Origin of the sequence: Tepidimonas charontis (assembly GCF_007556685.1) — a bacterium.
Classification (GTDB): Bacteria; Pseudomonadota; Gammaproteobacteria; order Burkholderiales; family Burkholderiaceae_C; genus Tepidimonas; species Tepidimonas charontis.
Map to the genome: position 1 here is coordinate 1 of NZ_VJON01000021.1, position 46,210 is coordinate 46,210.

Annotated in this window: 45 protein-coding genes; 27 read left to right on the forward strand and 18 right to left on the reverse strand. The window is 67.0% G+C overall.

All coding sequences use genetic code 11. The features are described 5' to 3' along the window. Positions 1-137 (forward strand): phosphoglycerate kinase (gene pgk, locus Tchar_RS07410; protein WP_144328421.1); only part of this gene is annotated, 137 nt, incomplete at its 5' end. Positions 138-165: 28 nt separating this feature from the next. Here pgk and Tchar_RS07415 read toward each other — a convergent pair. Next, the gene (locus Tchar_RS07415) at positions 166-1,050 is read right to left on the reverse strand and encodes a CoA transferase (RefSeq protein WP_144328423.1); all 885 of its coding nucleotides are present in this window, start codon (positions 1,048-1,050) and stop codon (positions 166-168) included. Positions 1,051-1,152: 102 nt separating this feature from the next. On the opposite strand from Tchar_RS07415, the gene pyk reads away from it, so the two are divergent. Further along, positions 1,153-2,586, forward strand: coding sequence for a pyruvate kinase (gene pyk, locus Tchar_RS07420; RefSeq protein ID WP_144328425.1), 1,434 nt, complete (start codon positions 1,153-1,155; stop codon positions 2,584-2,586). 26 nt (positions 2,587-2,612) lie between these two features. Here the strand turns inward: pyk and Tchar_RS07425 are convergent, their stop codons facing one another. After that, positions 2,613-4,028 (reverse strand): DUF294 nucleotidyltransferase-like domain-containing protein, encoded by a 1,416-nt coding sequence (locus Tchar_RS07425; protein WP_161595478.1) that lies wholly within the window; start codon positions 4,026-4,028, stop codon positions 2,613-2,615. 175 nt (positions 4,029-4,203) lie between these two features. Between Tchar_RS07425 and Tchar_RS07430 the strand changes: the two genes are divergently transcribed. From Tchar_RS07430 to fba, 5 genes are all read left to right on the forward strand, one after another. Then, positions 4,204-4,500, forward strand: coding sequence for a hypothetical protein (locus Tchar_RS07430; RefSeq protein WP_144328429.1), 297 nt, complete (start codon positions 4,204-4,206; stop codon positions 4,498-4,500). Continuing rightward, positions 4,497-5,075 (forward strand): tetratricopeptide repeat protein, encoded by a 579-nt coding sequence (locus Tchar_RS07435; protein ID WP_144328431.1) that lies wholly within the window; start codon positions 4,497-4,499, stop codon positions 5,073-5,075. Before Tchar_RS07430 ends, Tchar_RS07435 begins: the two co-directional genes overlap by 4 nt. Before the next feature lie 96 nt (positions 5,076-5,171). Next, positions 5,172-5,432 (forward strand): DUF4212 domain-containing protein, encoded by a 261-nt coding sequence (locus Tchar_RS07440; RefSeq protein ID WP_144328432.1) that lies wholly within the window; start codon positions 5,172-5,174, stop codon positions 5,430-5,432. 2 nt (positions 5,433-5,434) lie between these two features. Continuing rightward, on the forward strand, positions 5,435-7,555 hold the full coding sequence (locus Tchar_RS07445; RefSeq protein WP_144328433.1) for a sodium:solute symporter family protein: 2,121 nt from the start codon (positions 5,435-5,437) through the stop codon (positions 7,553-7,555). A gap of 189 nt (positions 7,556-7,744) precedes the next feature. Next, positions 7,745-8,809 (forward strand): class II fructose-bisphosphate aldolase, encoded by a 1,065-nt coding sequence (gene fba / locus Tchar_RS07450; protein WP_144328434.1) that lies wholly within the window; start codon positions 7,745-7,747, stop codon positions 8,807-8,809. A gap of 129 nt (positions 8,810-8,938) precedes the next feature. On the opposite strand, the gene Tchar_RS07455 is transcribed toward fba, so the two are convergent. Beyond that, the gene (locus Tchar_RS07455; protein ID WP_144328435.1) at positions 8,939-9,979 is read right to left on the reverse strand and encodes an asparaginase; all 1,041 of its coding nucleotides are present in this window, start codon (positions 9,977-9,979) and stop codon (positions 8,939-8,941) included. A 144-nt stretch (positions 9,980-10,123) separates the two neighbouring features. Between Tchar_RS07455 and Tchar_RS07460 the strand changes: the two genes are divergently transcribed. Then, on the forward strand, positions 10,124-11,032 hold the full coding sequence (locus tag Tchar_RS07460) for a phosphoribosylaminoimidazolesuccinocarboxamide synthase (RefSeq protein ID WP_144328436.1): 909 nt from the start codon (positions 10,124-10,126) through the stop codon (positions 11,030-11,032). On the opposite strand, the gene Tchar_RS07465 is transcribed toward Tchar_RS07460, so the two are convergent. The 5 genes from Tchar_RS07465 to trxA all read right to left on the reverse strand — a co-directional run bounded on the left by Tchar_RS07465 (position 11,033) and on the right by trxA (position 14,786). After that, positions 11,033-12,091: a sensor histidine kinase gene (locus tag Tchar_RS07465; protein WP_144328437.1), complete on the reverse strand. Its 1,059-nt coding sequence runs from the start codon at positions 12,089-12,091 to the stop codon at positions 11,033-11,035. A gap of 9 nt (positions 12,092-12,100) precedes the next feature. Next, positions 12,101-12,823: a response regulator transcription factor gene (locus tag Tchar_RS07470; protein ID WP_144328438.1), complete on the reverse strand. Its 723-nt coding sequence runs from the start codon at positions 12,821-12,823 to the stop codon at positions 12,101-12,103. Continuing rightward, positions 12,792-13,340: a Spy/CpxP family protein refolding chaperone gene (locus Tchar_RS07475; RefSeq protein WP_144328439.1), complete on the reverse strand. Its 549-nt coding sequence runs from the start codon at positions 13,338-13,340 to the stop codon at positions 12,792-12,794. The genes Tchar_RS07470 and Tchar_RS07475 overlap by 32 nt, the downstream gene beginning before the upstream one ends. Positions 13,341-13,478: 138 nt before the next feature. Then, on the reverse strand, positions 13,479-13,817 hold the full coding sequence (locus Tchar_RS07480) for a 2Fe-2S iron-sulfur cluster-binding protein (RefSeq protein ID WP_144328467.1): 339 nt from the start codon (positions 13,815-13,817) through the stop codon (positions 13,479-13,481). A gap of 18 nt (positions 13,818-13,835) precedes the next feature. After that, positions 13,836-14,786, reverse strand: a complete 951-nt coding sequence (gene trxA, locus Tchar_RS07485; protein WP_144328440.1) for a thioredoxin — start codon at positions 14,784-14,786, stop codon at positions 13,836-13,838. 53 nt (positions 14,787-14,839) lie between these two features. On the opposite strand from trxA, the gene purE reads away from it, so the two are divergent. Genes purE through Tchar_RS07500 form a run of 3 tightly spaced genes read left to right on the forward strand, consistent with a single transcriptional unit; the run spans position 14,840 to position 17,579 of the window. Next, positions 14,840-15,346 carry a 5-(carboxyamino)imidazole ribonucleotide mutase gene (purE, locus tag Tchar_RS07490; RefSeq protein WP_144328441.1) on the forward strand — a complete coding sequence of 169 codons (507 nt, stop codon included), beginning with the start codon at positions 14,840-14,842 and terminating at the stop codon, positions 15,344-15,346. Next, positions 15,343-16,569 (forward strand): 5-(carboxyamino)imidazole ribonucleotide synthase, encoded by a 1,227-nt coding sequence (locus Tchar_RS07495; RefSeq protein WP_144328442.1) that lies wholly within the window; start codon positions 15,343-15,345, stop codon positions 16,567-16,569. Before purE ends, Tchar_RS07495 begins: the two co-directional genes overlap by 4 nt. Further along, complete coding sequence (locus Tchar_RS07500; protein ID WP_144328443.1) at positions 16,554-17,579, forward strand: L-threonylcarbamoyladenylate synthase; 1,026 nt, start codon at positions 16,554-16,556, stop codon at positions 17,577-17,579. Before Tchar_RS07495 ends, Tchar_RS07500 begins: the two co-directional genes overlap by 16 nt. Here Tchar_RS07500 and Tchar_RS07505 read toward each other — a convergent pair. The 5 genes from Tchar_RS07505 to Tchar_RS07525 form a co-directional block, all read right to left on the reverse strand. Then, the gene (locus Tchar_RS07505; RefSeq protein WP_144328444.1) at positions 17,559-17,828 is read right to left on the reverse strand and encodes a SemiSWEET transporter; all 270 of its coding nucleotides are present in this window, start codon (positions 17,826-17,828) and stop codon (positions 17,559-17,561) included. The genes Tchar_RS07500 and Tchar_RS07505 overlap by 21 nt on opposite strands. A gap of 36 nt (positions 17,829-17,864) precedes the next feature. Then, a complete protein-coding gene (minE, locus tag Tchar_RS07510; protein ID WP_144328445.1) occupies positions 17,865-18,125 on the reverse strand; it encodes a cell division topological specificity factor MinE in 261 nt (86 codons plus the stop codon). A gap of 5 nt (positions 18,126-18,130) precedes the next feature. Then, complete coding sequence (gene minD / locus Tchar_RS07515) at positions 18,131-18,943, reverse strand: septum site-determining protein MinD (RefSeq protein WP_144328446.1); 813 nt, start codon at positions 18,941-18,943, stop codon at positions 18,131-18,133. A 45-nt stretch (positions 18,944-18,988) separates the two neighbouring features. Further along, entirely contained in the window at positions 18,989-19,735 is a 747-nt protein-coding gene (gene minC / locus Tchar_RS07520) for a septum site-determining protein MinC (protein ID WP_144328447.1), read from the reverse strand. 418 nt (positions 19,736-20,153) lie between these two features. Further along, complete coding sequence (locus Tchar_RS07525) at positions 20,154-20,363, reverse strand: heavy-metal-associated domain-containing protein (RefSeq protein WP_144328448.1); 210 nt, start codon at positions 20,361-20,363, stop codon at positions 20,154-20,156. A 78-nt stretch (positions 20,364-20,441) separates the two neighbouring features. Between Tchar_RS07525 and Tchar_RS07530 the strand changes: the two genes are divergently transcribed. Beyond that, the gene (locus tag Tchar_RS07530) at positions 20,442-22,754 is read left to right on the forward strand and encodes a heavy metal translocating P-type ATPase (protein WP_144328449.1); all 2,313 of its coding nucleotides are present in this window, start codon (positions 20,442-20,444) and stop codon (positions 22,752-22,754) included. Positions 22,755-22,875: 121 nt separating this feature from the next. Then, positions 22,876-23,460: a hemerythrin domain-containing protein gene (locus Tchar_RS07535; RefSeq protein WP_144328450.1), complete on the forward strand. Its 585-nt coding sequence runs from the start codon at positions 22,876-22,878 to the stop codon at positions 23,458-23,460. 46 nt (positions 23,461-23,506) lie between these two features. On the opposite strand, the gene Tchar_RS07540 is transcribed toward Tchar_RS07535, so the two are convergent. Further along, positions 23,507-24,895, reverse strand: a complete 1,389-nt coding sequence (locus tag Tchar_RS07540) for a transaminase (protein ID WP_144328451.1) — start codon at positions 24,893-24,895, stop codon at positions 23,507-23,509. 41 nt (positions 24,896-24,936) lie between these two features. On the opposite strand from Tchar_RS07540, the gene Tchar_RS07545 reads away from it, so the two are divergent. Further along, a complete protein-coding gene (locus Tchar_RS07545; protein ID WP_144328452.1) occupies positions 24,937-26,223 on the forward strand; it encodes a YbfB/YjiJ family MFS transporter in 1,287 nt (428 codons plus the stop codon). Positions 26,224-26,318: 95 nt separating this feature from the next. Here Tchar_RS07545 and Tchar_RS07550 read toward each other — a convergent pair whose 3' ends face one another. The 3 genes from Tchar_RS07550 to Tchar_RS07560 all read right to left on the reverse strand — a co-directional run bounded on the left by Tchar_RS07550 (position 26,319) and on the right by Tchar_RS07560 (position 28,986). Next, a complete protein-coding gene (locus Tchar_RS07550; protein WP_144328453.1) occupies positions 26,319-27,344 on the reverse strand; it encodes a porin in 1,026 nt (341 codons plus the stop codon). A 172-nt stretch (positions 27,345-27,516) separates the two neighbouring features. Then, positions 27,517-28,482, reverse strand: coding sequence for a hypothetical protein (locus tag Tchar_RS07555; RefSeq protein WP_144328454.1), 966 nt, complete (start codon positions 28,480-28,482; stop codon positions 27,517-27,519). A gap of 204 nt (positions 28,483-28,686) precedes the next feature. Further along, positions 28,687-28,986: a hypothetical protein gene (locus tag Tchar_RS07560; RefSeq protein ID WP_144328455.1), complete on the reverse strand. Its 300-nt coding sequence runs from the start codon at positions 28,984-28,986 to the stop codon at positions 28,687-28,689. Positions 28,987-29,140: 154 nt separating this feature from the next. On the opposite strand from Tchar_RS07560, the gene Tchar_RS07565 reads away from it, so the two are divergent. Together Tchar_RS07565 and Tchar_RS07570 are read left to right on the forward strand one after the other, a co-directional pair. Further along, the gene (locus Tchar_RS07565) at positions 29,141-30,049 is read left to right on the forward strand and encodes a LysR family transcriptional regulator (protein WP_144328456.1); all 909 of its coding nucleotides are present in this window, start codon (positions 29,141-29,143) and stop codon (positions 30,047-30,049) included. Positions 30,050-30,170: 121 nt separating this feature from the next. Then, the gene (locus tag Tchar_RS07570) at positions 30,171-31,490 is read left to right on the forward strand and encodes an NAD(P)/FAD-dependent oxidoreductase (RefSeq protein WP_144328457.1); all 1,320 of its coding nucleotides are present in this window, start codon (positions 30,171-30,173) and stop codon (positions 31,488-31,490) included. Positions 31,491-31,536: 46 nt separating this feature from the next. On the opposite strand, the gene pdxR is transcribed toward Tchar_RS07570, so the two are convergent. Next, positions 31,537-33,024, reverse strand: coding sequence for a MocR-like pyridoxine biosynthesis transcription factor PdxR (gene pdxR, locus Tchar_RS07575; RefSeq protein WP_144328468.1), 1,488 nt, complete (start codon positions 33,022-33,024; stop codon positions 31,537-31,539). A gap of 124 nt (positions 33,025-33,148) precedes the next feature. On the opposite strand from pdxR, the gene Tchar_RS07580 reads away from it, so the two are divergent. The 11 genes from Tchar_RS07580 (at position 33,149) to Tchar_RS07630 (ending at position 46,148) form a co-directional block, all read left to right on the forward strand. Next, positions 33,149-33,970: a gamma-glutamyl-gamma-aminobutyrate hydrolase family protein gene (locus Tchar_RS07580; RefSeq protein WP_144328458.1), complete on the forward strand. Its 822-nt coding sequence runs from the start codon at positions 33,149-33,151 to the stop codon at positions 33,968-33,970. A 71-nt stretch (positions 33,971-34,041) separates the two neighbouring features. Continuing rightward, a complete protein-coding gene (locus Tchar_RS07585; protein WP_144328459.1) occupies positions 34,042-35,412 on the forward strand; it encodes a glutamine synthetase family protein in 1,371 nt (456 codons plus the stop codon). A gap of 66 nt (positions 35,413-35,478) precedes the next feature. Further along, positions 35,479-36,900, forward strand: a complete 1,422-nt coding sequence (locus Tchar_RS07590) for an aspartate aminotransferase family protein (protein WP_144328460.1) — start codon at positions 35,479-35,481, stop codon at positions 36,898-36,900. Between the two features lie 149 nt (positions 36,901-37,049). After that, complete coding sequence (locus tag Tchar_RS07595) at positions 37,050-38,225, forward strand: extracellular solute-binding protein (protein ID WP_236640380.1); 1,176 nt, start codon at positions 37,050-37,052, stop codon at positions 38,223-38,225. A gap of 123 nt (positions 38,226-38,348) precedes the next feature. Next, the gene (locus tag Tchar_RS07600) at positions 38,349-39,464 is read left to right on the forward strand and encodes an ABC transporter ATP-binding protein (protein ID WP_144328461.1); all 1,116 of its coding nucleotides are present in this window, start codon (positions 38,349-38,351) and stop codon (positions 39,462-39,464) included. A 45-nt stretch (positions 39,465-39,509) separates the two neighbouring features. Further along, on the forward strand, positions 39,510-40,430 hold the full coding sequence (locus Tchar_RS07605) for an ABC transporter permease (protein ID WP_144328462.1): 921 nt from the start codon (positions 39,510-39,512) through the stop codon (positions 40,428-40,430). A 21-nt stretch (positions 40,431-40,451) separates the two neighbouring features. Continuing rightward, entirely contained in the window at positions 40,452-41,309 is an 858-nt protein-coding gene (locus tag Tchar_RS07610) for an ABC transporter permease (RefSeq protein WP_144328463.1), read from the forward strand. A gap of 269 nt (positions 41,310-41,578) precedes the next feature. Beyond that, positions 41,579-43,060, forward strand: a complete 1,482-nt coding sequence (locus Tchar_RS07615) for an aldehyde dehydrogenase (RefSeq protein WP_144328464.1) — start codon at positions 41,579-41,581, stop codon at positions 43,058-43,060. 81 nt (positions 43,061-43,141) lie between these two features. Then, positions 43,142-44,032 (forward strand): LpxL/LpxP family acyltransferase, encoded by an 891-nt coding sequence (locus Tchar_RS07620; RefSeq protein ID WP_236640381.1) that lies wholly within the window; start codon positions 43,142-43,144, stop codon positions 44,030-44,032. Positions 44,033-44,133: 101 nt separating this feature from the next. Next, a complete protein-coding gene (locus tag Tchar_RS07625) occupies positions 44,134-45,381 on the forward strand; it encodes an RNA-guided endonuclease InsQ/TnpB family protein (protein WP_144328465.1) in 1,248 nt (415 codons plus the stop codon). A 113-nt stretch (positions 45,382-45,494) separates the two neighbouring features. Next, complete coding sequence (locus Tchar_RS07630; protein WP_161595479.1) at positions 45,495-46,148, forward strand: cyclic nucleotide-binding domain-containing protein; 654 nt, start codon at positions 45,495-45,497, stop codon at positions 46,146-46,148. The last annotated feature ends 62 nt before the right edge of the window (positions 46,149-46,210 follow it).

The following is a 46,210-nucleotide window of genomic DNA, read 5'->3' on the forward strand; positions in this document are numbered from 1 at the left end:
CGCTGGCGGCGATTGCCAAGTTTGGCATCGCCGAGCAGGTCGGCTACATCTCCACCGGCGGCGGCGCCTTCCTGGAGGTGCTGGAGGGCAAGACCCTGCCCGCCTTCGAGGTGCTGGCGCGGCGCGCTCAGGGCTGAGCCACGATTTGTGCGGGCACGGACGCGCTCAGGGCAACGTCACCCAGGGCAAGTCGTGGCTGCGCGCCAGCGCGTCCAGCTCGGCGCGCGTGCGGTGGGCAAACCACGTCGCCAGAGCCGCGGCGGCGGCGGGCTGCAGGCAGTCGGCCGGCGCCAGCGGCCCCAGGCCCGCGACTTCGCCGAGCCGACGCGCGAAGTGCGGCTCCAGCGCCGCCACGGCCACCCGGCCGTCGGCGCAGCGGTAGACACGGTAGCCGACGTGCGCGCCGCCCAGCAGGCCGCCGGGGGCCGTCAGGCCCCACGCGCGCGGCTGCGCCAGCCACGCGGCAGCGTCGGCCAGCGCCACGTCGCGCACCGCGCCGCGGCCGGTGGCGGCGCGCTGCATCAGTGCGGCCAGCACCGCCTCGCTGGCCAGCAGGGCGCCGGCCATGTCGGCCAGCAGGCTGGGAGGCAGGTTCAGGCCATCCACCAGCCCGGCCTCGGCCTGGTAGGTGAGGTCGTGGCCGGCTTCCTCGGCGCGCGCGCCGGCCGCGCCGACGATGCGCACGACGCACAGGCGCTGGTGGCGCGCCTGCAAGGCCGCGGCGTCCAGCCCCAGCTTGGCCAGCGCCGAGAGGCGAAACGAGGTCAGCAGCACGTCCGCCCCCGCCAGCAGCCGCTGCAGTCGGCGCTGGCCCGCGGGCGCCTTCAGGTCCAGCGCGACGGTGCGCACGCCGCGGTGCATCTGGGTGTAGGCAGCCGCACAGTAGTCACGCATCGGGTCGCCCGCCGGCGGCTCCACCTTGGTGCAGCGCGCGCCCAGGGCACGCAGGCGCATCAGGGCCGCCGGCCCCGGCAGGTTCAGCGCCAGGCTGACGATGTGAATGCCACGCAACGTTTGTGGGGCTCGATCGTTTCGTTTGCATTTCGTCATCGCTGTCGGCGCTGCGCGTCATGTGTGCGTCATCGCACGGGCGCTGCGCCTCGCGTACGATAGCGCAAGCGGCGATCGAGCGCCGCTTGCGCAGGAGACACCATGGTATTGCGTGCCACCAAAATCGTCGCCACTCTGGGGCCGGCCTCGGACGCGCCGAACGTCATCGAAGCCATGCTCGCCGCCGGCGTAGACGTGGTGCGACTCAATTTTTCGCACGGCAGCGCCGATGACCATCGCCAGCGCGCCGAGCGCGTGCGCGCGGCCGCCCAACGGCAGGGGCGGGAAGTGGCCATCATGGCCGATCTGCAAGGGCCGAAAATTCGTGTCGGCCGCTTCGCGCACGGCAAAGTGACGCTGCAAGAGGGGGCGGCCTTCGTGCTGGATGCGGCACGCATCGAACCCGGCGACGAGCAGGCTGTCGGCCTGGACTACAAAGAGCTGCCGCGCGACGTGGTACCGGGCGATGTGCTGCTGCTCAACGACGGCTTGATCGAGTTAGAGGTGGTGCGGGTAGAAGGCGCGGCCGTGCACACGCGCGTGGTGGTGGGCGGCGAGTTGTCCAACCACAAAGGCATCAACAAGCGCGGCGGTGGTCTGACGGCACCGGCCCTTACCCCTAAGGACATGGCCGACATCGGCACCGCGATGGCGTTGCGTGCCGACTACGTGGCGGTGAGTTTTCCGAAAAACGCCGACGACATGCGGCTGGCGCGCCGCTTGTGCGAAGAGGCCGCGCCGCCGGACCATCGTCCGGGTTTGATCGCCAAAATCGAGCGCGCCGAAGCGATCCCTGAGCTGGAGGCGATTTTGCTGGCCAGCGACGGCATCATGGTGGCGCGGGGTGACTTGGCGGTGGAAGTCGGCAACGCGGCGGTGCCGGCGCTGCAAAAACGCATGATCGCGCTGGCGCGTGCGCACGACCGCTTGGTCATCACCGCCACCCAGATGATGGAGAGCATGATCCATGCCCCCGTGCCCACGCGCGCCGAAGTCAGCGACGTGGCCAATGCGGTGCTGGATGGCACCGATGCGGTGATGCTCAGCGCCGAGACCGCCGCCGGCAAATATCCGCTGCAGACGGTGCGCGAGATGGCGCGCATTTGCCTGGCGGCCGAGCAGGCCTACCACGATGCACTGGACCGCGATTTCATCGGCAAGACGTTCGAGCGCATCGACCAGTCGATCGCACTGGGGGCGCTGTTCATCGCCTCGCACCTGCAAGCGCGCGCCATCATCGCGCTGACGGAGTCCGGCTCGACCCCGCTGTGGATGAGCCGGCACACGGTGGACATCCCGATTTATGCGATCACCCCCCGCATCAGTACGGCGCGCCGGCTGGCGCTGTACCGCAACGTGCATGCGCTGCGCATCAGTGGCGGCAGTGCCGACCGCGATACCGCGCTCCTGCAGGCCGAGCAACAACTCAAGGCGCGTGGCCGGCTGCAGCCGGGCGACCGCTACGTGATCACCGCCGGTGAACCCATGGGCACGCCCGGCGGCACCAATATGCTCAAGGTCGGGCAGGTACGCTGAAGCGCCGCAGCAGGCGGCGGCTGCCGTCAGCGCAGATAATCCAATTGCAGTCGCTGTTGCAGGGTGCGAATGGCCGCCAGCGCCGCCTTCAGCGTCTGCATCGCCACCGCATCCAGTGCCGCGACGTCGATGCGGTTCGGTGCCGCGTCGGCGGGATCGGCGCTTTGCTGCGCCAGCCGCAACGCCTGCAGATGATCGAACGCCGCCACCCAGGCCTGCACTTCGCCCTCGGGTACCCCGGCGGCACGGCCGGCCTGCTGTAGCCGCAGCCGGGTGTCGGTGGCGGCCACCCCGTGTGCCAGCGCCAAGACGCGGGCGGCCTCCACGATCAGCGCCGTGCCTTGTAGCTTCAGGTCCAGCCAGCGGTGCGCGCCCTCGCGACGGGTACGGATACCGCCATGCCACAGCAGTGGCACCGGGTGCTCCAAATGCGCTTGCGCCATCAAGCGCACAAAGCGCGGCGTGCGCTGTACACGTTGCAACACCTCGTCGCTCAGCGTCTGCACCCAGTCGGTGCGGCCCGCGATGGCGCGCAGATCGAAAAAGACCGCCGCCTGCAACAACTGGCGCGCCGTGCCGCCATCGATCCAGGCCGCAAAGCGGGCCTGCCACTCGGGCAGCGTCAGACAACACGCCGGGTTGCCCGCCATGATGCCCCCGTGGCACAGGGGGTAGCCGCAGGCGTTCAGCGCTTCGTTGACCGCGCGGCCAAACGCCAGCCAGCGCGCCCGTGCCACCTCCAACCCCTGGCCCGCCTCCACCTGGAAAATGAGCGCGTTGTCCTGGTCGGTGGCCAGGGTCTGCTCGCCGCGCCCCTCCGAACCCAAAGCCATCCAGCACATCGCGTCCGCGGGCAATCCGTGCGCCTGCAACTGCCACGTCACCAGGCGCTGGGTCAGACGGTCATTCAGTGATGCGATCAACCCAGTGAGCGCGCGCGCCTGCACGCCTTGGCGCTGCAGATGGCGGGTGTAATCGCGCACCGCAGCAGCCGCTCGCTGAAAGTCTGCCAAAGTGGTCGCGCGTTCGATTACGTGTCCCACGTGCTGCAGTGATTGGCGCTGCAGCGCAAACAGGTCACGCTCGGAGACGATGTTGACCGGCTGGCCTGTGGCATCGAGCACCGGTACATGGCGAATGCCGGCACGCGCCATCATTAGGACCGCATCGTACAGCGTATCGTCGGTGCCCAGCGTCTGTACCGGTTGGCTCATCACGCGTGCCGCCGGCTCCTCCAGCCCCACCCCGGCCAGCACGATACGCTCCAACACATCGCCGCGCGTCAAAATCCCCGCCAGCGCTCCTCGGGCATCGAGCAGCAGCACCGAGCCAATGCGGCGCGCGCTCATCGTCTGCAACACCGTGCGCAGTGGTGCCGTCGCGGGCAATGCCACCGGCACGCGGGCGGGCAAATCCCCGAGGCGCCAATCGAGGTTCGTCATGGCCGCCGCAGCGGTGGGAGTCCAGGTTGAGCCGCCATCCGTCGTGGCGGCGGTCGGAGACGACGCAGACGTGGCCATGGCTTAGGACTTTCCCTAGGTTCAGCCGGTTTGTAAGGGTCTGGTAAGCATGGCTGCGCGACCATCACGCATCCGGCGCACTTTTCGCTCGACCGCTATGCTGTTTTGGCTCAACGCAGCGCAACTGGTGTTGTACATCGGTCTGTTGGCCTTGCTGGGTCAGGGCGTGCTGTACATCATCGCTGGCCAACGGCGTGCTGACAACCTGTTTTATCAATTATTTCAGGTGCTGAACCGGCCGTGGGTAGCGTTGGCGCGCTGGATCACACCGCGGCAGTTGGCACCGCAGCACCTGCCGGTGGTGGCATTTTGCGCCATGGCCGCGCTCTATCTGGCGGTCACACTGGCCAAGATCGAGCACTGCATCGCCGTTGGCATGGAGGGCTGCCGATGAATGCAACACGATCGGTTGCTTGGGCCTTGTGGCGCGCGCGCTGGTTCATCTGGTGGCGACGTGAAGCCCGCGCACTGGCGGTGGTGGAAGGCGCTTTGGCCCGACACCCGGACGAACCGCAGTTGCTGGCCTTTCGGGCTCACTTGTTGGCCGAGCTACAGCGCCCTCGCGAAGCGCTGGGGGTGCTGGACCGCCTGGTGCACGTGGCGCCCCACCAGGCCGCGCATTGGTTCAACCGTGGCTATCTGCAGGAGCAGCTCGGCTGCCTGGACGCCGCCGAAGCCAGCTTTCGCCAGGCGTTGGCGCACGACGAAAAACTCGATCGCGCTTGGTACGGCCTGGGCTTGGTGCTGATCCGTCTCGGCCGCCTGGATGAGGCCCTGCAGGCGCTGCGCCGCAATACCGAATTGCAACCCATGAGTCCGTATGCCTGGTACCAAATGGCGCGGATTCATGCCGACCGAGCCGAGTCCGACGAGGCGGCGCGCATCATCGCCCACCTCAAAGGCTTCGAGCCCCGCATCGCGGCCCAACTGGAACGCGAGACGGGACTGCGCACGGCACGGACGGCTTAGACGCCGCCGGTTGCAGGAGCGGCGGCCCACCCCGGGGTCGCCGGTACGGGTGGGGTCGGGTGAGTCCGCCCCGATATGGCAATGAGGAGACACACGATGCAACTGTCCGAAGCGCACCAGCGCTACTGGCAGAAGAACCTGCGCATCACCGGCATCCTGCTGGCGATCTGGTTCTTCGTCACCTTCGTCATCGGGTATTTCGCCCGCGATCTCAACTTCAATTTTTTCGGCTGGCCGTTTAGCTTCTGGGTCGGCGCGCAAGGGGCCTTGGTGGTCTATGTGATCATCATCGGCTATTACGCGCGCTACATGAATCGGCTGGATCAGGAATTCGGCGTCGCCGAAGAGGAGGAATGATCATGGCTGGACTGAGCTCGGAAGCCAGCGGCGGCGTGTTCTCCGCGGGCAGCAACGCCGCCTTCAAAAAGCAACTCAACAAGGTGTATGGCTGGTACACCGGTGGCTTTTTACTCTTCGTCGTGATCCTGGCCATCTTGGAGCAGTTCGGGCTGCCCAAACAGTGGGTGGGCTACATCTTTCTGTTGGCCACCGTGATGTTGTATGCCGGCATCGGCATCATGAGCCGCACCAACGACGCCGCCGAATACTATGTGGCGGGCAGGCGCGTGCCGGCCATCTACAACGGCATGGCCACCGGGGCCGACTGGATGTCGGCGGCGTCCTTCATCGGTATGGCGGGTACCTTGTACCTGACCGGCTACGGCGGCCTGGCCTTCATCATGGGGTGGACCGGTGGCTACTGCCTGGTGGCGCTGTTTTTGGCACCATACCTACGCAAATTCGGCCAATTCACGATTCCCGACTTTCTGGGCGCGCGCTATGACGGCAACCTGCCACGACTGATCGGTATTTTGGCCGCGATCCTGTGCTCGTTCACCTACGTGGTGGCGCAGATCTATGGCGTCGGCCTGATCACCACCCGCCTGACCGGCGTGGCATTCGAAATCGGGATCTTCCTCGGTCTGGGCGGCATTTTGGTGTGCTCGTTCCTGGGTGGCATGCGTGCGGTGACGTGGACGCAGGTGGCACAGTACATCATCCTTATCATCGCCTACATGATTCCGGTGGTGTGGCTGTCGGTGAAGCAAACCAGCTTCCCGATTCCGCAGCTGGTCTATGGCCAACAACTGCAAAAGGTCACGCAAGCCGAGCAACGGCTGATCGACGACCCGAAGGAGAAGGAAGTCATCGCCATCTACAAGCAGCGCGCCGAGGCGCTGGCCGAAAAACTCAAAGACGTGCCGGCCGCCCTGGCTGCCGAGCGCACCGCGGCCGAGCAAAAACTGGCGCAGCTGCGCGCCGCCAACGCGCCAGCGGATCAGATCGCCGCGGCACAAAAAGCGCTGGACAGCCTGCCCAAGGACGAGGCAGCGGCCAAGGCCGCATGGACCAAGGCCAAGGCGGCTGCCGAGGCCGGCGCCAAACCGTTGGCGGGCATGCCACGGCATGCCCAGCAATTCGCGGGTGATCCCAACGGCGACGAAAAAGCGCGCGAGACCTTCGACACCTCGCGGCGCAATTTCCTGGCGCTGATCTTCTGTCTGATGGTCGGCACGGCAGCCCTCCCACACATCTTGATGCGCTACTACACCACCCCCTCGGTGAAGGAAGCGCGCGAGTCGGTGACCTGGTCGTTGTTCTTCATTTTCCTGCTGTATTTCACGGCGCCGGCCCTGGCGGTGCTGGTGAAGTACGAGGTGTTCAACGTGCTGGTGGGCACGCCGTTTGACAAGCTGCCCGACTGGATCGTCAACTGGAGCAAGGTCGACCCGGCCCTGTTGTCGGTGAGCGACGTCAACGGCGATGGCATCTTCCAACTCGGCGAGATGCGCATCGGCGGCGACATCATCGTCTTGGCGACACCCGAGATCGCGGGCTTGCCCTACGTCGTCTCCGGCATGGTGGCCGCCGGTGGTCTGGCCGCCGCGCTGTCCACCGCCGACGGGCTGCTGCTGACGATCTCCAACGCGCTGTCGCACGACCTGTACTACAAGATGATCGATCCGAATGCCCCGACCTCGCGCCGGGTGATGATTTCGAAGGTCTTGCTGCTGGTGGTGGCCCTGATGGCGGCCTACGTGGCAGCACAAAAACCGGCCGATATCTTGTTCCTGGTCTCGGCAGCGTTTTCGTTCGCCGCGGCGGCCTTCTTCCCGGCGCTGACGCTGGGGATCTTCTGGAAGCGCGCCACCAAATGGGGTGCGGTGCTGGGCATGATCGGCGGCTTGGGCATCACGTTCTACTATATGGCGGTGACGCAACCGTGGTTGCGCAGCGTCTTTGGCGTGACCAAGCCGGTGGAGCTGTGGTGGGGCATCCAGCCGATTTCGGCCGGCATCTTCGGCGTACCGCTGGGTTTTGCCATCATCATCATCGTCAGCCTGCTGACGCCGGCACCGAAGCGGGAAATCCAGGAACTGGTCGAACACGTGCGCTACCCGAACCTGAAGCGCGCCTGAGCGGCCGCTTACCGCCCCGTGTTGCGGCGGGCCACGGCCCTGCACTGCGGCCCGTCCTTTCACCGCCGACCGCGAGGTCGGCGGTTTTCTTTTTTCGCTCGTGCGCACGGCACCCTGGGCCGCAGCCACCGCAGCCGATCCTCTACGTACAATGCAGCCCCGTCGCGTCAACCTCTGCGGGAGACTTCCATGGCCCTCGTTTCCATGCGTGAATTGCTCGACCATGCGGCCGAGCACCACTACGGCATTCCGGCCTTCAACGTCAATAACCTCGAGCAGGTGCAGGCCGTCATGGCGGCCGCCGACGAAGTCGGCGCCCCGGTCATCCTGCAGGCCTCGGCCGGTGCGCGTAAATACGCGGGCGAATCGTTCATCAAACATTTGATTCAGGCTGCGGTGGAAGCCTGGCCACACATCCCGGTGGCCATGCACCAAGACCACGGACAAAGCCCCGCGGTGTGTGAGAGCGCCATCCGGCTGGGCTTCACCTCGGTGATGATGGACGGCTCACTGCACGAAGATGGCAAAACCCCGGCCTCCTACGCCTACAACGTCGAGGTCACGCGCCGCGTCGTTGAAATGGCGCACCGCGTCGGCGTCACGGTGGAGGGGGAACTGGGCTGCCTGGGCTCGCTGGAGACCGGGTTGGCGGGAGAGGAAGACGGCATCGGTGCCGCGGGCAAGCTGGATCACTCGGCCCTGCTGACCGACCCGGAGGAAGCGGCGCGTTTCGTGCAGGAAACCCAGCTCGACGCCCTGGCCATTGCCATCGGCACCAGCCATGGCGCCTACAAGTTCACACGCCCGCCCACTGGCGACGTGTTGGCCATCGATCGGGTCAAGGCCATCCATGCCCGCATTCCCAATACCCATTTGGTGATGCACGGCTCCTCCAGTGTGCCGCAAGAGTTGCTGGCACGCATCAACCAGTACGGCGGCCGCATGAAGGAGACCTACGGCGTGCCGGTACCCGAAATTCAGGAAGCCATCAAGCACGGCGTGCGCAAGATCAATATCGACACCGACATTCGGTTGGCGATGACCGCTGCCGTGCGGCAATTTCTGCACGAAAACCCGGACAAGTTCGACGCCCGCGAGTGGCTCAAGCCGGCGCGCGAAGCCGCCAAGCAGGTGTGCAAGCAGCGCTACCTGGAGTTTGGCTGTGAAGGTATGGGGCCCAAGATCAAGGGGCTGTCCTTGTCGATCATGGCCTACCGCTACGAGCGCGGTGAGCTCGCTCAGGTGGTGCGCTAAAGGCCAAGCGGCTCACGGCCTCGACGCCAGCGGGCAACGGCGTGCGTCGTGCACTGCGTTCGCTGCCAAACCCGCGCCAGTCTCAGGTACGCACCGATCCCCGGTAGCGGCACGGCGCCCGCTGCTCGACTAGGCTGCGGGTGGCGCTTCGGTCCCGTTGGCGCCGAGTTCACCGCACCAATTGCGCACCAGCTCGGCGCGTATCGTGGCGGTATCCGCCCCGCTGGCCAGCAGCACGTGCAACTTGGCCCAGGCAGCCTCGGGCGTCATGTCGGCCAGCGGCACCACACCGAGGCGGGCCAGCGCCGATCCGGTGGCATAGGCGCCAGCGTCGACTGCGCCGTGCCAGCATTGGGTGGCATTGACCACCACCACGCCGCCGGCACTGGCGGCCGCGATCGCGTCCAAGAACGCGGTATCCTGCGCCGGTACATTGCCCGCGCCGTAGGTCAGCAGCAACAGGGCGCGCACACGCTCGCTGGCCGTCAAGGCGCGCACCGCCGCTGCCCCGACACCCGGGTGCAGCGTCAGCACCGCCACCGCCTCGTCATCGAAGGCGGGTGCGGTCCATCGCGGCCCGTGCGGCCAGCGCCACAGCCGCTGCCGGTGCAGCACCAGCTCGATACCCAACTCAGCCAGTGGCGCGTCATTGGGTGCGGCAAAGGCGTCGAAGCGCTGGGCCGAGACCTTGCGCGCGCGGCACCCGCGCCACAAAAAGCGACCGAAACACAGCGCCACCTCACACAGCTCGGGTTGGGCTGCCAGCATCAGCGCGGCGCTGACGTTGCTCAGCGCGTCGCTGCGCGCCACACCCAGCGGTATCTGCGCGCCGGTCAGGATCACCGGCTTGTCCAACCCACGCAACAAAAACGCCAGTGCCGCCGCGCTCCAGGCCATCGTATCGGTGCCATGCAAGACCACGAAGCCGTCGTAGTCGGCCCAGTGGGCCTGCAAGTGCTGCGCCATGGTCTGCCAGTGGTGTGGGCGCAGATTGGCGCTGTCGATGGGCGGCTGCTCCCACACCTCGAAGGCCGGCAGGGCGGCGCCGGCGCCCGTGTCCTGTAGCGCGCGGCGCAGGCGCTCGCCCAGCCCGGGCGCCGGCACATAGCCGTGGGGTGAGGGCACCATACCGATGGTGCCGCCATACGCGAGCATCAGAACGCGGGCCATGGAAGAATGGTTGTGGTGTTGGTTTGACGAGCGCGGGTGACGCCGCCCGGGCCGGCTGGCTACGCGCGGCCACCGGGTGCCGGGCGCGCAGCAGCGATAATGCCAACTGGGCGCGGGCGCGCTCGTGATCAAGCCCTCGAGTGTATGACCACTGCTTTGCACACCTCCCACCTCACCTCGCTGCCGCTGCTGGCGCGCGGCAAAGTGCGCGACAACTACGCCGTCGGCGACGACCGCATCCTGATGGTGGCCACCGACCGCATCAGCGCCTTTGACGTCATCATGGGCGAGCCGATTCCGGGCAAGGGCGAGCTGCTGACGCGTCTAAGCCTGTTTTGGTTCGAGCGGCTGGGACCGAACGGTGCCAATCTTTGCCCTATCCACCTCACCGGCGAGGACCCGGAGAGCGTGGTGGCGCCGCATGAGCGCGAGCAGGTGCGCGGGCGCTCGATGCTGGTCAAGCGGCTGCGGCCCATCCCGGTGGAGGCGGTGGTGCGCGGCTACTTGGCCGGCAGCGGCTGGAAGGAATATCAGGCAACGCAGTCGGTGTGCGGGGTGCCACTGCCGCCGGGTTTGCGCAATGCCTCCCGGCTGCCGGCGCCGATTTTCACCCCGGCGGCCAAAGCCGCCGTCGGCGAGCACGACGAAAATATCACCTTCGACGCGATGGCACGCCGCATCGGCGCTGAGCTGGCCGAGCGCATCCGCGATATCTCCATTCGGCTCTACACCGCCGCCAGTGCCTACGCCGCCACCAAAGGCATTCTGATCGCCGACACCAAGTTCGAATTCGGCCTGGACGCCGACGGTACCTTGACCTTGATGGACGAGGTGCTCACGCCCGATTCGTCCCGCTACTGGCCGGCCGAGTCCTACGCCGAAGGCAGCAATCCGCCCAGCTTCGACAAGCAATATCTGCGCGACTGGCTGGAGCAGGTGCGCATCGATGGCCGCCCTTGGAACAAGACGCCCCCGGCGCCGCCCCTGCCCCCTGAAGTGATCGAACAAACCGCAGCCCGCTACCGCGAAGCGCTGCGGCGGCTGCTGGGCTGATCAGGCACGCGGCAGTCGCAGCACGAAACACGCGCCGCCGCCGGCGCGCTCGATGCAATGCGCCGTCCCACCATGGACTGAGGCGATCTGCCGCACCAGCGTCAACCCCAAACCGACGCCACCGGCGTCTTCGGCATGCCCGGGCAGGCGGCTGAAGGGTTCGAAAATGCGCTCGCGCCAATCGGGCGGCACCCCTGGGCCACGGTCGCACACCCACAGCGCGACGTGGTCGCCGTCGGCTTGCACGCGGACCTCGGGAGCCAGGCCGGGCGCGTAGCGGCAAGCATTGTCCAGCAGATTGCGCAAGGCGCGGCGCAGCAGCCGCTCGTCCCCGAGCACGGTCAGCGGCTCGCCGGTGACGTTGGCCCCCACGCGCGCGCCCTCATCGCTGGCCAAGGCGTACAGGTGTACCGAGGCGCGCTGCAGCGTCGGCGCAGCATCCAGCCGGGCGGCCAGCAGAATTTCTTCCACCAGCGCATCCAGCTCGGCGATGTTGCGCCGTGCCTCTGCCAGATGGCGTGCGCGGGCGGCCGCATCGGTACTGGCGGTGTGCAGCTCCAGGGCCAACTGCAACCGCGCCAAGGGCGAGCGCAGCTCGTGCGAGGCGTTGGCCAGCAGACGCTGCTGCGCACGCACCAGGGTCTCGATACGGTCGGCTGCGGCGTTGAAGCTGCGCGCCAGGGCCGCCACTTCGTCGCGGCCCCGACTCGGAACGCGGCGCTCAAGGTCGCCGTCGCCAAAGGCTTGCACCCCCGCCCGTAGCGCTTCCAGCCTGGCCGTCAGCGAGCGCGCCACGGGATAGGCGGCCACACCCACCAACGCCAACAGGCCCAGCAACGATACCGCCACCCACGCCAGCCGCTGCAGCGGCGGGGCTTCGGCTTCCAGCAACGGTTCCAGCAGGGGTTCGGCCCAGGCGCCGGCCAGCTCGGCCCACGCCGCCTGCTCCTGAGCGCGCTGCCATTCGGCGTGAAAGTGAAACGCTGCCAAGGACAGCAAGGCAAACACCGCCAGCACGGCCAGCAGTGCGATATAAATGCGCAGATACAACCGCGACATGGACCCCGATCAACTCGGTTGAACGTCGCTGCCGCGCGCCAGCATATAGCCGGCCCCGCGCACGGTCAGGATACGCCGCGGCTGGCGTGGATCGTCCTCGATGGCAGCCCGAATGCGCGAGACGTGGACGTCGATCGAGCGGTCGAATGCCTCTTGCGGATGCCCTTTGAGCGCGTCCATGATCTGATCGCGGCTGAGCACCCGCCCAGCATGTCGCGCCAGCACACCCAGCAGCTGGAATTGGTAGGGTGTCATTTCACAGGGGCGACCCCGCACCCGCGCTTGTAGCGCACCGAAGTCCAGTTCCAAATCGCCCACACGCAACACGTCGGCGGGCTGCGTGGCTGCGTGCGCGCGCCGCAGCAGAGCGCGCAGCCGCGCCAGCAGCTCGCGCGCCTCGAACGGCTTGGCCAGGTAATCGTCGGCCCCCAATTCCAAGCCAACCACGCGGTCGGCCGGCTCACCGCGCGCCGTCAGCATCAACAACGGCAACCCACGCGTGCGTGGCTGGGCGCGTAGGGTGCGGCACAGATCGAGCCCGTCGCCGTCGGGCAGCATCAAATCCAGCACCAGGGCATCGGGCAAGGCAGCCGTCTGCAGCATCCGTTGCCCCTGCTGCAGCGTGGACGCATGCGCGATGCGCCAGCCGGCCTGCTGGGCCAGATACTCACCCAGCATCGCGGCCAGACGCACATCGTCGTCAACGATCAGGATGGTGGCGGTGCCGTTCATGCGATTGCGAATCGTGCCGATGGCCCCTGTCGCCATGCCGTTGCATACGCTCGGCCCAGCGCTGGCGCTGCTCGGGTGTCAACACCTTGGCGGCGTCGATCATGAAGCGGTTCATGCGCGCCGTCAACGCGTCGTGCAGGGTCAACTCACGCTGACGCAAGGCCTCCAACGCCGCTTCGTCCAACGTGGGGGCCGCCAGCAGTTGGTGGCGTTCTTGGCGCAGGGCGCGGGCCTGTTCGCGCAGCCGCTGTAGCTCGCTGCGGGTGGCTTCAGCCAAGGCGCGCAGTTGTTCGCGCTGCGACGGCTGCAAATCCAATCCGCGCCCCAGGTGTTCGACCATGCGGTCGGCAGAGTCACCATGAGCGGCGGCGGGCCAGAAGCGCCCACCATGCCCCCCCATGGGTGGCTCCCGCCAACCCCAGGGTCCCCCGGCCCAGCTGGGCGTCAGTGCACACAACAGACCGGCGGCCACCACGGCATGGCGCCACCGACGCTTCGACGCAAGAGAAAAAGACATGATCGACACTCCTTGAACACATCCTCATACACGAACAGGCAAGGCATCCACTCCCGCTGCCCGCTTGGTATGATGGGCGAGGCGTGTCAGCCGCGGTTGTGTGCTGTGTAAAAAAGTGTCAAGGGCGCGCGTGCCGCCTCACCATTGCCGCTGCGGCAGGGTCACGCACAGCCCATCGAGCGCTGGCGTCAGCGCGATTTGGCAGCTCAGGCGACTGTTGGGGCGGCGTTCCTCGGCGGTGTAGTCCAGCATCGTGTCCTCGTCGGCCGATGGGGGCGGCAACCGGTCCAACCAGGCCTGATCGACATAGACGTGGCAGGTGGCGCAGGTCAGCGCGCCGCCACAATCGGCCGCGATGCCGTCCACGCCGGCGTCCACCGCCGCCTTCATCAGGCTGCGGCCGTCGGCACTCACCTCGACCTCGCGGTCCTGCAGCGGCCCGTTCGGGCCGGGCGTGATGAAGCGCACCGTGATCACGGTCCACACCCGCCTTTTTCAGTGTAGCGCCATGCTGAGCTTGCGCCGGTAACGCGACACCAGCTCGGCCTGCGGATCCTGCGTGCCGGCGCTGTGGCCGGCCACTTCGATGCCGCTGGCGCTCTTGCCCGGCACGCCCAGCTCCTGCGCTGGCGGCGTCAGCAGCTCCAATAGCGCCACCATGGTTTTGCGCGGTGCCTCATTGGCCCAGTGCTTGTCACGCATGATGATCTCCAGCAGCTCGTCCATCGCCGCCGTCCACTCACCCTGGGCAATGAGCACGCGCGCTTTGGCAAAGCGCGTCTCGAAGTCGCGTTTGTTGGCGGCGATGCGTTCATCGAACTGCGCCAGGCTCCACTGCCCGCGCGGGTCGTTGCGCACGAACTCCAGCGCATCCAGCCACTGCTGCAGCGCCTGAAAGCGCAATGGCACCGGGATTTTGCTCAGCGCCGGCGCCAGTGCCGCCGCCGCCTCATCCAGGCGGCCCAGCTCGATCAGCAGCCGCACCAGGTCGTAGCGCACGTCGTCGTTGTCCGGGGCCTGGGCCAGCGCATCGCGCAGCCGGGCCAGCGCCGTGTCGGCGTCGCCGGTGGCCGCGGCGTGCAGCGCCTCGGCACGTTCGGCCTGGGCCTGGCGATCGGTTTCGCTGGGCACATGGCGATCGAGGAAGGCTTTGATTTGACCTTCGGGCAACGCGCCCATGAAGCCGTCCACCGGCTGGCCACCGACGAACAAAATGCAGGTCGGGATGCTGCGAATCTGGAAGTAGGCCGCCAGCTGCTGCTCATCCTCGGTATTGATCTTGACCAACTTGAAACGGCCACCGTAGGCCTGTTCGACCTTTTCCAGCAAGGGACCGAGCACCTTGCACGGGCCACACCACGGCGCCCAAAAATCCACCAACACCGGGGTCTGCAGGCTGGCCTGCAGTACCTCGGCTTCGAAGTTTGCTAAGGTCACGTCGATCATGGTCGGCTACTTCCGTTTCTCTAGAATGTCGGAATCGTTCCCCCGGGGTCGCCATGTCCAACAGCAACGTCCAGGTCGGTGTCGTCATGGGGTCCAGCAGTGACTGGGACACCATGCAACATGCGGTTGCCATTTTCCAACAGTTCGGCGTCGCGCACGAGGCGCGCGTGGTCTCGGCCCACCGCATGCCCGACGACATGTTTGCTTACGCCGAAGCCGCCGAGACACGCGGCTTGCGCGTGATCATCGCCGGCGCGGGTGGTGCGGCCCATTTGCCGGGCATGTTGGCCGCCAAAACCACGGTGCCGGTGCTGGGTGTGCCGGTGCCCAGCCGGCATTTGCAGGGCGTCGATTCGCTGCACTCCATCGTGCAAATGCCCAAGGGGGTACCGGTGGCCACTTTCGCCATCGGCGCCGCCGGCGCCGCCAATGCAGCGCTGTTTGCGGTGGCGATGCTGGCGGCCCACGATGAACGGCTGCGCGCCAAGCTGCACGCCTTTCGCGCCGAGCAAACGGCCATGGCGCGCGCCATGACACTGCCCACGGAGGTCCGCGGGTGAGTGGCGCCATACCCATCCTACCCGGGCCAGTGCCCGGCGCCAGCCGCCCGGCCACCCTGGGCGTGATGGGCGGTGGCCAGCTGGGCCGCATGTTCGTCCACGCCGCACAGACCATGGGCTATGCGGTGGCAGTACTCGATCCCGACCCGGTCAGCCCCGCCGGACGGGCAGCCGACGTTCATATTGCCACGGGCTACGAGGACGAAGCAGGGCTGGCGCAGTTGATGCAGCGCTGCGAAGCCATCACCACCGAGTTCGAAAATGTGCCCGCGGCGGCGCTGACCACTTTGGCAGCCCAGCGCCCGGTTGCCCCTGGCCCGCACGCCGTCGCAGTGGCGCAAGACCGCATCGCCGAAAAAACCCATTTCGACCGCTGCGCCGCACACACCGGCGTGGCGCCTGCACCCTGGGTGGCGATCACCAACGCCGAGGCGCTGGCCCAGGTGCCCGATCGGCTGCTGCCCGGTATCCTGAAAACCGCGCGCCTGGGCTACGACGGCAAGGGCCAAATCTCGGTCGAGGACCGCGCCCAGCTGGCACAGGCCTGGGACGCACTGCACCGTGTGCCATGCGTGCTGGAGCAACGCCTGGCGCTGCGGGCTGAATACTCGGTGATTCTGGCGCGTGGCGCCGATGGCCAGAGCGTGCACTACCCGCTGCAGCGCAATTGGCACCGCAATGGTATCTTGGCGGTGACCGAGGTCGACCCCAACGGCTCAGCGGCTGGCCCCGATTGGGCCGCGCAAGCGATGGCCGCCGCCGAGGCCATTGCCGCCGCGTTGCACTACGTGGGCGTGCTGTGCGTGGAATTTTTCGTCGTCGATGACGGCAGCTCCACGGGGCGGCTGGTGGTCAATGAGATGGCCCCGCGCCCGCACAACAGCGGCCACTACACCATCGATGCCTGCGACGTCTCGCAGTTCGAGTTGCAGGTGCGTGCGCTGGCAGGGTTGCCACTGACGGCGCCACGGCTGCACAGCGCTGCCGTGATGCTCAACCTACTGGGCGATTGTTGGTGGCGTGACGGCCAGCCGCACAGCCCCGACTGGGCGCGCGTGCTGACCCTGCCCGGTGTCCATTTGCATCTGTACGGCAAATTGCAGGCGCGCCCCGGGCGCAAGATGGGACATCTGACGGTCACCGCCACCGATTTGCCACGCGCGCGCGCCGTGGCCTGGCAAGCGGCCCAGTGGCTGGGTATGGCACCATGGCCCGTGTCGTAAACGCTCAAAGCGAGGCCTTGCCGCAGGCGCTGGCCGAGGCGGTGCAGCGCTTGCGCGCGGGCACGCTGGTGGGCCTGCCCACGGAAACCGTTTATGGACTGGCGGCCGATGCCGATCAGCCGGCGGCGGTGGCACGCGTCTACGCCGCCAAAGGACGGCCCGCCGATCATCCGTTGATCGTGCACATCGCCGCTGAGCCGGCGACGGCGCGCGCCGAGGCGCTGGCGCACTACGCGGCCACCGTGCCCGCGTTTGCTCAGCGGCTGATGGCGGCGTTCTGGCCCGGGCCGCTGACGGTGATCCTGCCACGCCGCCCCGGCGTGGCCGAAGCGGCCGCGGCAGGGCAGGCCTCCATTGGGCTGCGCTGCCCGGCGCATCCGGTGGCACAGGCGCTGTTGCGCGCGTGTAGTGCGGCCGGCATCCGTGCGCTGGCCGCGCCCAGCGCCAACCGCTTCGGGCGCATCAGCCCCACACGGGCCGAGCACGTGCTGGCGGAACTGGAGCCCGTGCTGGATGACGATACCTTGCTGGTGCTCGACGCCGGGCCGTGTCCGGTCGGCATCGAATCGACCATCGTCGATGCGACGCGCGAGCACCCGGTCCTGCTGCGCCCAGGGATGATCACGCGCGCGCAGCTGCAAGCGGTGGCCGGTGTGCCGGTGGGCGAGCGCGATGCCGCCGCCCCCCGCGCTTCAGGTACCTTGGCTTCGCATTACGCACCCCGCGCGCGCGTGCGCTTGATGAGCGCCGACGAGTTGCAAGCCGCACTCGACTTGTTGGGCGGGCAAGCCCAGTCGATCGCCGTGTATCACCGCAGTCCGCTGCACACCGTCAGCCCGCACGTGCGGCTGCAGCGCATGCCCGATGACGCTGCCACCTGTGCGCGCGAACTGTTTGCCGTGCTGCGCGCGCTCGACGACGCCGACACGCGATTGATCTGGGTGGAGCGCCCGCCCGAAGACGCCGCCTGGGACGGTGTGCGCGACCGACTACAGCGCGCGGCGGCGTGAACCGTAGCGAATGCGCATCGCCAAAATGGCGCTGGCCAGCAGCAAGGTAACCACGTTGGCGGCGACGATGGGCCACGCCCGCAGCAGCAAACCATAGATCAGCCACAAAGCCACGCCAGTGGTGAAAATGGCGTACATGCCCAGGGAAATGGCGGCCACGTCTTTGGTGCGCCAGGTATGCCACGCCTGCGGCACGAAACTGATCGTGGTCAGCACTGCCGCCAGTGACCCGATGACGTCAACCCACATGCGCCCCTCGTGTGCACGATCACGGTCTGCGGCGCTTCAGTGCGCCTCGGGCAACTCGATCTTGACCTCGAGCACTTCGAGATTGTCGTGGCGCTCCAGATTCACCTTGATGTCGTCAGGGTGGATCGAAACATATTTGCTGATCACCGCCACCAATTCGCGCTGTAGCGCCGGCAAATAGTCCGGCTCGCTGGCATTGCGGCCGGCGCGCTCGTGCGCCAGGATGATTTGCAGGCGCTCCTTGGCAACCGCCGCGGTTTTTTTCTTTTCGCCCAGCAAAAAGGACAGCAAGGACACGGCGCTCACCTCCCGAACAAGCGCTTGAGCAGGCTGGGCTTTTGCGCCTCGATGAACCGCAGCGGCTTGTCTTGGCCCAAGAAGCGGTCGACTACGTCCTTGTAGGCTTCCGAGACATCGGTGCCGTGCAGATGAATCGCCGGCACCCCTTGGTTGGAAGCCTGCAGAACCGCCTCGCTTTCCGGAATCACGCCAATGAGCGGGATGCGCAGGATGTCTTGGATGTCCTGCAGCGACAGCATCTGCCCGTCCTGCACCCGGTTCGGGTTGTAGCGCGTGATCAGCAAATGTTCTTTGACCGGCTCACGCCCCTCGATGGCGCGCTTGGTGCGCGAACTCAGCATCCCCAAGATGCGGTCGGAGTCGCGCACCGACGAGACCTCGGGGTTGGTGACGACCAGGGCCTCATCAGCGTAGTGCATCGCCATCAAGGCGCCCGTCTCGATGCCAGCCGGCGAATCGCAGACGATGTATTCAAAGCCCATGGCCGCCAGGTCATTGAGCACGCGCTCCACGCCGTCTTGCTTGAGCGCCTCTTTGTCGCGGGTCTGACTGGCCGCCAAGATGTAGAGCTGATCGACCTGCTTGTCGCGGATGAGTGCCTGATTCAGATTGGCCTCGCCTTGAATGACATTGACGAAGTCATACACCACGCGCCGCTCACAGCCCATGATGAGGTCGAGATTGCGCAGGCCGACGTCGAAATCGATGACCACGGTCTTGTGGCCTTTCAGAGCCAGCCCAGTGGCAAACGAGGCACTGGTGGTGGTTTTACCCACCCCCCCCTTGCCGGAGGTGACGACGACGATCTTGGTCATGGACGACGTTCCAATTGGGAAAACAAGGGCAACGAAAGATGACGATCACAGGGGTTCGAACGATAGACGCTCATCATTGCCATCACGCCGCAAGCGTATCTGGACAGGGCGCCCGCGCACGTCATCGGGCCACGGCGTCTCGGCCGTGCGGTACAGCCCCGCAATGGCCACCAGTTCCGCTTCCAGCGCCAGTGCAAAGATGCGTGCATCGGCTTGACCGCGCGCCCCGGCGATGGCGCGCCCGCGCAGCGGCGCATAGACGTGAATATGGCCATCGGCAATCACTTCGGCACCTGGGTTGACCATGGCCAGCACCACCAGGTCACGCCCACGGGCATAGACCTGCTGGCCCGAGCGCAGCGGCCGATCGATCACCAACGCCGATGCGGCAGCCGCTGCGGTGGTCTGTACGACATCGACCACCGGGGCGTGCTCGGCCGCCGGAACGGGCCCGCTGGCGTCGGTGTCGCTGACGAGCAAACCGCTGGCTTCCAGGGTTTCGCGCCAGCCCGCAGGAGCGGCACGGTAGGCCAGTGGCCGCAAGCCAATGTGTCGCAAGGCATCCAGCACCGCGCGCTGCTGCAGCGCCGTCGGTGGCGGCGCGCTGCTGTCCCACCCACTCAAATCGAGCAACAGCGGTTCGTTTTCAAAAAAGCCCGGCGCGTCACCGTAGCGCTGGTGCAACTCACGCAACACGGCATCCGCATCCGCGCCGCGCAAACGCGCCACGACCAGCGGTAGCTGGCCTTGGCGAATCTCGATGCTGGTGCGGGAAGCGGATGCAGTGGGCATGGTGATGGAGGAATCCGGACGCACATCTTAGCAGTGTGCACACGCTGGCCCAGCGCCAGACCACGCATACGGGCGTTGTGGCAGGCGTGGTTTGGATCGGTTTGTTCACTGACTTCAATATTGACGGTGGTGGTAGCGGTTAGAGGCCGCGGGACAGCTGTGGATAAGTAAAGAAATCTTTTGTCATTCAATGAATTATGATTCTGTTGACGCTGTGCAACGTCGGCTGATAGCCGATGTGTGAACGGCGAACAAGACGGCCAGCGACGGTCGCGCTGTGGATAAGTGCGAACTTATTCGAAGGTTGTCCCAAGGGTTGTGCCCACAAAAAAAAACGTGCCCTTGGGGCACGTTCGTCGCGGCCGAGCGACGGCCGTATCGCCTGGCGCCCCGGTCCGGGGCGGGCGCGGGCGTAACGTCAGTCCACCACGGTGTAGCCCTCGGCGTGAATCAGCGCGGCCAGATCGGCACGCGGCAGCGTGGACGACACCACGACCCGATGCGTGGTCAGATCGATCTGAACCTGGGCCTGGGCATCGCGTGCCTGGATGGCCTGGGTGATGGTGCGCACGCAGTGCTGGCAGGACATGCCATCGACGGTGAAGGTTTCGGTGTGCAGGGTGTTCATACGGAGAAAGTAGAGCGTTGTTGGGTGTTTGTAATGATAGGGCGCCCGTGACCGGCGGTGTCGCGGCATACTGCGGTCATGGACAAAGCAGACGTGGCCGCTGATGCGGTGCAATATGATCTGGGCATCGAGGGCATGACGTGTGCAGCCTGCGTTTCGCGTGTGGAACGCGCGCTGCGGCGGGTGCCTGGCGTGACGGATGCCAGTGTCAATCTGGCCACCGAGCAGGCGCGGATCGTGGGTCGGCCCGTCGCCGCCGACGTGGCTGCGTGGCGCGCCCAGCTGGCGCGTGCGGTGCGCGACGCGGGTTACACGCCACGGCCCGTCAGCGACGATGCCCAGGCCGAAGAGCGGCGCCAGCAGGCGCTGCTGCGGCGTGAGGCGCTGTGGGTGGTGCTGGGGCTGTTGTTGTCGGCGCCGCTGGTGGCGCCCATGGTTGCTTTGGCGTGGGGGCAGCACTGGATGCTGCCGCCCCTGTGGCAATTCATGTTGGCCACCCCCGTACAGTTCGGTCTGGGAGCGCGTTTTTATCGCAGCGCGTGGCAGGCGCTGCGGCACGGCAGCGGCAATATGGAGCAGCTGGTGGTCATTGGCACCAGCGCTGCCTGGGGCATGAGTGTGTGGCTGTGGTGGCGTGCCGCGCCGGCAGAGCTGCCCCATCTGGCGTTCGAGGCTTCAGCGGTGGTGATCGCCTTGGTGCGTCTGGGCAAGTGGCTGGAGCTGCGCGCGCGCCAGCGCACCAGCGCTGCCATTCGGGCTCTGCAGGCTTTGCGGCCCGAGGTGGCACACCTGTTGCCCGATGGGGTGCGACGCAGCGAACCGCAAGACATCCCGGTGGCCGAGCTGCTGGTCGATGACCGGGTATTGGTGCGCGCCGGCGAACGTATCCCCGCCGATGGCATCGTCGAGCGTGGCCGCACCCAGGTCGATGAATCGATGCTGACCGGCGAGCCGTTGCCGGTTTTCAAGCAGGAGGGCGATCGCGTCACCGCAGGCACCATCAACGGCGACGGTGTCATCGAGGTGCGCGTCACCGCGGTAGGGGAAGCGTCGCTGTTGCAACGCATCATCGCGCTCGTGCAAGACGCGCAGGCTGCCAAACCGCCTGTGCAGCGTTTGGTGGACCGGGTGGCGGCGGTCTTCGTGCCGGCGGTGTTGGTGGTGGCGTTGTTCACCGCCTTGGGCTGGTGGCTGTGGGCCGGGGCCGATGGCGAAACCGCCGTGCTGCATGCGGTGGCGGTGTTGGTCATCGCCTGTCCGTGTGCGTTGGGGCTGGCCACGCCGACGGCGATCATGGCTGGCACCGGTGCGGCGGCGCGGCACGGCATTTTGGTGCGCGATCCGCAGGCGCTCGAGGCCGTGCAACGCGTGCGAACAGTGGCGTTCGACAAGACGGGAACACTGACCATGGGGGAGCCGCGCCTTCAGGATGGCGCCGTCGCGCCGGGGGTGGATGCGCAGGCCGCGTTGCGCACGGCGCTGGCGCTGCAACAGGGCAGCAACCACCCGCTGGCGCGGGCCATGCGGGCCGCAGCGCCGGCTGGACCCAACCCCACGGCTGAGGCGGTCCAGTCGGTGCCAGGTCGCGGTGTGCGGGGACAGGTCGAAGGCGTGGCGCTGGCATTGGGTAGCCCCGACTGGATGGCCGAGCTCGGCGCGCGTTGGCCGGCGTCGCTGACTGCACCGGAACGTGCGGATCCGCCCGCAGGCAGCGCTGTCCAGGAGGTGGACGCCGATGCAGCCACCCAGGCGGTATTGGCCTGCCAGCAAGAAGGCCAATGGGTTGTGTTGGCGCGTTGGCGCTTTGCCGACCAGCCCAAACCGACGGCGGCGGCAGCGGTAGCGGCGCTGCGCGCCAGCGGCTATGCGGTGGTGATGATTTCGGGTGATCACCGCGCTGCTGCCGAGGCGATGGCGCGCCGCGTCGGGCTGCGACCCGAGGCCGGGGAGGTCTATGCCCCCGTGCGTCCGGAGGGCAAGGCCGACGTGGTGCGCGCGCTGCGCCAGCAGGGCGGTGTGGCGATGGTGGGCGACGGAATCAACGACGCGCCGGCGTTGGCCGAGGCCGATGTGGGTCTGGCCATGGGCAACGGCACCGATGTAGCGATGCAGACCGCCGGCATCACGCTGTTGCGAGGCGATCCGCTGCTGGTGCCGGCAGCGCTGGAGGTAGCGCGCCGTACCGTGCGCAAAATCCGGCAAAACCTTTTTTGGGCCTTTGCCTACAACGTGGCGGGCATTCCGCTGGCGGCGTTTGGCGTGCTCGATCCGGTGTGGGCGGGCGCAGCCATGGCGGCGAGCTCGGTCAGCGTCGTCACCAGTGCCCTGACGTTGACGCGGTGGCGTCCACGGGCGGCGGGTGCCAGCGATGCCACCATGAACGGGGCTTGACGCACGTCAAGAACGTGTGCGCGCCAGCCGGCATGCTAGCGCCTGGTACCGGTGCGGCACGCAGTGGCGTTGGGGCGTGCGCCTGGCCACCGGGGTGTTGTCCCCATCGAGGAGACGGTCCATGACAGCGTCGAGTGCCCTGCACACCATTCGCGATGAACACGCGGCCTTGGCCGCGATGCTGCAGTCGCTGCTGTGGTTGGTGCGGCGCGGTCCCGGTGACGACCGGCAGCGCTTTTTCGATACCTTGCGCGCGATGTTGTTTTACATCGACGAGTTTCCAGAGCGCCAGCACCACCCGAAAGAGTCGGACTTGTTGTTTCCACGCGTGGCGCGTTTGGCGCCCGAGGTATTGCCGGTGATCACGCGCCTGGAGCACGACCACCTGCAAGGCGAAAGCCAGGTGCGCGAGCTGCAGCACCTGTTGCTGGCGTGGGAATGGCTGGGGGACGAGCGACGCGAGGCCTTCGTGCAGGCCTGCGAGCGCTACGTCGGCTTTTATTTGGAGCACATGCGGCTGGAGGAGCAGGAGGTGCTGCCGGCGGCCCAGCGGGTGCTCAGCGACGACGATTGGCAGGCGCTGGATGCCGCCTTCGAAGCCAACCGCGATCCCTTGACGGGGCGCTACCCGCCCGACCCGGCCTATGAGCGGCTGTTTCAGCGCATCATGGAAGTGGCGCCGGCGCCAATCGGCCTGGGCGCGTGAAGGCAGCGACGGCCAACATGGCCCTTCTCGGGCTGCCATGGCCGTATCAGTCCAGCAGCGCCGCCAGCCACGCGTCGAAGGCATGCAGAAAGTGCGCAATATCGTCTGGCGTCGTGGTGGGGGCGCACAACATCATGCCATGAAAGGGGGTCAGCAGCACGCCGCGGTTGAGCATGAACAGATGCAAATAGGCTTCCAAGGCCGGCTGCGCGTGGGCACGCACATCGTCGGCGTTTCGCGGGGTGCGGGGCATGAACTGCAGTTCCATGCGTGCACCCAGGCGCGTCAGCGTCCATGGCAGGCCACGCGTGCGCAGCCGCTCCTCCAGGCCGGTTTGCAGTGTATCGGCCGCGCGTTGCATGGCTGCATAGGTCTGGGGCGTATGCAGGTGCAGTAGGGCCGCATGCAGCGCGGCCAGCGCCAAGGCGTTGGCGCTCAGCGTCGTACCAATGCCGCTGTGCCCTTCCGGAGCCTGGGCTTTGACCGCTTGTAGGCGCGCGGCCACCTCGGCCGTCATGCCGTACACCGCACAAGGCACGCCACCCGCGATGGCCTTGCCGGCCACCCACAGATCGGGCTGTACGCCGTGCGTGCGTGCCCAGCCGCCCACGCCGCTGGACAGGGTGTGCGTCTCATCGAGCACCAGTAGGGTGCCGTAGCGCTGGCACAAGGCCTGTGCCGTGGGCCAAAAATCGGGGGCGGGCGGCACCAAGCCGAAATTGGTCAGGGCAGGTTCGGCCAACAGCGCCGCCACTTGGCCATCACGCAACGCCGCCTCCAGCGTGTCCAGATCGTTGAAAGGGACGACCCGTGTGTAGGCTGGGTGGTCGTGCACCGCGCCCAGCACCGAGGGACGGCGCAGCGTGGTGCCATGGGTCGGATCGCGGTCCACCAGGGTGTCGTCCACCGCGCCGTGGTAGCAACCGTCGAATACCAGCACCTGCGCCCGACCGGTCATCGCGCGCGCCCAGCGCAGCACGAACCGATTGGCATCGCTGGCGGTCATGGCCAGTTGCCAGTACGGCAGCCCGAAACGTTGTGCCAGCAGCGCCCCCACTTCGGCGCTGCGTTCGTGCGGCAGCATGGCGGTCAGCCCCTGCGCGGCCTGGGTCGCCAGTGCCTGCACCACGGCAGGTGGGGCATGGCCGAACATGGCGCCGGTGTCGCCTAGGCAAAAATCCACGTGCGCGTGGTCATCGGCACAGTGCAGGTGTGACCCCTGCGCACGGCGTAAAAAGACACTTGCCGGGCTTGGCCAGTCACGCATCCAATGCAGCGGCACACCAAATGGGAAATGTGCCTGGCAGCGTGCCGCCAGCGCAGTACACGCCGGGTGGGCGACGCGGAAGCGCGCGCGTTCGTCTTCGTGCAGGGCGTGCAAGCGCGCCGGGTCGATGGCGCTCGGGAAGGCAGAGGCAGCGGTGGTGTCACGCATGGTGCACAGCATACGCAGTCGGCGCGCTACGATGCGGTGCCATGTCACCATCGAGCCACGGATCCGCTTCGCCTGCGTTGTGGTCGGGATTGATCCTGGCGTTGGCCTTATCGCTGGCGGCAGCGGTGTCGTTGGGCATCACGCGCTTTGCCTACGCCTTGCTCCTGCCGCCCATGCGCGCCGACCTGGGGTGGAGTTATCTGTTGGCCGGTGCCATGAATACGGCCAATGCGGTGGGTTATCTGATGGGCGCGCTGAGCGTGCCGGCGCTGATGCGGCGCTTCGGCCCGGCTGCGGTGCTGCAAACCGGCATGGTGCTGGCGGCCCTGCTGATGCTGGCTGCCGGGTGGTTGCGCCTCGACTGGGCTTTGTTGGGGCAGCGTGTGCTGGCCGGGGTGGTCAGTGCCTGGGTGTTCGTGGCCGGAGGTCTGCTGGCGGCGCGTCTGGGCACGCGCTGGCGCGCGCAGGCGGGACTGCTGCTTGGGGTGTACTACGGCGGCGTGGGCAGCGGTATCGTGCTGTCGGCGCTGGTGGTGCCAGCGGCGCTGGGTGCCGCCGGCGAACGACCACAGGGTTGGAGCAGTGCCTGGTGGGCGCTGGGTGGGTTGTGCGGGTTGGCCACCCTAGCGGCGTGGCGTGCCGTGCGCACCGTCGAGACCATCGACGCCAGTGCCTTGGCCGTTTCACCGCCCCGCGAACCCACCTCACTGGGGATGGCCGAGCGCGCTGCGCATGTGCCACCGGCAGCGTCCGCCACCGGTGGTCCCTTGGCCGCACCGCCTTGGAGGGCCTTCGCACCAGCGCTGCTGGCCTATGCGCTCTTTGGCGTCGGCTACATCGGATATATGACTTTCGTCATCGCGTTGCTGCGCGAGCGCGGAGCAGCGGCAAACGACATCACGTTCTTTTACACCGCGCTTGGCTTGGCGGTGATGGCTTCGTCGCGCTTGTGGGCGCGCCTGTTGGACCGTCATCGCGATGGGCAGCCGCTGGCACGTCTGAACGCATTGCTGGCCCTGGCAACGGCGCTGCCGGCGTTCGTGCAGGTGTGGCCGGTGGTGCTGGCGTCCGGGGTGCTGTTCGGCGGGGTGTTTTTGTCGGTGGTGGCCTCCACCACGGCGTGGGTACGCCACAACCTGCCGCCGTCGCAGTGGGCCAGTGGTATCAGCGCCTTCACCATCGTGTTTGCCGTCGGGCAAATCGTCGGGCCGACGATGGTGGGTTGGATCGGCGACGGCCCTGGGGGCTTGGAGCGCGGGTTGGCGTGGTCGGCGGCAGCGTTGGCGTTGGGCGCGGCGGTGGCGCTGCGCCAGCGTGCGTTGGCGTAAAAAAAGCGCTTGCCGCTGGCGGCAAGCGCAAATGTTGACTCTTGGAGAGAAGGAGGCTGGGTACGACAAGCGTCCCCAGCCCTGTGGTGTGGGCTTCAGAAGTCGTGGCGCACACCGACGGCGTACAGACGCTCGTCCTTGGTCTTGACGCCAGAGGCGTTCTTGACTTCGACGTCACGCCAGCCGGCGTAGACGCGCGTGCGCTTGGACAGGCTGTAGGTCATACCGAGTGCAAAACCGTTGGCTTTGCCATCTTTGGCGCCACCGGTCGAATGCTTGGTCTTACTGTAGGCGTACCCACCCGAGAAGGCGAACGCACCCATCGGCACGGTCACGCCCAGCGCGTACTCTTCGTCATCACCGTTGGCAGCCGTACCCGAGCGACGGTTGATCGAGCCCGACATCGAGAACGAGCCGAAGTCGTACATCGCTGCCAGTACGGTGTACTTGTCCTTCTTGTCTTTCTCGTTCTGGTGGCCCAGGGCGACTTCAAAGGCTTTGTCCTTGTAGCCAAACTTCAGGGCATGCTTGTCTTCTGAAACGCCGGCTTTTTCATCGAACGCGTAGTCGATGGCCGCGTAGAAGCCGCCCATGTTGGGGCTGTAGTAGCTGATCTTGTTGTCGAAGCGCGAGGCATAGTCGCCGCCCGACTTGAAGACCCCGTTGGCGGACGCGGTGAAAGCCGAGTTGAACACATCACGGCTTTGTCCCAGGGTACGCACGTCGTCGTAGACGGTCGTGCTGCGGCCGAGTTTGACCTCGCCAAAGCCACCCATCAAGGACAGACTGGATTCACCCCTGAAGTACGGATCCTGCGAGGCACCGGTGTCGGCGTTGAAGCGGTTCTCCAGTTGGAACCCCGCCTTGAGGCCACCGCCCAGGTCCTCGGTACCGCGCAGACCCCAGCGCGAGGTGGTCAGGCCCCCGTCGCCACCGTGAAACATGCGGGTGACGGTTTTGCCGCGCGTTTTGTTGACCAGGTCATTAGACGTGGCGCCAGTGCCGTCGTCCTTGACGGACCCCACCGACAGGTCGACACGGCCGTACAGCGTGACGTTGGACTGGGCAAAGGCACCGCTGGCCACCAGGGCCGCTGCCAAAGCAAGAAGTGTTTTCTTCATCGTTCACATTCCATCGATGGACAAAAAACACAGCCCGCGGGGGCTGCACCGAAAAGATGCACGGCCACAGTGGACCGCACACGGAACGATTGGAGTTCGGGCCGATGACCTCGTGATGACATCAATCCGTGCGTTCCTGGATGTGTTGCGCTGACGCAACGATGGCCACGGATCACGGCCTGGCACCGAAGACGCGAATCGACCAGGGCTCGCTGGACGTCGTGTCGACGCCGACTTCCACCGCCCGCACATCGGCCGCGCCCGGCACCTGCAATCGCGTCAGGTTGAGCACGGGCTTCTTGTTGTGGCGAAATGGGTTGTCCAGCACCAGCCGATGGCTGTCGCCGTGGATCAGCAACACGGGTTGGCTCCATTGGGCGGCCAGCGGCACGAGCGTGTCACCGATCACGTTGGCAAAGCCCGAATGGCGGCCAAAGCCGTCGCCAGGTTTCTGGTCGTCGAACGGATCGGCTTGCATGGCCACCACCATCGCTTTGGCATGGCGTTGTTGGGCCAGCTCGAAGGCCGCACGCAGCCAGGCGACGTTGGCGCGATCGCGTTCGAAAAATTCGGCTGCGGCTTTGGGGTCGCGCGCTTCCAGATTGTTGTTGCTGCCCACCACGTGCAGTGTCACGAACAGCACGTCGCCCGCCCACCAGCGCTGGTTTTCCACATAGGTGGCGAACGCAGGCATCAGCGTCGCTTGGTTTTCGACGGCGATGGGTTGCTGGCCCAGCGAACGCCCCGGGGTGAAGAAGCGCTGGCGCAGCACGCCCAGCCGCTCCAGCGGCTCGTAACCACCGTTGTTGGCACGGTGACAGTCGGTCCACTCGTTGTCGCCTGGGGTGTAAATCACTGCGCCTTGGTAGCGGCGGAAATTGTCCAGCTCGGCGGCAAAGACCTCGTCACTGCACTGGGTGGAGCCGGACTTGATGTCACCGATGTGAATGGTGAAGGCCGGCCGCAGTGCGTTGACCCGTTCGATCAGCGCGTGGTAAAATGGGTGGTTCTTGTCCGCAGGCCCGTAAGGCATGTCGCCGAGCGCTACGAAGCGCAGCGTCTGGGCCTGGCTCGGGGTCAGGCCCAGACAGGTCAAAGCGGTCACGGTGGCCAAGAAGGCGGAACGCAAGGCTTTCATCGAACATTTCTCCTGTCAGACATCCAACGGGGTTGCGGGCGGCATCCCCGCAACCCCAGTCGATGACGACGACAGGAGGCTGGACGCAGAGCCAACGCGCGCTGGTCCTCGCGTGGCCCGGGTTCAGCCGCAACGCGCAACCGCCGCCGCATCGTGGCCGATTGGGGTGACATGCCAATGACAGGCGGCTGCGCTGGCACTGGCTCAACGGCAGTTCGGCAGCGGGTAGCGGCCGGGGAAGGCGTCCTTCTGCAGACGAGTGCTCTCGGCATCGGCCGGCAGCTCCCCACGGCAACGGGCGTCTTGCAGCTCGGCCTGCACCTGGGCACGGCTGCGCCCTTCGGCAGCCGGCTTGGGGCTGCGCGCCGCCTGGGCGGCAGCCGCTTCGGTCATGTCGATGGCAGAAAATTCGCCCGAGGCCACGGGGAAGGGGGCGGCCGAAGCGGCGGCACTGGCGGCCAGGAGCGAAGCAGCCAAGAGAGTGCGGAAGTACGAGCGATTCATGGTGGTTCCTTTCATCATGGACAACAGAGATTGCGTTGGGGGTCGCAAGCGCGGCCCGTGGAACGAACTGTATTGCTCAACAAAGTAAAGATAAACAGTGATGCAAGCAATGTACTATTGCAATTTACGAAATAAATATGGACAATGAGGTCCGATGGATCGGATTCAATGCTTGCGAGCTTTCCAAACCGTGGCCGATGCGGGTGGTTTTGCAGCGGCGGCGCGGACCTTGGACGTCTCGGCGGCCAGTGTCACGCGCATGGTGGCCGAGCTGGAAGCGCAGCTGGGCGTACGGCTGCTGCAGCGCACCACGCGCCGCGTGGCGCTGACCGATGAGGGCGCCGCCTATTTGGACCGGGTACGGCGCATCTTGGCCGATCTTGACGAGGCCGACGCTTTGGTCAGCCAGCGCAGCCAGACTGTCTCGGGTGTGTTGCGCGTGCTGGCCACGCCTGTGCTGGCCAGCGTACTGGTGGCGCCCATCGTGCCGCGCTTGATCGCGCAGCATGCCTCACTGCGTATCGAGGTGGACGTCGAGAGCTACGCGGTGCCGTCGGTCGAACAGCACGACGTCGCGCTGTTCGCCGTCGAAGGCACGGTCGATACCGGTTTGATCGCGCGGCGCATCGCCAGCGGCGTGAATGCCCTGGTGGCTGCGCCCGCGTACCTGCAGCGGGCTGGGCGGCCCGCGCACCCCGACGAGTTGGTGCACCACCAGTGCCTGCGTTACCGGGCGCCGGGGCAGCCCGTTCATCCCTGGACATTGTGGCAGCCGGACCGTCCCAATGCCACGCGCCAGGTGGCGGTGGAGCCGGTGGCTTGTAGCAACCACTTAGAGGCCCTGCTGCGCATGGCGCTGGATGGCGCGGGCATCCTGTCGGTTTCGCTGGACCTGGTGGCGCAACGGCTGGCCAGTGGTGAGTTGGAGCGGGTGCTCCAGGGTTGGGTCACCGATCACTGGTCGCTCTACGCCGCATTGCCCAGTCGGCGCCATCTGCCGGCGCGCACGCGCGCGTTTCTGGACGAGTTGACCCGGCAAACGGCGGCCTTGTTGCAGGCGTGAGCAGTGTTTGTCGCCTCGGTCGGCAGCGGCGGTCTGCCGTCGCTGCTGTCTTTTGGCCCTGTGGCCGAGGCCATGGCGCGGTATCGTTGACTGCTCGGAATCATCGACCGCCGCTGTGCCCATGAAACCCTCGTTGCTGCGATCCGACACCCAGCTCAACACCGACAGTTACTACGAAGCCAGTGTCCGGCGCCCGCCGACGCAGCCACCGCTGCGCGGTGCCCGGCGTGCCGACGTGGTGGTGGTGGGCGGCGGCTACGCCGGGCTGAGTGCGGCGCTGGAGTTGGCCGAGCGCGGTCGGCGCGTCGTGTTGCTGGAGGCCGACCGGATCGGCTCGGGTGCCAGCGGCCGCAACGGTGGCCAGGCCATCGTCGGCTATGCCTGCGGCATGCAGACCTTGCGCGCCCAGCTTGGCGCCGACGGCGCGCGCACCGCGTGGGCGCTGTCGTTGGAAGCGGTGCGCTTGATCGACGAGCGCATCGCGCGCCATGGTATCGATTGCGAGCGGGTGCATGGCTACCTGTACGTGGCCGACAGCGCCCGCAAAGCGCGTGCCCTGTACGCCGAAATGGACGATCTGCAGCGCCACTACGATCTGCCCGTGCAATGGTTCGAGGGCGCGCAGGTGCGGCAGCGCATCGACAGCCCGCGCTATGTGGCCGCTGCCTACGAGCCAATCTCCGGGCACCTGCACCCCTTGAAGTACGCCCTGGGTCTGGCCCGTGCCGCGCAGGCAGCGGGCGTGCAACTGCACGAGTACAGCCCAGCACGGCGCCTGCAAAACACCGCCCAGGGGGTGCGCGTACACACCGACGACGGCCACGTGGAGGCCGACTTTGCCGTGGTGGCGGGCAACTGTACCTTGCCCGAATACGGACCGGGGGTGCTGCCGACCATCCATGCGCGCATTATGCCGGTGGGCACCTACATCGTGGCCACCGAGCCGCTGCCAGCGGCGCTGGCCGACACACTGATTGCCGAGCGCGCCGCGGTGTGCGACAACAACGTCGTGTTGGACTACTTCCGGCTCAGCGCCGATGCCCGGCTGCTGTTCGGCGGGCGCGTCAGCTACACCACGATGACCCCGCCGCGCCTGCGCGCGACCATGCACGCGCGCCTGCAGGCGGTCTTTCCCCAGCTGGCCGGCGTGGGTTTGACCCATCTGTGGGGTGGTTTCGTCGACATCACCATGAACCGCGCGCCCGACTTTGGCCGCGTGGGGCAGCGCGTGTATTACCTACAGGGCTTCAGCGGCCACGGTGTGGCGCTCACCGGCTTGGCGGGTCGCCTGGTGGCCGAGGCCATCACCGTTCAGTCCGACCGGTTCGATCTGTTCCTGCGTCTGCGCCACCGCGCCTTCCCCGGCGGCCCCTGGCTGCGCACCCCGCTACTGGCGCTGGGCATGGCCTGGGTGCGCTGGCGCGACGCCCTGGGACACTGAGCCCATCACCCGGCCACCGCGCCGCTACCGATACCGCGCTGAGCGCTCAGGGCGCTGGCAAGGCCTGCTGCACGACGGCAGCCAAGCGGCGCGCGCACGGCTCGATGAGTGCTGGCTGGGCATAGCCGTAGCCGATGAGCAGACCACGCCAGTCGCGCCGCTGCAGGCAGTACGCCGACAGCGGCCGCACCGACAGACCATCGCGCGCCAGTGTGGCCGCCAACGCCTGGTCGTCCACGGCGCTGGGCAGGTGCAGACACAGATGCAGGCCCTGCGCCGCGCCGCTCAGGTGCACCCCCGGGTTGGCCAACAGCGGCTGCAGCGCGCGCAACAGCGTCGCGCGCCGCTCGGCGTAGGTTTGACGCGCGCGCCGCAGCGCGGTGGCAAAGTGTCCCAGCTCCATGAATTCGGCCAAGGCCGCCTGCAGCGGCAACTGTCCGGGACGATGCAGGTCGTAGTGCGCGCGGCGAAAGGCCTCCACCAGCGGCGGCGGCACCACCAGGTAGCCCAGTTTGATGCCGGGGTACAGCACCTTGGAAAACGTGCCCAAATAGCACACACGGCCCTCCTCGTCCAGGCCGGCGAGCGAGGCCAGTGGCGCGGCGTCGAAGCGAAATTCGCTGTCGTAATCGTCCTCCAGCACCCACGCGTTGGCAGCGCGGGCGGCTTGCAGCAGCGCATGGCGGCGCAGCAGCGTCAACACGGCGCCGCTGGGGTATTGGTGCGACGGGGTGACGTAGATCAGCCGCGGCGCGGGGGCATCGGCCGCTGGCGGGGCCCAGCCGTCACGGTCTACGGCCGTGGGGTACAGGCGCAGATCGCAGGCGGTGAAGGCCTTCACCGCGCCCCAGTAGGCGGGGTCTTCGATCCAGACCGTCTCACCCGCGTCGGCCAGCAGTCGCGCGCACAGCTCCAGCGACTGCTGGGTACCGGTGGTGATGAGCACCTGCTCCGGCAGCAGGCGCACGCTACGCGAGACGCGCAAATAGTCGGCCACCGCCCGGCGCAGCGGTCCGTAGCCGCCCGAGGTGGTGTAGTCCAGCATCTCGGGGCGGGCGGCGCGCCAGTGACGGTTTTGCAGCCGCTGCCACAGGGCCAGCGGGAAGGCGCTGAAGTCGGCCGGCCCGGGCGTGAAGGGCTGGATTTCCAGCTCCGCCGCGCCGGCATCCGTGGCCAGGCGCCGCCCGCGCACCGACAGGCCGGGCAGGGCGCTTGGATTGCGCGCCGGACCACGCCGCCCGCCCGCCACCGGCGTCTGCAAGTGCTCCTGCACGTAGGTGCCGCTGCCAACGCGGCTGCTCAGATAGCCTTCGGCGCCCAGCTGCTCCAGCGCCGCCACCACCGTGTTGCGTGACAGCCCCAAGTCATGTGCCAGCGCGCGGCTGGAGGGCAGGCGTTCGCCTGCGCCCAAGCGGCCGTCCGCGATCGCGCGCCGCAGCGCCTCATACAGGCGGCGGTTCAATGGCAAACCGGATGCGGGGCCGGCCGGGCCGTCGGGGCGCGACAGCTCGGTCAGTAGGTAATCGGCCAGCAGGGTGGCGGACTGGGTCATGGGCGCCTGATGTCAGGGTATGGCCGTGCGTCACGGCCAAGTGGATCCCCGCGGATGGGGCAAGTGGCACCCATTGTGCCCCCAAACAGGGCCGAGAATGGCCCCAATGTGGCCAACCGACCTGGATCTGTCAGCGCCTTTGGTGTGGATGCCCGCCGACCACCGCCTGCTGGGCGAGGGCGAGCGCGCTCAGCCCTACCTGCTGCTGGGAGACAAATACGCCCGCGCCGTCAAAGTGTGCGCGCAAGCGCAGCCGGTGATGTTTCCGCTGGCCGACGCCGACAGCGTGCCCGCCTTGCTGGCGGCGGTCGATGGCGTGGTGCTGACGGGGTCCCCTTCCAACGTGCACCCGCGCCATTTTGGCGAGCCGCCGACCGACCCGGCGCTGCCACTGGACGAGGCGCGCGATGAGGTCACGCTGGCCGTGGTGCGCGCCGCTCTGCAGCTGGGGGTGCCGCTGCTGGGCATCTGCCGGGGTTTGCAGGAAATCAACGTGGCGCTGGGTGGCAGCCTGCACCAGCGCGTGCACACCCTGCCCGGCCATCTGGATCACCGCGAGCCCGCCGGCGTGGCTCTGGCCGAGCAATACGCCCCGCGCCACACCGTCACCGTGCAGCCCGACAGCCTGCTGGCGCGGCTGGCCGGCGGGGCGGCCGAGGTGCGCGTCAATTCGCTGCACGGTCAGGGCATTCGCCGCCTGGCGCCGGGGCTGCGGGCGGTGGCGCACGCACCCGACGGTCTGATCGAAGCGGTGGAATTTCCTGCCGCCCGCAGCTTTGCGCTGGCGGTGCAATGGCACCCGGAGTGGCGCTGCTGGGAGGATGCGCTGTCCAGCGCCATCTGGCGCGCGTTTGGCGAGGCGGTGCGCCAGCGCCGCGCGCAGCGCACCCGGCGTGTGGCCGAGGGGGTGTCCCATCCGCGAGAATGAGGGCACCCCACCGCGACGGCGGCCTGCCCCCCGGGCAGGCCCCGCGGCCCCGGTGGACCACGGAGCAAGCGATGAGCAGTGCGAAAGACCTCAAAACCTTCAACGATCTCGAGCAATGGCTCAACGAGCGGCGCGTCACCGAGGTGGAGTGCCTGGTGCCGGACCTCACCGGCGTGGCGCGCGGCAAGATCCTGCCACGCGAAAAATTCACCGAAGACCGCGGCATGCGGCTGCCAGCGTCGGTGGTGGCGATGAGTGTCACCGGTGAGCAGCCCAGCAGTGGGCCGTACTACGACGTCATCGACCCCACCGAGCGCGATATGCAACTGCGCCCCGACCCGACCACAGCGCGCATCGTGCCCTGGGTGCAGGATCCGACCGCTCAGGTCATCCACGACTGTTTCGACCACAGCGGGCGGCTGATCCCGTATGCCCCGCGCAGCGTGCTGCGGCACGTCTGCGGCTTGTTCGACGCGCTGGGCTTGCAGCCGGTCGTCGCCCCGGAGCTGGAGTTTTATCTGACCGCGCGCAACACCGACCCCAACACCCTGCTGCACCCACCGGTGGGGCGCAGTGGCCGCGCCGAGACCTCGCGCCAGGCCTACTCCATCGACGCCGTCAACGAGTTCGATCCCCTGTTCGAGGAGATCTACGACTACTGCGACAAGATGGAGCTCAACGTGGACACCTTGATCCACGAGGTCGGCGCCGGGCAGATGGAAATCAATTTCTTTCACGCCCACCCGCTGGAGCTGGCCGACGAGGTGTTCCTGTTCAAGCGCACGGTGCGCGAAGTGGCGCTGCGTCACGACATGTACGCCACCTTCATGGCCAAGCCCATCGCCGGCGAGCCAGGCAGCGCCATGCACATCCACCAAAGTCTGGTGGACAAGGCCAGCGGACGCAATATCTTCAGCAACGAAGACGGCAGCCCCTCCGAGGCCTTCTACCACTACATCGGCGGTCTGCAGCGCTACATCCCGGCAGCCATGGCCCTGGTGGCGCCCTACGTCAACAGCTATCGGCGCCTGGCACGCCACACCGCAGCACCCATCAACATCGAGTGGGGGCACGACAACCGCACCGTCGGCATCCGCTCGCCGATTGCGCCACCGCAGGCGCGCCGGCTGGAAAACCGCGTCATCGGCGCCGACGCCAATCCCTACATCGCGATGGCCATGACCCTGGCCTGCGGCTACCTGGGGCTGGTCAACAAGATCAAGCCCAAGCCCGAGATGCGCGGCGACGCCTACCTGTCGCCCTACGCGCTGCCGCGCAGCCTGGGCGAGGCGCTGGACTGGTTGCGCCGCGAGCCCGACCTGCACCACGTGCTGGGCGAGGCCTTCATCACCGTCTACACCGAGATCAAAGAGCTGGAGTTCGAGGAATTCATGAAAGTGATCTCGCCCTGGGAGCGCGAACACCTGTTGCTGCATGTCTGACACACCACAGGCGCGCCCCGTCCGCCGCGGCAGCGCGCCCGAGCACCGAACCGGAGGAACGCCCCGATGAACGCCCCGCTGCCCCTGACCGATACCCAGCTGCGCGAGGTGCAAGCGCTCGACGCCGCGCACTTCCTGCATCCCTTCACCGACCACCAGGCGCTGGCGCGGCGCGGTGCACGCCTCATCACCCACGCGCACGGGGTGCATATCTGGGATGCACGTGGCCAGCGCATCATCGACGCCATGAGCGGGCTGTGGTGCGTCAACGTCGGCTACGGGCGGCAGGCGCTGGCCGACGCCGCCTACCGCCAAATGATGACGCTGCCCTACTACAACGCCTTTTTTCAGACCACCACCGAGCCGGCGGTGCGGCTGGCGGCGCGCCTGTGCGAGCTGGCGCCGCCGGTGGGAGGGCGTGCGTTCACGCATGTGTTTTTCACCAGCAGCGGCTCCGAGGCCAACGACACCAACGTGCGCCTGGTGCGGCGCTACTGGGACCTGATGGGGCAGCCGCAGCGCAAGATCATCATCAGCCGGCGCAACGCCTACCACGGCTCGACGGTGGCGGCGGCCTCGCTCAGCGGCATGGCGGCCATGCACGCCCAGGGCGATCTGCCCATTCCCGGCATCGTGCACATCGAGCAGCCGCACTACTGGGCGCTGCGCCACGAAGGCGAGACGCCGGCCGACTTCGGTCGGCGCGCCGCGCGCTGGCTGGAGGACAAAATCCTCGAACTCGGCCCGGAGCGGGTGGCCGCCTTCATCGGCGAGCCGGTGCAGGGCGCTGGCGGCGTCATCATCCCCCCCGAGACCTACTGGCCCGAAATCCAGCGCATCGTCGAGCGCTATGGCATTTTGTTCATCTCGGATGAGGTGATTTGCGCCTTTGGCCGCCTGGGCCACTGGTTCGCCTACGAACGTTTCGGCACCCAGCCCGACCTGGTGACCTTTGCCAAGGGCGTCACCAGCGGCTACGTGCCGCTGGGTGGCGTGTTGGTCAACGAGCGCATCGCGCGCGTGCTCATCGAGCGCGGCGGCGAATTCAACCACGGCTACACCTACAGCGGCCACCCGGTTGCGTGCGCGGTGGCGCTGGCCAACCTCGACATCTTGGAGGCCGAGGCACTGCCGCAGCGCGTGCGCGACGACACCGGCCCCTACCTGGCGCGGCGCTTTGCCGAACTGACCGACCATCCGTTGGTGGGGGTGGCTGAGAGCTGCGGTTTCGTCGCCGGTTTGATGCTGGTGCGTGACAAGGCGACGCTGCAGCCCTGGCCCGAGGCGTGGGAGGTGGGCATGATCTGTCGCGCCCATTGCTTTGACAGTGGGGTGGTCATGCGCGCCGTGGGTGATCGCATGATCATCGCACCGCCGCTGGTGATGACGCGCGCCGACATCGACGCCATGATCGCCTGCATCCGCACCGCATTGGACAAAACATGGGCAGAAGTGCAACAAAAGGCGGCGGCGATGCATTCGAAATAGCGGCAAGGCGCGGACCCTGCCCTAGAATGGCGATGAGCAGGGCCGGGCGAGGGCGTGTGGTCGGGCGGAGCCGGCGTCACCGTCGCGTTGGTCTGCTTTTTGCTTTCGGTTTTTTTGCTGGTTGGCGGTCCTCGACAAGGAGTCTGAACATGACGATGCGTTGGTGGAGTGTGGCAGCCGTGGCAGCAGTAGTGCTGGCCGGATGCGGCAAGAAGGAAGAGCCGGTTGCGCAGCCGGCGCCAGCGCCGGCGCCCGCCGTCGCGCAAGCACCGGCGCCCAAGGGCCCGGTGCTCGACGACGAGAAGGTGCTCAACATCTACAACTGGCCCGACTACATCCCGGAGGGCATGCTGGCTGCGTTCGAAAAAGAAACCGGCATCAAGGTCAACTACGACACCTTCGAGACCAACGAGGCTCTGCACGCCAAGCTGGTGGCGGGCAACACCGGCTACGACATCGTCGTGCCCGGCAGCGTGTTTGCCAAACCGCAAATCGAAGGCGGCTTGTTCCAGCCCCTGGACAAGGCCAAGATTCCCAACTACAGCAATCTCGACCCCGAGGTGCTGAAGGTGCTCAGCCGCGTCGACCCCGGCAACCAGTACCTGGTCCCTTGGGGCTGGAGCTTCACCACCGTCGGCATCAACAAGCAAAAGGTGGAAAAGGCGCTGGGCGACTTGCCCATGCCGGAAAATGCCTGGGACCTGGTGTTCAACCCCAAATACACCGCCAAGGTCAAATCCTGCGGCATCGCCTACTTGGATTCGCCCACCGAAATCATCCCGGTTGCCTTGCACTACATCGGGAAAGACGCCTACTCCAACGACCCGACCGACTACGCGGCGGCGGTGGACATGCTGATGAAGGTGCGCCGCGACATCCGCATCTTCAGCTCGACGATGATCGACGACATCGCCAGCGGCAAGGCCTGTGCGGTCATCGGCTGGGCGGGCGACATCAACATCGCCGCCAGCCGCGCGGCCGAAACCGGCTCCAAGGATGAAATCGTGGCCCTGCTGCCCTCCACCGGCGCGCTGGCCTTCTTCGACACCATGGCGCTGTTGAAGGATGCCAAGCACCCGAACAACGCGCACGCCTTCATCGACTTCTTCCTGCGTCCGGAAAACGCCGCGGCCATGGCCACCGAAATGGGCTACAACACCGGCAACGCCAAGGTCAAGCCGCTGCTGCCGCCCGAGATCGCCGGCAACCCGTCGATCTTCCCACCGTCGGAGTATCTGCCCAAGCTGATCCAGCCCAGCAGCTACACCAACGAAGCGCGCGAGGCGATGGCTTCGGCCTACAACCGCTTCAAGCGCGGCAAGTAACTCGGTCAGACCCGAGAGGTTGTCTGGTCGTGAGCCGTCGCGGCGGGCTGTTCCTGTGTGCCAGCGGGAGCAGCCCGTTTCGTTTGTCTTCGTCTCCACCCTCTAGCAAGAGTGCGATCCGTCATGGCTGAAGCGCCCCGTCCTGCCACCGAAGCGCAGGACTACCTGGTCACCGAAAAACTGGTCAAAAAATTCGACGAGGTGGTGGCCGTCGATGAGGTGTCGCTGTCGGTGCGCAAAGGCGAGATCTTTGCGCTGCTGGGCAGCTCCGGTTGCGGCAAGTCCACCTTGCTGCGCATGTTGGCCGGTTTCGAGATCCCCACTTCGGGCCGTATCCTGCTCGGCGGCCAAGACGTGGTGGCGCTGGCGCCGTATGAGCGCCCGGTCAACATGATGTTTCAGAGCTACGCCCTGTTTCCGCACCTGGACGTGTGGGACAACATCGCCTTCGGCCTCAAGCGCGAGGGGTTGCCCAAAGCGGAAATCGCCAAGCGCGTGGACGACATGCTGGCGCTGGTACAGCTCACCGCCTACGCGCGACGCAAGCCGCACCAGCTCTCCGGCGGGCAGCAGCAGCGCGTGGCGCTGGCGCGCAGTCTGGCCAAGCGACCCAAGCTGCTGTTGCTCGACGAGCCGCTGGGCGCGCTGGACAAAAAGCTGCGCGAGCAAACCCAGTTCGAGCTGGTCAACATCATCGAACAGGTGGGGGTGACCTGCGTGATGGTCACGCACGACCAGGAAGAGGCCATGACCATGGCCAGCCGCATCGCCGTCATGAGCAAAGGGCGCGTGCTGCAGGTCGGCACGCCGCAGGAGATGTATGAGCATCCGGTCAACCGCTTCGTCGCTGACTTCATCGGCAGCGTCAACCTGTTCGACGGCACCATGGCCATCGACGAGCCCGACCACTGCGCGGTCGATGCGCCCATCGGCCGTATCCATGTCGGCTACGGCTCGCCCGGCGCCATCGGCATGCCGCTGAGCGTGGCGGTGCGCCCGGAAAAGATCGACATCGCCAAGGCGCGCCCGGACAACGTGCCGTGCAATCTGTTTCAGGGCCGCGTCAAGGAAATCGCCTATTTCGGCTCCTACAACAGCTACATCGTCGTCACGCCTCAGGGCCACAAGGTGCGCATCACCGAAGCCAACACCTCGCGCCACGATTTGTCGGACATCACCTGGGACGACGAGGTCTGGTTCTGGTGGAGCGACACCGCCGGCGTCGTGCTGCGCGACTGACGCGGCGCCCCTCGCCTTGCCTGCCACCGTTACGGAGCTCCGGCCATGGTCTCCTCGTCCTCGCCTTCGATTACGCTGCCCGGGCGCCGCTTCGTCATCGCCGTGCCCTTCGTGTGGCTGACGGTATTTTTTCTGCTGCCGTTTCTCATCCTGCTCTACATCAGCTTCGTGGACATGGGCAGCGGTATCGACCCGTTTCAGCCGCTGTGGGATGCGCAAGCCGGCGTGCTGCGCCTGAAGCTCGAAAACTACTGGACCATCTTCAAAGCCGAGTGGGATGGGCCGCTGTTTCGCACCCTGTACGTGGACGCCTATGGCCGCTCGCTGCTGTATGCGGCCATCACCGCCACCCTGTGCTTGCTCATCGGCTATCCGTTTGCCTACTTCATCGCCCGCAGCCCCGAGGCGGTGCGCCCAGCCTTGCTGCTGCTGGTGATGCTGCCCTTTTGGACGTCGTTTTTGCTGCGCGTCTATGCCTGGAAAGGCATCTTGGCCGATGGTGGCATCGTCAACCGCATGCTGATGGCGCTGGGTGTGACCGACCAGCCGTTGCCGCTGCTCTACACCAATGTATCGATGCTGGTGGGCATGACCTACGTCTACCTGCCCTTCATGGTGCTGCCGCTGTACGCAACGCTGGTCAAGCTCGACTGGCGGCTGCTGGAGGCCGCCTACGACCTGGGCGCCACCCCGTGGCGCGCCTTCTGGCTGGTGACGGTGCCGCTGTCCAAGGCCGGCATCATCGCTGGCTTCATGCTGGTGTTCATTCCGTCGGTGGGTGAATTCGTCATCCCGTCCCTGCTCGGTGGCCCGGAAAATCTGATGATCGGGCGCGTGGTGTGGGACGAGATGTTCACCGCCAACAACTGGCCGCGCGCGGCGGCGCTCGCGGTGGTGATGATCGCGCTCATCGTCGTGCCGCTGGCCATCTACTACCGCTACAGCGGCGAGCGCAGCGCGCACTGAAACCAGAGAGGGTCCGCGGCCATGAAAGCCCTGCTCGCACGCCACTTTGGCAAATTCTGGCTGGTGCTGGTGTACGCATTTTTGTACGCCCCGCTGCTGTTCATGATCGTCTTTTCGTTCAACAGCACGCGGCAAGATGCGGTCTTCACCGGCTTTTCGCTGCGCTGGTACGAGGCGCTGTTCAACGACACCAAAATCGTCAACGGGTTTTTCGTTTCGTTCAAGGTGGCCCTGGCCACCGGCGTGCTGTCGGCGGTGCTGGGCACGTTTGCCGCTTTCGTGCTGGTGCGTTATCGGCGCTTTTGGGGGCGCACCCTATTTTCCGGCATGGTCAACGCGCCGCTGGTCATGCCCGAGGTGATCATCGGCCTGTCGCTGCTGCTGCTGATGGTGGGTGCACAAAACGTCTTCGGCTGGCCGCAGCGCGGCATGCTGACCATCATCCTGGGTCACACGCTGATGGGCATGGCCTACGCGGTGGTGGTGGTGCAGTCGCGCCTGCTGGAGATGGACCGCCGCATCGAAGAAGCCGCGATGGACCTCGGGGCGCGTCCGCACCAGGTGTTCTTTCTGGTGACGCTGCCCAACATCGCGCAGGCGGTGCTGGCGGCCTTTTTGCTGTCGTTTACCCTGTCGTTCGACGACGTGGTGATCTCCGAATTCCTCTCCGGCCCCGGCGTCAACACGCTGCCGCAAGTCATCTTTGGCTACGCGCGGCGCGGCATCAACCCCACCATCTACGCGGCGGCCACGCTGCTCATCGTCACGGTCACCGTCGTCGTCGTCAGCTATGCGGTGTGGGTGGCGCGCAGCACGCGCCGGCGTGAGCGCGAAATCGCTGCGGCCGCGCGCACCGAAACGGCGCTGGCCCCGCGCTGACGGCCGGGGCAAGGGCGCGGCAGGCAAGCCACCGATGCACCCCGCATGCGCTGCCGGCCACACCGCTGGCAAGGCGTGTGGGGCGGCGTGGCCGTCGTCACGATTGGACCGGTGGCCGCTCCAGCCAATGGTCTGCCGTGACCGGCGCGCCCTCCGCTACCATGGCCGCAGCGCACCGGTGGCGCAGTGCCGACGTGCGCCGCCACCGCTGGCCTGTCGTGCCGCCCCCGATGGTGGGCGGCGCCCACCCACCATGCCCGAGGAAGCCCATGCCTGTTGACCTGTCGTCCTTGACCCTCGACGGCCGCGCCGTCATCGATGGCCGCCGTGTCGATGCCGCCGACGGCCGCACCTTCGACTGTGTCTCGCCGGTGGATGGCCGGCGGCTGACGACGGTGGCGCGAGGCGGCCCGGCCGACATCGATGCTGCCGTGGCCGCCGCCCGTGCCGCCTTTGCCGAGCGCCGCTGGGCCGGTCAGCCGCCGGCGGCGCGCAAGCGCGTCCTCATCCGGCTGGCCGAACGCATCCTGGCCCACGCCGACGAGCTGGCGCTGCTGGAGACACTGGACATGGGCAAGCCGCTGCGCTACGCCAAGAGCGTGGACGTGCACGCCGCGGCCAACTGCATCCGTTGGTATGGCGAGGCCGTGGACAAGCTCTACGATCAAATCGCCCCCACGCCCGAGACGGCATTGGCGCTGATCACGCGCGAGCCGCTCGGCGTGGTCGGCGTCATCGTGCCCTGGAATTATCCGTTGTTGATGGCGGCGTGGAAAATCGCGCCGGCGCTGGCGGCGGGCAATTCGGTGGTGCTCAAACCCAGTGAAAAATCGCCGCTGAGCGCCCTGCGCTTGGCCGAACTGGCCCTGGAGGCGGGCGTGCCACCCGGCGTGTTCAACGTCGTGCCCGGCTTCGGGCCCGAAGCCGGCAGCGCGCTGGCCCTGCACATGGATGTCGATGGCATCGCCTTCACCGGCAGCACACGGGTGGGCAAGCAAATCCACGTCATGGCCGGGCAGAGCAACCTCAAACGCGCCTGGACCGAACTGGGCGGCAAGTCGCCCAATATCGTCTTTGCCGACTGCCCCGACCTCGACCGCGCGGTGCAAGCCGCCGTGGCGGGCATCTGCTTCAACCAGGGTGAGAGCTGCAACGCGCCCTCGCGCTTATTGCTCGAAGCCTCGATCAAAGACGCGTTTTTGGACAAGGCCTTGGCGCTGCTGCCGCGCTACCAGCCGGCCAACCCGCTGGACAAGGACACGGTCATGGGGGCGATCGTGGACCGCACCCAGCTCGACACCGTGCTGCGCTACATCGCGCAAGGGCAGGCCGAGGGCGCCCGGCTGCTCGCCGGCGGCCAGGCGGTGCAGCCGGTGCCCGGTGGTTTCTATGTGCAGCCCACGGTGTTCGACGGCGTCACCAACGATATGACGATCGCGCGCGAGGAAATTTTCGGGCCGGTGCTGTCGGTCATCACCTTCACCGACGCGGCCGACGCCGTGCGCCAGGCCAACGACAGCATCTACGGCCTGCAGGCGGCGGTGTGGACCCGCGACCTCAACAAAGCGCACGCGGTGGCGCGCGCCCTGCGTGCCGGCACCGTGCACGTCAACCAATACGACGAAGACGACATCACAGTGCCCTTTGGCGGCTTCAAGCAAAGCGGCATCGGGCGCGACAAATCGCTGCACGCCTTCGACAAATACACCGAGCTGAAGACGACCTGGATCCGCATCGACAGCCCGTTGTGAGCGCGGGCCTGCTGGCGCGTCAGCGCTGCCCGGCCGGATGGGCCCGGGCGGGCGCGGCAGTCGCTATGATGCACGGCGCTCGTGACGACCTTGCTCAACCCCTCATCCGCAGCCGTGCCGGGGCCTGCCTGGCTGCGCGCGCTGGCCCGGCTGCCGCTGCCGTGGCTGCGTGCCGCCGGCACCGCGCTGGGCGCCGTGCTCTATGTGGTCGCGGCGCGGCGGCGCGCCGTGGTGCGCCGCAACCTCGCCCTGTGCTTTGCCGATGCCACACCCGCGCAGCGGCGGCGCTGGGCGTGGGAGACGTTTCGCCATTTCGGGCAGGCCTTCGTCGATCGCATCTGGCTGTGGCACGGATCGGCGGCGCAGGTGGCGCAGCGGGTGCGGCTGGAAGGTGACTGGCCGGCGCTGGCCCAAAGTGGCCCGCAGCTGCTGTTCGTGCCGCACTTCGTGGGGTTGGATGCCGCGTGGACGCGCTTGACGCAGGCCATCGTGCGGCCGTGGGCGGGCATGTACGCCCCGCAAAACAGCCCGCTGTTGGACGCTTGGGTGCGCGCCGGACGGGCGCGCTTTGGCGCGCCGCAGCTCGTCTCGCGTCGCGAGGGGGTGCGCGGTCTGGCGCGCGCCTTGCGCGCGGGTGCCGCGGTGTATCTGCTGCCGGACATGGACTTGGGGGCAGCGCCATCGGTCTTCGTGCCCTTTTTCGGCATACCCGCGGCCACCGTGACCGCGCTACCACGGCTGGCGGCCCTGGGGCCGGCTCCGGTGCGGCCGGTGGTGGCGCGGCTTGATCGGCACGGCTACCGGGTCTGGGTGGGGCCGGTGTGGCCGGACTACCCCAGTGGTGACGACGTGGCCGACGCACAGCGCATGAACGCCGAGCTGCAACGCTGGATCGCCGAGACCCCCGGCCAGTACCACTGGCTGCATCGGCGCTTCAAGACCCGGCCGCCGGGGCACGCGGGGTTGTATTGACCTGGGTTTGACCTGGTGCGCGGCAAGCCTCGGCCTTCAGGCCGGGGAAGGATAGCGCGGACGCCGTAGGCGTCCCATAGGCCAAGCGTATCATTTCGCCCATGCAACGTCTGCAAGCCTTCAGATACGAACTGATGCCGACCGGCGAACAGCAGCGCCAGATGCGCCGCTTTGCCGGGTCGTGCCGCTTCGTCTTCAACAAGGCGCTGGCGTTGCAGAAGGAACGCTACGAGCAAGGCGAGAAGAAGCTCGGCTACGCCGGCCTGTGCAAGCTGCTCACCGAGTGGCGCAATGGGCCTGAAACGCCGTGGCTGGCCGATGCGCCTGTGCATCCGCTGCAACAAACGCTCAAGGATCTGGAGCGCGCTTACGCCAACTTCTTCGCCAAGCGGGCCAACGTCCCGCGCTTCAAGAAGAAGGGCCAACACGACAGCTTCCGCTATCCCGACCCGAAGCAGATCAAGCTCGACCAGGCCAACAGCCGCATCTTCCTGCCCAAGCTCGGCTGGGTGCGCTATCGCAACAGCCGGAAGGTACTGGGCGAGGTGAAGAACGTTACCGTCAGCCAGTCGTGCGGCAAATGGTTCGTGTCGATCCAGACAGCGCGTGAAATTCAAGCCCCAGTGCCCGAGGCCACCAGTGCCGTGGGCATCGACATGGGCGTGACACGCTTCGCCACGCTCTCAGACGGCACGTTCTACGCGCCGCTCAACAGTTTCAAGCGGCACGAAGACTGCTTGCGCCGTGCGCAGCAGGCGATGAGCCGCAAAACGAAGTTCAGCAACAACTGGAAGAAGGCGAAAGCCCGCGTCCAGAAGATTCACGCCCGGATCGGTAACGTCCGCCGCGACTACCTGCACAAGGCCACGACCACGATCAGCCAAAACCACGCGATGGTGTGCATCGAGGACTTGCGGCTGCGAAACATGTCCAGGTCGGCGGCAGGCACAACCGAGAATCCGGGCAAGAATGTTCGGGCCAAGTCCGGCTTGAACAAAGCCATCCTCGACCAAGGCTGGTTCGAGTTCCGCCGCCAACTGGACTACAAGCTGGCATGGGCCGGCGGGCATCTCATCGTCGTGCCGCCGCAGAACACGTCGCGGACGTGCCCGGCCTGCGGCCATGTGTCGGCGGACAACCGCCAGACGCAGGCCCGGTTTCTGTGCGTCGAATGCGGTTTCGAGGAAAACGCCGATCTGGTCGGCGCGATCAACATACTCAGGGCGGGACACGCCCGTTGCGCCTGTGAAGTGAGCGGTGCAGTCATGCCGCCAGCAGCAGGAACCCACCGAAGCGACTCATTCCGGCTCGATGCCGGGGTGAGCGCCGTAGGAATCCCCCGACTTTAGGCGGGGGAGGATGTCAATTAGCGCAAGGGCAGCGGAGCGAGGCGCATTGCGTGCCCTCGTGTGTCATGCCACCATATTGGCGTTTTTACCCACAAAAAGCAGGGTTGGATGGTATGCTTCAATATTCCCGCACACGCTGCGCCGAGTGCATTCATGGCGCGCAGTGTTTGCTGGCACCGGCGGCGGTGCAAGGCGCCGTCGCCGAAGTGGCGCTGCGAGCGGGCGAGCCCCTGCTGCGCCAAGGTGAGCCACTGCACCAGGTCGCTGTGGTCAAGGTGGGCGTGGTGTTGCTGCGGCGGCGCGTACCCGACGCGGGACGCCAGGCGGTGGCAGTCGTCGGGCCGGCCCAGGCCCTCGGTCTGCGCGCTTTGCTCGACTGTGGTGTCGCCGCTGCCGACGCCCAGGCTCTGACCCCCGTGCGCGCCTGCCTCAGTCAGGCGCCAGCGCCGGCGATCGACCCGCGCGTTGCCTTGGCTGAAGGGGTGCGGTTGGCCGAAACCTTGGCCGAGTGGGCGGCCATCGCCCGTTTGCCGCGCACGGTGGCGCGCGTCGAAGCAGCGCTGGCGCGGCTGGCCGCGGCCAGTGGTACGCGCGAAATCGTTTTGCCCGAGCGCGCGGTGTTGGCCGAGCTGTGTGCCTGTGCGCCCGAAACGGTCTCGCGCGCCGTGACGACGTTGCTGCGCAGCGGCCGGCTGCAGCGCGGCCCGCGGCGTGGTCAAGTGCGCCTGGTCGAGACGGAGGCTGCGCGCGAAGCCCGGTCGGCTTGACGCGACCGGGCTCGAGGCGCCATTCAGCGTGATAAATGTCACGCAAAATATCAATTCCCCCC

Bases quoted from the DNA above. Each gene is read 5' to 3' on its own strand.
- Tchar_RS07415 (WP_144328423.1), bottom strand. From the start codon at position 1,050: ATGACGAAATGCAAACGAAACGATCGAGCCCCACAAACGTTGCGTGGC.
- pyk (WP_144328425.1), top strand. From the start codon at position 1,153: ATGGTATTGCGTGCCACCAAAATCGTCGCCACTCTGGGGCCGGCCTCG.
- Tchar_RS07425 (WP_161595478.1), bottom strand. From the start codon at position 4,028: ATGACGAACCTCGATTGGCGCCTCGGGGATTTGCCCGCCCGCGTGCCG.
- Tchar_RS07430 (WP_144328429.1), top strand. From the start codon at position 4,204: ATGCTGTTTTGGCTCAACGCAGCGCAACTGGTGTTGTACATCGGTCTG.
- Tchar_RS07435 (WP_144328431.1), top strand. From the start codon at position 4,497: ATGAATGCAACACGATCGGTTGCTTGGGCCTTGTGGCGCGCGCGCTGG.
- Tchar_RS07440 (WP_144328432.1), top strand. From the start codon at position 5,172: ATGCAACTGTCCGAAGCGCACCAGCGCTACTGGCAGAAGAACCTGCGC.
- Tchar_RS07445 (WP_144328433.1), top strand. From the start codon at position 5,435: ATGGCTGGACTGAGCTCGGAAGCCAGCGGCGGCGTGTTCTCCGCGGGC.
- fba (WP_144328434.1), top strand. From the start codon at position 7,745: ATGGCCCTCGTTTCCATGCGTGAATTGCTCGACCATGCGGCCGAGCAC.
- Tchar_RS07455 (WP_144328435.1), bottom strand. From the start codon at position 9,979: ATGGCCCGCGTTCTGATGCTCGCGTATGGCGGCACCATCGGTATGGTG.
- Tchar_RS07460 (WP_144328436.1), top strand. From the start codon at position 10,124: ATGACCACTGCTTTGCACACCTCCCACCTCACCTCGCTGCCGCTGCTG.
- Tchar_RS07465 (WP_144328437.1), bottom strand. From the start codon at position 12,091: ATGTCGCGGTTGTATCTGCGCATTTATATCGCACTGCTGGCCGTGCTG.
- Tchar_RS07470 (WP_144328438.1), bottom strand. From the start codon at position 12,823: ATGAACGGCACCGCCACCATCCTGATCGTTGACGACGATGTGCGTCTG.
- Tchar_RS07475 (WP_144328439.1), bottom strand. From the start codon at position 13,340: ATGTCTTTTTCTCTTGCGTCGAAGCGTCGGTGGCGCCATGCCGTGGTG.
- trxA (WP_144328440.1), bottom strand. From the start codon at position 14,786: ATGATCGACGTGACCTTAGCAAACTTCGAAGCCGAGGTACTGCAGGCC.
- purE (WP_144328441.1), top strand. From the start codon at position 14,840: ATGTCCAACAGCAACGTCCAGGTCGGTGTCGTCATGGGGTCCAGCAGT.
- Tchar_RS07500 (WP_144328443.1), top strand. From the start codon at position 16,554: ATGGCCCGTGTCGTAAACGCTCAAAGCGAGGCCTTGCCGCAGGCGCTG.
- Tchar_RS07505 (WP_144328444.1), bottom strand. From the start codon at position 17,828: ATGTGGGTTGACGTCATCGGGTCACTGGCGGCAGTGCTGACCACGATC.
- minD (WP_144328446.1), bottom strand. From the start codon at position 18,943: ATGACCAAGATCGTCGTCGTCACCTCCGGCAAGGGGGGGGTGGGTAAA.
- minC (WP_144328447.1), bottom strand. From the start codon at position 19,735: ATGCCCACTGCATCCGCTTCCCGCACCAGCATCGAGATTCGCCAAGGC.
- Tchar_RS07525 (WP_144328448.1), bottom strand. From the start codon at position 20,363: ATGAACACCCTGCACACCGAAACCTTCACCGTCGATGGCATGTCCTGC.
- Tchar_RS07530 (WP_144328449.1), top strand. From the start codon at position 20,442: ATGGACAAAGCAGACGTGGCCGCTGATGCGGTGCAATATGATCTGGGC.
- Tchar_RS07535 (WP_144328450.1), top strand. From the start codon at position 22,876: ATGACAGCGTCGAGTGCCCTGCACACCATTCGCGATGAACACGCGGCC.
- Tchar_RS07540 (WP_144328451.1), bottom strand. From the start codon at position 24,895: ATGCGTGACACCACCGCTGCCTCTGCCTTCCCGAGCGCCATCGACCCG.
- Tchar_RS07545 (WP_144328452.1), top strand. From the start codon at position 24,937: ATGTCACCATCGAGCCACGGATCCGCTTCGCCTGCGTTGTGGTCGGGA.
- Tchar_RS07550 (WP_144328453.1), bottom strand. From the start codon at position 27,344: ATGAAGAAAACACTTCTTGCTTTGGCAGCGGCCCTGGTGGCCAGCGGT.
- Tchar_RS07555 (WP_144328454.1), bottom strand. From the start codon at position 28,482: ATGAAAGCCTTGCGTTCCGCCTTCTTGGCCACCGTGACCGCTTTGACC.
- Tchar_RS07560 (WP_144328455.1), bottom strand. From the start codon at position 28,986: ATGAATCGCTCGTACTTCCGCACTCTCTTGGCTGCTTCGCTCCTGGCC.
- Tchar_RS07565 (WP_144328456.1), top strand. From the start codon at position 29,141: ATGGATCGGATTCAATGCTTGCGAGCTTTCCAAACCGTGGCCGATGCG.
- Tchar_RS07570 (WP_144328457.1), top strand. From the start codon at position 30,171: ATGAAACCCTCGTTGCTGCGATCCGACACCCAGCTCAACACCGACAGT.
- Tchar_RS07580 (WP_144328458.1), top strand. From the start codon at position 33,149: ATGTGGCCAACCGACCTGGATCTGTCAGCGCCTTTGGTGTGGATGCCC.
- Tchar_RS07585 (WP_144328459.1), top strand. From the start codon at position 34,042: ATGAGCAGTGCGAAAGACCTCAAAACCTTCAACGATCTCGAGCAATGG.
- Tchar_RS07590 (WP_144328460.1), top strand. From the start codon at position 35,479: ATGAACGCCCCGCTGCCCCTGACCGATACCCAGCTGCGCGAGGTGCAA.
- Tchar_RS07595 (WP_236640380.1), top strand. From the start codon at position 37,050: ATGACGATGCGTTGGTGGAGTGTGGCAGCCGTGGCAGCAGTAGTGCTG.
- Tchar_RS07600 (WP_144328461.1), top strand. From the start codon at position 38,349: ATGGCTGAAGCGCCCCGTCCTGCCACCGAAGCGCAGGACTACCTGGTC.
- Tchar_RS07605 (WP_144328462.1), top strand. From the start codon at position 39,510: ATGGTCTCCTCGTCCTCGCCTTCGATTACGCTGCCCGGGCGCCGCTTC.
- Tchar_RS07610 (WP_144328463.1), top strand. From the start codon at position 40,452: ATGAAAGCCCTGCTCGCACGCCACTTTGGCAAATTCTGGCTGGTGCTG.
- Tchar_RS07615 (WP_144328464.1), top strand. From the start codon at position 41,579: ATGCCTGTTGACCTGTCGTCCTTGACCCTCGACGGCCGCGCCGTCATC.
- Tchar_RS07625 (WP_144328465.1), top strand. From the start codon at position 44,134: ATGCAACGTCTGCAAGCCTTCAGATACGAACTGATGCCGACCGGCGAA.
- Tchar_RS07630 (WP_161595479.1), top strand. From the start codon at position 45,495: ATGCTTCAATATTCCCGCACACGCTGCGCCGAGTGCATTCATGGCGCG.